The sequence below is a fragment of the Kitasatospora sp. NBC_01560 genome, assembly GCF_045208415.1.
Lineage (GTDB): Bacteria > Actinomycetota > Actinomycetes > Streptomycetales > Streptomycetaceae > Kitasatospora.
Genome location: NZ_CP109364.1, coordinates 7,247,861 through 7,305,531, shown reverse-complemented (window position 1 = coordinate 7,305,531; position 57,671 = coordinate 7,247,861). Strand labels below are relative to the sequence as shown.

28 protein-coding genes and 2 pseudogenes (2 of these 30 running past the window's edge) are annotated in these 57,671 nt (G+C 73.4%); 15 read left to right on the top strand and 15 right to left on the bottom strand.

Annotated features, from left to right (window positions below; all coding sequences use genetic code 11):
• From OH807_RS31615 to OH807_RS31590, 6 genes are all read left to right on the top strand, one after another.
• Positions 1-12,551, top strand: partial view of an SDR family NAD(P)-dependent oxidoreductase gene (locus OH807_RS31615; protein WP_406211297.1) — the 3' portion only. It extends 1,936 nt beyond the left edge of the window; 12,551 of the gene's 14,487 nt are visible here — the last part of the coding sequence; the start codon falls outside the window, past its left edge; it ends in the stop codon at positions 12,549-12,551.
• Positions 12,552-12,564: 13 nt separating this feature from the next.
• Entirely contained in the window at positions 12,565-17,991 is a 5,427-nt protein-coding gene (locus OH807_RS31610) for a type I polyketide synthase (protein ID WP_406205786.1), read from the top strand.
• A 32-nt stretch (positions 17,992-18,023) separates the two neighbouring features.
• Entirely contained in the window at positions 18,024-29,687 is an 11,664-nt protein-coding gene (locus tag OH807_RS31605; RefSeq protein ID WP_406205784.1) for an SDR family NAD(P)-dependent oxidoreductase, read from the top strand.
• Positions 29,684-32,911 carry a type I polyketide synthase gene (locus tag OH807_RS31600; RefSeq protein ID WP_406205781.1) on the top strand — a complete coding sequence of 1,076 codons (3,228 nt, stop codon included), beginning with the start codon at positions 29,684-29,686 and terminating at the stop codon, positions 32,909-32,911. Before OH807_RS31605 ends, OH807_RS31600 begins: the two co-directional genes overlap by 4 nt.
• A 106-nt stretch (positions 32,912-33,017) precedes the next feature.
• A complete protein-coding gene (locus OH807_RS31595) occupies positions 33,018-34,460 on the top strand; it encodes an FAD-dependent monooxygenase (protein WP_406205779.1) in 1,443 nt (480 codons plus the stop codon).
• A gap of 152 nt (positions 34,461-34,612) precedes the next feature.
• Positions 34,613-35,152, top strand: coding sequence for an allene oxide cyclase barrel-like domain-containing protein (locus OH807_RS31590; protein WP_406205776.1), 540 nt, complete (start codon positions 34,613-34,615; stop codon positions 35,150-35,152).
• A 220-nt stretch (positions 35,153-35,372) separates the two neighbouring features.
• On the opposite strand, the gene OH807_RS31585 is transcribed toward OH807_RS31590, so the two are convergent.
• Positions 35,373-37,553 (bottom strand): MMPL family transporter, encoded by a 2,181-nt coding sequence (locus tag OH807_RS31585; RefSeq protein ID WP_406205773.1) that lies wholly within the window; start codon positions 37,551-37,553, stop codon positions 35,373-35,375.
• A 74-nt stretch (positions 37,554-37,627) separates the two neighbouring features.
• On the opposite strand from OH807_RS31585, the gene OH807_RS31580 reads away from it, so the two are divergent.
• Positions 37,628-38,254 (top strand): TetR/AcrR family transcriptional regulator, encoded by a 627-nt coding sequence (locus OH807_RS31580; RefSeq protein WP_406205770.1) that lies wholly within the window; start codon positions 37,628-37,630, stop codon positions 38,252-38,254.
• A gap of 184 nt (positions 38,255-38,438) precedes the next feature.
• Positions 38,439-39,050, top strand: coding sequence for a TIGR03086 family metal-binding protein (locus OH807_RS31575; RefSeq protein ID WP_406205766.1), 612 nt, complete (start codon positions 38,439-38,441; stop codon positions 39,048-39,050).
• 89 nt (positions 39,051-39,139) lie between these two features.
• Here the strand turns inward: OH807_RS31575 and OH807_RS31570 are convergent.
• From OH807_RS31570 to OH807_RS31505, 14 genes and pseudogenes are all read right to left on the bottom strand, one after another.
• Positions 39,140-39,400 (bottom strand): annotated as a pseudogene (locus tag OH807_RS31570) (ClpP family protease); the annotation flags it as partial.
• 24 nt (positions 39,401-39,424) lie between these two features.
• Positions 39,425-40,039: pseudogene (locus tag OH807_RS31565) on the bottom strand (ATP-dependent Clp protease proteolytic subunit); the annotation flags it as partial.
• A gap of 343 nt (positions 40,040-40,382) precedes the next feature.
• Complete coding sequence (locus OH807_RS31560; RefSeq protein WP_406205763.1) at positions 40,383-41,996, bottom strand: AMP-binding protein; 1,614 nt, start codon at positions 41,994-41,996, stop codon at positions 40,383-40,385.
• A 5-nt stretch (positions 41,997-42,001) separates the two neighbouring features.
• Positions 42,002-42,919: an alpha/beta hydrolase gene (locus tag OH807_RS31555; RefSeq protein ID WP_406205761.1), complete on the bottom strand. Its 918-nt coding sequence runs from the start codon at positions 42,917-42,919 to the stop codon at positions 42,002-42,004.
• On the bottom strand, positions 42,916-43,341 hold the full coding sequence (locus tag OH807_RS31550) for an acyl-CoA thioesterase (RefSeq protein ID WP_406205758.1): 426 nt from the start codon (positions 43,339-43,341) through the stop codon (positions 42,916-42,918). The genes OH807_RS31555 and OH807_RS31550 overlap by 4 nt, the downstream gene beginning before the upstream one ends.
• Entirely contained in the window at positions 43,328-43,768 is a 441-nt protein-coding gene (locus OH807_RS31545; RefSeq protein ID WP_406205756.1) for a holo-ACP synthase, read from the bottom strand. The genes OH807_RS31550 and OH807_RS31545 overlap by 14 nt, the downstream gene beginning before the upstream one ends.
• Positions 43,744-44,640 carry an acyl-ACP desaturase gene (locus tag OH807_RS31540; RefSeq protein WP_406205753.1) on the bottom strand — a complete coding sequence of 299 codons (897 nt, stop codon included), beginning with the start codon at positions 44,638-44,640 and terminating at the stop codon, positions 43,744-43,746. Before OH807_RS31540 ends, OH807_RS31545 begins: the two co-directional genes overlap by 25 nt.
• Positions 44,637-44,966, bottom strand: coding sequence for a hypothetical protein (locus OH807_RS31535; RefSeq protein ID WP_406205750.1), 330 nt, complete (start codon positions 44,964-44,966; stop codon positions 44,637-44,639). The genes OH807_RS31540 and OH807_RS31535 overlap by 4 nt, the downstream gene beginning before the upstream one ends.
• 55 nt (positions 44,967-45,021) lie before the next feature.
• Positions 45,022-45,978: an acyl-ACP desaturase gene (locus tag OH807_RS31530; protein ID WP_406205747.1), complete on the bottom strand. Its 957-nt coding sequence runs from the start codon at positions 45,976-45,978 to the stop codon at positions 45,022-45,024.
• A 36-nt stretch (positions 45,979-46,014) separates the two neighbouring features.
• Positions 46,015-46,611 carry a TIGR03086 family metal-binding protein gene (locus OH807_RS31525; protein WP_406205744.1) on the bottom strand — a complete coding sequence of 199 codons (597 nt, stop codon included), beginning with the start codon at positions 46,609-46,611 and terminating at the stop codon, positions 46,015-46,017.
• Positions 46,612-46,744: 133 nt separating this feature from the next.
• Positions 46,745-48,193: a DHA2 family efflux MFS transporter permease subunit gene (locus tag OH807_RS31520; RefSeq protein ID WP_406205742.1), complete on the bottom strand. Its 1,449-nt coding sequence runs from the start codon at positions 48,191-48,193 to the stop codon at positions 46,745-46,747.
• A gap of 158 nt (positions 48,194-48,351) precedes the next feature.
• The gene (fabI, locus tag OH807_RS31515) at positions 48,352-49,119 is read right to left on the bottom strand and encodes an enoyl-ACP reductase FabI (RefSeq protein WP_406205739.1); all 768 of its coding nucleotides are present in this window, start codon (positions 49,117-49,119) and stop codon (positions 48,352-48,354) included.
• Positions 49,112-51,391 carry an aminotransferase class I/II-fold pyridoxal phosphate-dependent enzyme gene (locus tag OH807_RS31510; protein ID WP_406205736.1) on the bottom strand — a complete coding sequence of 760 codons (2,280 nt, stop codon included), beginning with the start codon at positions 51,389-51,391 and terminating at the stop codon, positions 49,112-49,114. Before OH807_RS31510 ends, fabI begins: the two co-directional genes overlap by 8 nt.
• 41 nt (positions 51,392-51,432) lie before the next feature.
• Entirely contained in the window at positions 51,433-52,023 is a 591-nt protein-coding gene (locus tag OH807_RS31505; RefSeq protein WP_406211295.1) for a TetR/AcrR family transcriptional regulator, read from the bottom strand.
• A 218-nt stretch (positions 52,024-52,241) separates the two neighbouring features.
• On the opposite strand from OH807_RS31505, the gene OH807_RS31500 reads away from it, so the two are divergent.
• The 7 genes from OH807_RS31500 to OH807_RS31470 all read left to right on the top strand — a co-directional run.
• Entirely contained in the window at positions 52,242-53,321 is a 1,080-nt protein-coding gene (locus OH807_RS31500) for an alpha-hydroxy acid oxidase (RefSeq protein ID WP_406205734.1), read from the top strand.
• Between the two features lie 246 nt (positions 53,322-53,567).
• Positions 53,568-54,926 (top strand): class I adenylate-forming enzyme family protein, encoded by a 1,359-nt coding sequence (locus OH807_RS31495; RefSeq protein WP_406205731.1) that lies wholly within the window; start codon positions 53,568-53,570, stop codon positions 54,924-54,926.
• Positions 54,927-54,994: 68 nt separating this feature from the next.
• A complete protein-coding gene (locus tag OH807_RS31490) occupies positions 54,995-55,252 on the top strand; it encodes an acyl carrier protein (RefSeq protein ID WP_406205728.1) in 258 nt (85 codons plus the stop codon).
• A complete protein-coding gene (locus OH807_RS31485) occupies positions 55,249-55,494 on the top strand; it encodes an acyl carrier protein (protein ID WP_406205725.1) in 246 nt (81 codons plus the stop codon). The genes OH807_RS31490 and OH807_RS31485 overlap by 4 nt, the downstream gene beginning before the upstream one ends.
• Entirely contained in the window at positions 55,487-56,635 is a 1,149-nt protein-coding gene (locus OH807_RS31480) for a beta-ketoacyl synthase N-terminal-like domain-containing protein (protein WP_406205722.1), read from the top strand. Before OH807_RS31485 ends, OH807_RS31480 begins: the two co-directional genes overlap by 8 nt.
• Positions 56,632-57,156 (top strand): hypothetical protein, encoded by a 525-nt coding sequence (locus tag OH807_RS31475; protein WP_406205719.1) that lies wholly within the window; start codon positions 56,632-56,634, stop codon positions 57,154-57,156. Before OH807_RS31480 ends, OH807_RS31475 begins: the two co-directional genes overlap by 4 nt.
• A 26-nt stretch (positions 57,157-57,182) precedes the next feature.
• A protein-coding gene (locus OH807_RS31470) for a class I adenylate-forming enzyme family protein (protein ID WP_406205717.1) crosses the window boundary here: on the top strand, positions 57,183-57,671 show its 5' end (the start). The gene runs 1,155 nt beyond the window's last position; the window shows 489 of its 1,644 coding nt (coding positions 1-489); the start codon lies at positions 57,183-57,185; the stop codon falls past the right edge of the window.

The following is a 57,671-nucleotide window of genomic DNA, read 5'->3' as shown; positions in this document are numbered from 1 at the left end:
TCCAACCCGCCCTCTTCGCCGTCATGACCGGCCTCGCCCAACTCTGGAAACACCACGGCATCACCCCCCACGCCGTCATCGGCCACTCCCAAGGCGAAATAGCCGCCGCCCACACCGCCGGCGCCCTCACCCTCCACGACGCCGCCAAAACCGTCATCCTCCGCGCCCAAGCACTCACCCAACTCACCAACACCGGCGCCATGGCCTCCATCCCCCTCCCCCCCAACGCCCTCGAACCCCACCTCAACAACGACCTCCACATCGCCGCCCACAACTCACCCACCACCACCATCATCAGCGGCACCCCCCACGCCATCGACACCCTCATCACCACCCTCCAGAACCAAGGCACCGACGCCCGCAAAATCCCCGTCACCTACGCCAGCCACTGCCCCCACGTCGAACCCCTCCAACACACCATCACCAACGCACTCCACGACATCCAGCCCCACCCCAGCACCACCGCCTTCTACTCCACCGTTACCGCCACCCCCCTCAACACCACCCAACTCGACGCCCACTACTGGTACAACAACCTCCGCAACCCCGTACAACTCCACCAAACCCTCACCCAACTCCACACCGACGGCTACCGCCACTACATCGAAATCAGCCCCCACCCCGTCCTCCTCCCCACCATCCACCAAACCCTCGACAACCAACCCACCACCATCCACCCCACCCTCCGCCGCCACCACGGCCACCACTTCCCCCACGCCCTCGCCCACACCCACACCCACGGCCTCACCCCCACCACCAACAGCCGCACCACAGGCAACCACCCCACCCTCCCCACCTACCCCTTCCAACACCACACCTACTGGCTGGACGAGGTCCCCGCACGGGCCGACGGCGATCCGGCGGGGCTGGGCCTGGCCGGGTCCGCGCACCCCTTGCTGGGCGCGGTCACCACCGTCGCGGAGAGCGATGCGCTGCTGCTCACCGCCCGGTTGTCCCTGGACACGCAGCCGTGGCTGGCCGACCACGTGGTCGCCGGAGCGGCCCTGCTCCCGGCCACCGCTCTGGTCGAGCTCGCGGTGCACTCCGGCGACCTCGTGGGCCTGACCCGGGTCGAGGAGTTGACGCTCGAAACCCCGATGGTGCTCGGCGAGGCGGGAGCGGTCCAGCTGCAGATCGCCGTGGGCGCGCCGGACGAGGACGGCCGGCGCCCGCTCACGATCCACTCCCGGCCCGAGGCGGGCGAGTCGGCCTGGACCCGCAACGCCACCGGCGCTCTGAGCGCCCCGGCCGATGTGCCCACCGACGATGCGCCGGTCACCGGCGAAGCGGCGGGCGCCTGGCCGCCCACCGGGTCCACCGCCGTCCCGGTCGCCGAGCTGTACGCGCGGCTGGACGACGCTGGCGTGCAGTACGGCCCGGCCTTCCGCGCCGTCACCTCGGTCTGGCAGGACGGCGACGAGCTGCTCGCCGAGCTGCTGCTCCCCGAGGCCGCGGACCGCACCGGATACGGCATCCACCCGGCGCTGTTCGACGCCGCCCTCCACCCGCTGGCGCTGGCCGGTGACGCGGCGGAGGTGCGGATGCCCTTCTCCTGGACGGGGGTGAACCTGCACGCGTCCGGCGCCGCGGCCCTGCGGGTGCGGTTGTCCTCGACCGGCAACGGGATCCGGCTGCTCGCGACGGACCCCGCCGGTGCGCCCGTCGTGTCGGTCGAGAACCTCGTCGCCCGGCCGATGTCCGCCGCCCGCCTGGCCGAACTGCGCGACCTGCTCGCCGGCGGCGCCGCTACCCCGACCGCCCTGCGCGCACCGTCCCGTCCCGTGGCGGCGGAGCCCGACCGCGCCGTCGGGTCGGAGTTCGTCACCCGGCTGGCCGGCCTGGACGCGACCGGGCAGACCGCCCTCCTGCTCGACCTGATCCGCGCGCACGTGGCGACGGTCCTCGGCCACGCCACGCCCGAAAGCGTCGACGCCGAGCGGGCGTTCAAGGAGTTCGGCATCGACTCCATCATGGGCGTGGAGATCAGGAACCGCCTGGCCAAGGCGGTGGGCCGCCCGCTCCCCGCCACCCTGATCTTCGACCACCCCACCCCCGCCGGTCTCGCCACCGCGCTGCGTCACGAGGTGCTCGGCCTCCGGGCGGGCGCCCCCGCCGCCGTCCGGACGACGGTCCGGGGCCCGGCGGACGAACCGCTCGCCATCGTCGCGATGGCCTGCCGCTACCCCGGCGGGGTCCGCTCCCCCGAGGACCTCTGGCGCCTCGTCGCGGACGGCGTCGACGCGATCGGCGACTTCCCCGACAACCGCGGCTGGGACACCGCCGCCCTGTACGACCCGGACCCGGCAAAGGCGGGCAGGACGTACTCGGTACAGGGCGGATTCCTCTACGACGCCGCGCAGTTCGACGCCGACTTCTTCGGGATCTCACCCCGCGAGGCGACCGCCACCGACCCGCAGCAGCGCCTGCTGCTGGAGACGGCCTGGGAGACCTTCGAGCGGGCCGGTCTCGATCCGGCCGCGCTGCGCGGCGAGCAGGTCGGCGTGTTCACCGGCATCGGCCACAACGACTACCGCGGCCAACTCGACAGTGCCCCGGAGGCCTTCGAAGGCCACCTGCTGACCGGCAACATGTCGAGCGTCGCGTCGGGCCGGATCGCCTACACCTTCGGTTTCGAGGGCCCCGCCGTCTCTGTCGAGACCGCCTGCTCCTCCTCCCTGGTGGCCCTGCACCTCGCCGCGCAGTCCCTGCGACAGGGCGACTGCACGATGGCACTCGTCGGCGGCGCGGCCGTCATGGCGACGCCGGGCGGCTTCATCGAGTTCAGCCGGCAGCGCGGCCTCGCACCCGACGGCCGCTGCAAGGCGTTCTCCGCGGAGGCCGACGGCACCGGCTGGAGCGAGGGCGTCGGCCTGCTCCTCGTCGAACGCCTCTCCGACGCCCGGCGCCACGGCCACCAGGTCCTCGCCGTCGTCCGCGGCTCCGCGATCAACCAGGACGGCGCCAGCAACGGCCTGACCGCCCCCAACGGGCCCGCACAGCAGCGCGTCATCCGCCAGGCCCTCGCCAACGCGCGGCTCACCACGGCCGACATCGACGTGGTCGAGGCGCACGGCACCGGCACCCGCCTGGGCGACCCGATCGAGGCACAGGCGCTGCTCGCCACGTACGGACAGGACCGCCCGGCCGAACGACCGCTGATGCTCGGCTCGTTGAAGTCCAACATCGGCCACGCCCAGGCCGCGGCCGGCGTCGCCGGCATCATCAAGATGGTCATGGCGATGCAGAACGGCGTCCTGCCGAAGACCCTGCATGTCAACGAGCCCACCCCGCAGGTCGACTGGACGGCCGGCGCCGTCGAGCTGCTCACCGAGGCCCGGCAGTGGGACACCCCGGACCACCCGCGCCGGGCGGCCGTCTCGTCCTTCGGCGTGAGCGGGACCAACGCCCACGTCATCCTGGAGGAGGCACCCGAGAGCGAGGGCGTCACGGGCGAGGTCGCGCAGGACGCGCCCGAACTGCCCGTCGTCTGGCCGCTGTCGGCGAAGTCGGAGGACGCGCTCCGCGACCAGGCCCGGCAACTGCTGAGCTGGCTCACCGAGCACCCGGACACCGCCGACGCCGACATCGCCCACACGCTGACCGAGGGCCGCTCGCTGTTCGACCACCGGGCCGTCATCCTGCCCGGCGACCGGGCCGAAGCACTGCGCGCACTCGCCGAGGGCACCAGCCACACCGGCGCGGTCACCGGCACCGCCTCGGCGGGTGGCAGGCTCGCCTACCTGTTCACCGGACAGGGATCACAACGGGTCGGTATGGGTGAGGAGTTGTACGACGCGTTCCCGGTCTTCGCAGCTGCGTACGACGAGGCGCTGAGCCACTTCGAGCCCCGGTTGCGGGAGATCGTCGCGTCGAACCCGGACGGGTTGCTCGACACCACCCTCCACACGCAGCCGGCCCTGTTCGCCCTGGAGACGGCGCTGTTCCGGCTGTTGGAGAGCCATGGCCTGGTGCCCGACTACCTCGCCGGGCACTCGATCGGTGAGATCGCCGCCGCCCACTGTGCCGGGGTGTTGTCGCTCGCGGACGCCGCGACGCTCGTCACCGCCCGGGCCCGGCTCATGCACGGCACCGGCGAGGGTGCCATGGCGACGCTCCAGGGCACCGAGGCGGACGTCCTGCCCCAGCTGAGTGACGGCGTGGTGATCGCGGCCGTCAACTCCGCCGACGCCGTCGTCGTCGCCGGCGACGCCGAGGCCGTCCACGCGCTGGCCGAGTCGTGGAAGGAGCAGGGGCACAAGGCCAAGGTCCTCAACACCCGACACGCCTTCCACTCCCCGCACATGGACCCTGTCCTCGACGAATTCCTGGCCGTCGCCGAGTCATTGACCTACCACTCGGCGAGGATTCCGGTCGTCTCCACCCTCACCGGCGAGATCGGCAACGACCTCACCGACCCCACCTACTGGGTACGCCAACTCCGCCACGCCGTCCGCTTCCACGACGCCCTCACCACCCTCCACGACAACGGCGTCACCACCTACCTCGAACTCGGCCCCGACGCCACCCTCACCACCCTCACCCGCACCACCCACCCCGAAGCCACCGCAACAGCCACCCTCACCCCCAAACACCCCGAAACACACACCACCCTCACCGCCCTCACCACCGCCCACACCCACGGCCACCCCACCACCTGGCCCACCCACAGCACCCACAGCACCCCCGCACCCCTCCCCACCTACCCCTTCCAGCAGCAGAGTTACTGGCTCCAGCCCACCGGCACGGCGAAGGTCGCCGAGCTCGGCCTCGACCGGGCCGATCACCCCTTGCTCGGGGTCTCCATCGCGGTGGCCGAGGACGACGGACTGCTGCTGACCGGGCTGATCTCCCTGCGCACCCACCCGTGGCTGGCCGATCACGAGGTCCTCGGGACGGCGCTGCTGCCGGGCGCGGCCTTCGTGGAGCTGGCGCTCCACGCCGCCGGGCAGGTCGGGTACGACACCGTGGACGAGCTGACCATCGAGACCCCGCTGTTTCTTCCCGAACAGGGTTCCGTCCAGCTCCAGTTGAGCGTGGGCGCCCCGGACGGGGCCGGGCGCCGGTCGGTGCGGGTGCACTCCCGGACGGCCGGCGAGGACGCCGAGTGGACCCGGCACGCATCGGGCACCCTCGTGCCCGGTGCACCGGGCACGACGGCCCGGGACGGCGCGCCGCTCGGCACCGTCTGGCCGCCGGAGAAGGCCGTGACCGTGGTGACGGACGGTCTCTACGACCGGCTCGCCGAGGCGGGGTTCCGCTACGGGGAGACGTTCCAGGGCCTGCGCGCGGGCTGGCGGGACGGCGACGAGGTGTACGCGGAGGTCCGCCTCCCGGAGGCGCAGTTCGAGGCGGCGGAGGTGTTCGGGCTGCACCCGGCGCTGCTCGACGCAGCCATGCACTCGCTCGGCCTCGGTGTGCTGGAGAGCGAGGACGACCAGGTGCGGCTGCCGTTCGCCTGGACCGGCGTCACCCTGCACGCACGGGGTGCGGTCGCTGCCCGCGTCCGGTTGACGCCCGTCGATGCCGCCACGATGCGGCTGACGCTGGTCGACGCGGAGGGTGCCCCGGTGCTGACCGCCGAGGGGCTGACGCTGCGCGCCATGCCGCGCTCGGCGGCGCCGACGGCGGCCCGGCCGGTGTACGGCGTGGACTGGGTGCCGGTGCCGTTCGCCGCCACCGGGGCCGTGGACGCGGTGGCGATCGCCGGGCCGGAGGAGCTGGCCGCTCTGGAGCCGGCGCCGGTGGTGCGGATCGACCTGTCCGCCACCGGTGACGGCGCCGACCTCGCGGCCGCGGCGCACGCTGTGGCCGGGCGGGCGCTGGCGGTCGTCCAGGCCTGGCTGGCCGACGAGCGGTTCGCCCGGTCGCGGCTCGCCCTGGTCACGCACGGGGCCGTGTCCGCCGACGACGTGCGAGACCCTGCGGCGTCGACCGTCTGGGGCCTGGTCCGCAGTGCGGCGACGGAGAACCCGGACCGGTTCGTCCTGCTCGACCTGGACGAGGACCCGGCGTCGGCTGCCGCCGTGCCGGCCGCACTCGCCACCGGCGAGCCGCAGTTGGCGATCCGGGCAGGCGAGTTGCTCGCACCGCGACTAGTCCGGATTCGGCCGACCACCGGCACCGACCGCCCGGGCGACGACGCGCCGTCCACCGACGGACCCGTCGGACTCGGACCCGTCGCGCTCGGCGCCGACGACACCGTGCTGATCACCGGCGGCACCGGCACCCTGGGCGCCGAACTGGCCCGGCACCTGGTCACCGGGCACGGCGTGCGCCGCCTGCTGCTCACCAGCCGGCGCGGGCCCGCCGCGGAGGGCGCCGACGAGTTGCTCGCCGAACTGACGGGGCTCGGCGCCGAGGTGACCGTCGCGGCCTGCAACGCCGCCGACCGCACGGCCCTCGCCGCCCTGTTGGACTCCCTCGACCGGCCGCTCACCGCGGTCGTGCACGTCGCGGGCGTGCTGGACGACGGTGTGATCGCCGCGCTCACCCCGGAGCGGCTGGCCGCCGTCCTGCGCCCGAAGGTGGACGCGGCCTGGCACCTGCACGAACTCACCGGGACCGAAACCGCGTTGGTGTTCTTCTCGTCCATCGCCGCCACCCTCGGCAGCCCCGGGCAGGGCAACTACACCGCCGCCAACGCCTTCCTCGACGCGCTGGCCCACCACCGGCGTGCCCTGGGCCGACCCACCCTCTCGCTGCCCTGGGGCTTCTGGGACACCGGCGACGGCATGACCGCCCAGCTCACCGACCGCGACCGCGCCCGGCTCGGCCGGGGAGGCGTCACCCCGATGACGGTCGACCAGGGCCTGGCCCTCTTCGACGACGCGCTCGCCGTGGACCGCGCCCTCGTCGTCCCCGCGCGGCTCGACCTCACCGCGCTGCGCACCGCCGACGAGGTGCCGGTCGCCCTCCGCGGCCTGGTCCGCGCGAGCCTGCGCCGCGCCGCGGCCGGCCCGGCCACCGGCAACGGCTCGCTCGCCCAGCGGATGGCGGCACTGCCGGCCGCCGAGCGGGACGCCGCCCTGCTGGACGCGGTGCGCGCGGCGGTGGCCACCGTGCTCGGCCACGACGGCGCCGGCGCCGTGCCGGTGGACCGGCAGTTCACCGACCTGGGCTTCGACTCGCTGACCGCGGTGGACTTCCGCAACCGCCTGGCCACGGTCAGCGGGCTGCGGCTCCCGGCGACGCTGGTGTTCGACTACCCGACCCCGGTCGCGCTGGCCGGCTACCTCCGCGACGAACTGCTCGGCGCCTCCGCCCCGGCCGGTGCGCTCGGAGCCGGTACCGTCGCCGCACGCCGGCCGGCGGTCGACGACGAGCCGATCGTGATCGTCGGCATGGCCTGCCGCTACCCCGGCGGGGTCCGCTCGCCCGAGGACCTCTGGCAGCTGGTCGCGGACGGGGTGGACGCCGTCTCGCCCTTCCCCCTCGACCGCGGCTGGTCGGAGGACCTCGTCCACCCCGATCCGGAGCACCTCGGCACCTCGTACACGGCCGAGGGCGGCTTCCTGCACGACGCCGACCGGTTCGACGCGGAGTTCTTCGGGATCTCCCCGCGCGAGGCCCTCGCCACCGACCCCCAGCAGCGCCTGCTGCTGGAGACGGCGTGGGAGAGCTTCGAACGCGCCGGCATCGACCCGGCCGCCCTGCGCGGCAGCAGGACCGGCGTCTTCACCGGCATCATGTACAACGACTACGGCGCCCGGCTGGTCGACCACGCGCCGCGCGGCTTCGAAGGATTCATCGGAACGGGCAGCGCGCCGAGCATCGCCTCGGGCCGGGTCTCCTACACCTTCGGCTTCGAGGGCCCCGCCGTCACCGTCGACACCGCCTGCTCCTCCTCGCTCGTCGCCCTGCACCTCGCCGCCCAGGCCCTGCGCAACGGCGAATGCGACCTCGCCCTCTCCGGCGGCGCCACCGTCATGGCCACCCCGACCACCTTCATCGAGTTCAGCCGCCAACGCGGCCTCGCACCCGACGGCCGCTGCAAGGCCTTCTCCGCCGACGCCGACGGCACCGGCTGGAGCGAAGGCGTCGGCCTGCTCCTCGTCGAACGCCTCTCCGACGCCCGCCGCCACGGCCACCACGTCCTCGCCGTCGTCCGCGGCTCCGCCATCAACCAGGACGGCGCCAGCAACGGCCTCACCGCCCCCAACGGCCCCTCCCAGCAACGCGTCATCCGCGCCGCCCTCGCCAACGCCGGCCTGGACAGCGCGGAGGTCGACGTCGTGGAGGGCCACGGCACCGGCACCACGCTGGGCGACCCGATCGAGGCACAGGCCCTGCTCGCCACCTACGGCCGTGAGCGGGACGCCGAACGGCCCCTGTGGCTGGGCTCGTTGAAGTCCAACCTGGGCCACACCCAGGCCGCGGCCGGCGTCGCCGGCATCATCAAGATGATCATGGCGATGCAGAACGGCGTCCTGCCGAAGACCCTGCACGTCAACGAGCCCTCCCCGCACGTCGACTGGACGGCCGGCGCCGTCGAACTGCTGGTCGAGGCGAGGCCGTGGGCCACCCCGGACCACCCGCGTCGGGCGGCCGTCTCATCCTTCGGCGTGAGCGGGACCAACGCCCACGTCATCCTGGAGGAGGCACCCGCTGTCGAGGAAGCCGCCGTCGAGGCACCCGTCGAGGCGCCTGAACTGCCTGTCGTCTGGCCGCTGTCCGCGAAGTCGGAGGACGCGCTCCGCGACCAGGCCCGGCAACTGCTGAGCTGGCTCACCGAGCACCCGGACACCGCCGACGCCGACATCGCCCACACGCTGACCGAGGGCCGCTCGCTCTTCGACCACCGGGCGGTCATCCTGCCCGGCGACCGCGCCGAGGCCCTCCGCGCACTCGCCGAAGGCACCAGCCACACCGGCGCGGTCACCGGCCGGGCCGGCCAACCCGGGAAGCTCGCCTACCTGTTCACCGGACAGGGATCACAACGCGTCGGCATGGGCGAGGAGCTGTACGCGACGTTCCCCGTCTTCGCCGCCGCATACGACGAGGCGCTGAGCCACTTCGACCCCGAGCTCCGCCGGATCATCGCGACCAACCCCGACGGCCTGCTCGACACCACCCTCCACACCCAGCCCGCCCTGTTCGCCCTGGAAACTGCACTGTTCCGGCTCCTGGAGAGCCACGGCCTCGCCCCCGACTACCTCGCCGGACACTCGATCGGCGAAATCGCCGCCGCCCACTGCGCCGGCATCCTCTCCCTCGCCGACGCCGCCACCCTCGTCACCGCCCGCGCCCGCCTCATGCACAGCACCCGCGAAGGCGCCATGGCCACTCTCCAGGGCACCGAGGCGGACATCCTGCCCCAGCTGAGTGACGGCGTGGTCATCGCCGCCGTCAACTCCGCCGACGCCGTCGTCATCGCCGGCGACACCCACGCCGTCCACGCACTCGCCGCCACGTGGAAGGAGCAGGGACACAAGGCCAAGATCCTCAACACCCACCACGCCTTCCACTCCCCCCACATGGACCCTGTCCTCGACGAATTCCTGGCCGTCGCCGAGTCGTTGACCTACCACCCAGCGAGGATTCCGGTCGTCTCCACCCTCACCGGCGAGATCGGCAACGACCTCACCGAACCCACCTACTGGGTCAAGCAACTCCGCCACGCCGTCCGCTTCCACGACGCCCTCACCACCCTCGGCAGCAGCGGCGTCACCACCTACCTCGAACTCGGCCCCGACGCCACCCTCACCACCCTCACCCGCACCACCCACCCCGAAGCCACCGCAACAGCCACCCTCACCCCCAAACACTCCGAAACACACACCACCCTCACCGCCCTCACCACCGCCCACACCCACGGCCACCCCACCACCTGGCCCACCCACAGCACCCAGGGCAGCCGCACCACGCTGCCCACCTACCCCTTCCAGCAGCAGAGTTACTGGCTCCAGCCCACCGAGTCCGCCGCCGGCGTCGCCGCTTCCGAGCACGCGTTGCTCGGGTCGAAGGTGGAGCTGGCCGGCGACCGCGGGGTGGTCTTCTCCGGTCGGCTGTCACTGCGGACCCACCCGTGGCTCGCGGACCACACGGTGCTCGGGACGGCGTTGCTGCCCGGGTCCGCGCTGGTCGATGTCGTGCTCCACGCCGGCGAACTGGCCGGTGCGGGGCAGATCGAGGAACTCACCCTGGCCGCACCGGTCGTGCTGCCGGAGAGCGGCGCCGTCGAGCTCCAGGTGCACGTGGGGGCGCCCGACGCGGGCGGTCTCCGGCCGGTCGGGGTGCACTCGCGGCCGGCGGGCGCACGCGGTGCGGACCTGCCGTGGACGCAGCACGCCGACGGTGTGCTCACCGACGCGGCCGCCGCCCCGGTGGACCTCTCCGCCTGGCCGCCGCCCGGTGCCGAGCCGGTCGACGTGGACGGGTTCTACGAGCGGCTGGCCGATCTGGGGCTCGGCTACGGACCGGTGTTCCAGGGCCTGACGGCCGCCTGGCGCACGGCCGACGCCGTCTACGCGGAGGTCGAGTTGGAGCGAGGCACCGAGGTGTCCGGCTTCGGCGTCCACCCGGCGCTGCTCGACTCCTCGCTGCACGCGCTCGGGTTCACCGTGGACGGGGCGGAGGGCGGCGACCGTCCGCTCCTGCCCTTCGCCTGGGCGGGTGTGTCGGTGTTCGCGGTGGGCGCTTCGGCGGTCCGGGTGCGGTTGGCGCCCAGCGGTCCCGAGGCGTTCGAGGTGGCGATCGCCGACTCGTCGGGCGCGCCGGTTGCGCACGTCGGACGGTTGAGCGTGCGGCCGGTGTCACTCGACCAGCTGGCGCCGGCGGCCGGTCCGCAGCTCCCGCTGTACGAGATCGACTGGACGGCCGTCGCCCTGCCGGAGAGGCCGGACGCGTCGGACGGCCCGGTGTACGCCGCCGACCCGGAGCGGCTGGCGGCACTGCCCGCCGGGAACGCCGTCCTGGACTTCCCCGCCGAGGGGGCCGAGCCGCACGCGGCGGCCGAGCGGGCCCTCGTCTTCGTCCAGGCCTGGCTGGCCGACCCGGAGCGGGCCGACGCCCGGCTGACCCTGGTGACGCACGGTGCGGCCGGCCCGGACGTGTCCGATCCCGCCGCCGCCACGGTGTGGGGTCTGGTCCGTTCCGCCCAGATCGAGGCCCCGGACCGGTTCGCCCTGCTGGACGTGGACGACGACCCGGCCTCGGCCGCCGCGCTCTCGGCCGCCCTGGCCTCGGAGGAGCCGCAGCTCGCCCTGCGGGCGGGCGCGGCCCTGGCCCCGCGGCTCGCCCCGCGCAAGCCGGTCGCGCACGACAGCCGGCCGGCAGAGCCGGTGTTCTCGCCGGACGACTACGTCCTGATCACCGGCGCCACCGGCGAACTCGGCAAACTCCTCGCCCACCACCTCGTCACCACCCACCACGTCAAACGACTCCTCCTCGTCAGCCGCCGCGGCCCCGACGCCCCCGGCGCCACCGAACTCCACCACCAACTCACCACCCTCGGCGCCCACACCACCATCACCGCCTGCGACCTCACCGACCCCCACGCCACCCACCAACTCCTCACCAACCACCCCGTCACCACCATCCTCCACGCCGCCGGCACCCTCGACGACGCCACCATCACCACCCTCACCCCCCAACGCCTCCACACCGTCCTCCAAACCAAAATCACCACCACCCACAACCTCCAACAACACGCCACCCACGCCCACCACCTCATCCTCTTCTCCTCCATCGCCGCCACCATCGGAAGCCCCGGCCAAGCCAACTACGCCGCCGCCAACGCCTACCTCGACGCCCTCGCCACCCACCGCACCACCCACGGCCACCCCACCACCTCCTACGCCTGGGGACTCTGGAACACCCAAGGCGGCATGAGCGACCGGGCGGACCGGCACCGGCTGGGCCGCAGCGGCATCCTGCCGATCAGCGCCGAGGACGGCCTGGCCATGTTCGACGCCGGGCTCGGCATGACGACCCCGGTGGCGGTGCGGCTGGATCCGACGGCCCTGCGCGGCCTGCCGGTGGTGCCGTCCGTGCTGCGCGGCATGGTCCGCACGCCGGCCCGCCGGGCGGCCGCCGCCGGCGGTGGCGCGGGCTCGCCGGCCGACCGCTTCGGTGCTCTCCCCGAGGCCGAGCGCCGGACGGCCCTGCTCGACCTGGTGCGCGGCCTGGTCGCCGACGTCCTCGGGCACGCCGACGGCGCGGCCGTCGAGATCGGCAAGGGCTTCCTCGAAATAGGCTTCGACTCGCTGACCGCCGTCGAGCTGCGCAACCGCCTGATCGCCGACACCGGACTGCGCCTGCCCGCGACGACGATCTTCGACTACCCGACCCCGGCCGCGGTCGCGGACCGCCTGTACGAGCTGTTCACACCGGTGGAGGACCCCGACGCGGCGGTGCGCCGCGCGCTGGCCGGGATCCCGCTGGCGCGGCTGCGCGAGGCGGGTCTGCTGGAGGCGCTGCTCCAGCTCACCGGACCGAGCGCCGAGCACGAACAAAGCCCGGCTTCAGAACCGCAGAAGAGCGGCCAAATCAACATGATCGAGACTCTCGATGCGGCGGCCCTCGTGGCCATGGCGCTCAACGACAACGCGTGAGGACCCTGCTGCGATGACCACCACCTCCACCGAACAAGTCGTCGAGGCACTCCGGGCCTCGCTCATGGAGACCGAGCGGCTGCGCCAGGAGAACCGGCAGATCACCGCCGCCTCCCGCGAGCCGATCGCGATCGTCGGCATGGCCTGCCGCTACCCGGGCGGGGCCAACTCCCCCGAGGCACTCTGGCAGTTGGTCGCCGAGGGCCGGGACGCGATCGGCGGCTTCCCCGAGGACCGCGGCTGGGACGTCGACGGCCTCTACGACCCGGACCCCGACCACGCCGGCACGACGTACGCGCGAACGGGCGGATTCCTCTACGAGGCTGCCGAGTTCGACCCGGAGTTCTTCGGCATCTCGCCGCGCGAGGCCCTGGCGATCGACCCGCAGCAGCGCATGCTGCTCGAAACCGCCTGGGAGGCCGTCGAGCGGGCCGGCATCGACCCGGCGGCGCTCCGCGGCAGCCGGACCGGCGTGTTCGCGGGCGTCATGTACAACGACTACGGCGCCCGCCTGTTGCTCCCGAAGGCGCCGGAGGAGTTCGAGGGGTACGTCGGCACCGGCAGCGCCGGCAGTGTCGCGTCCGGCCGGATCTCCTACACCTTCGGGTTCGAGGGCCCCGCCGTCACCATCGACACGGCCTGTTCGTCCTCGCTGGTCGCCCTGCACCTCGCCGCCCAGGCGCTGCGCAACGGCGAATGCTCACTGGCCCTGGCCGGTGGCGCCACGGTCATCGCGACGCCGGGCCTCTTCACGGAGTTCAGCCGGCAGCGCGGGCTGTCACCCGACGGCCGCTGCAAGGCCTTCGCGGCCTCCGCCGACGGCACCGGCTGGGGCGAGGGCGTCGGCCTCCTACTGCTGGAGCGGCTCTCCGACGCCCAGCGCAACGGGCACCCGATCCTCGGCGTGGTCCGTGGCACGGCCGTCAACCAGGACGGCGCCAGCAGCCAGCTCACCGCGCCCAACGGTCCGGCCCAGCAGCGCGTCATCCGCGCCGCCCTCGCCAACGCCCGGCTCGACGCCGCCGACGTGGACGCGGTCGAGGCGCACGGCACCGGCACGCCGCTCGGCGACCCGATCGAGGCCCAGGCCCTGCTGGCCACCTACGGCCAGGCCCGGCCGGCCGAACGGCCGCTGCTGCTCGGCTCGTTGAAGTCGAACATCGGGCACACGCAGGCCGCGGCCGGCGTCGGCGGAATCATCAAGATGGTCATGTCGATGCAGCACCGCGAACTGCCGAAGACCCTGCACGTCGACGAACCCACGCACCAGGTCGACTGGGAGGCCGGCGCCGTCGAGCTGCTCCGCGAGAACCGCCCCTGGGAGACCGCGGACGGGCGCCCGCGGCGTGCCGCCGTCTCCTCGTTCGGCATCAGCGGGACGAACGCGCACATCATCCTGGAGGAAGCGCCGACCGTCGAAGCGCCGACCGCCGAGGCGGAGGTGGTCGACGACGGGCCTGCGTCGGACCTGCCCGTGATGTGGCCACTGTCCGCGAAGACCGAGGACGCCCTACGCGACCAGGCCCGCCGACTGCACACCTGGATCACCGAACACCCCGACACCGACGAACGCGACATCGCCGCAGCCCTCACCCGCAAACCCGAATTCCCCCACCGGGCCACCGTGTTCAACACCGACGCCCTCGCGGCACTCGCCGACGGCCAGCCGCACCCCGACCTCGTCACCGGCACCACCGGCATCCACGGCAAAACCGTGTTCGTCTTCCCCGGCCAGGGCTCCCAATGGCCCGCCATGGGACAACACCTCCTCGCCACCAACCCCGTCTTCGCCCAACACATCACCGCCTGCACCGAAGCCTTCGCCCCCTACACCACCGACTGGAACCTCACCGACCTCCTCACCCACCCCAACCCCCAACTCCTCGAACGCGTCGACATCGTCCAACCCGCCCTCTTCGCCGTCATGACCGGCCTCGCCCAACTCTGGAAACACCACGGCATCACCCCCCACGCCGTCATCGGCCACTCCCAAGGCGAAATAGCCGCCGCCCACACCGCCGGCGCCCTCACCCTCCACGACGCCGCCAAAACCGTCATCCTCCGCGCCCAAGCACTCACCCAACTCACCAACACCGGCGCCATGGCCTCCATCCCCCTCCCCCCCAACGCCCTGGAGGAACACCTCAACAACGACCTCCACATCGCCGCCCACAACTCACCCACCACCACCATCATCAGCGGCACCCCCCACGCCATCGACACCCTCATCACCACCCTCCAGAACACCGGCATCGACGCCCGCAAAATCCCCGTCACCTACGCCAGCCACTGCCCCCACGTCGAACCCCTCCAAGAAACAATCACCAACGCACTCCACGACATCCAGCCCCACACCAGCACCACCGCCTTCTACTCCACCGTCACCGCCACCCCCCTCAACACCACCCAACTCGACGCCCACTACTGGTACAACAACCTCCGCAACCCCGTACAACTCCACCAAACCCTCACCCAACTCCACACCGACGGCTACCGCCACTACATCGAAATCAGCCCCCACCCCGTCCTCCTCCCCACCATCCACCAAACCCTCGACAACCAACCCACCACCATCCACCCCACCCTCCGCCGCCACCACGGCCACCACTTCCCCCACGCCCTCGCCCACACCCACACCCACGGCCTCACCCCCACCACCAACAGCCGCACCACAGGCAACCACCCCACCCTCCCCACCTACCCCTTCCAACACCACACCTACTGGATCGACACCCCCACCAACACCGGCGACCCCACCACCCTCGGCCTCCACCACACCAACCACCCCCTCCTCCGAGCCACCCTCAACACCGCTTCGGAGAACGGGCTTCTCGGCACCGGCCGCCTCTCCACCACCGACCACCCCTGGCTCGTCGAGCAGAACATCGGCGGGGCACCGGTCCTGCCCGCCGCCGCGCTGCTCGAACTGGCCTTTGCCGCAGGCGATTCGGTCGCCAGCGGCCACATCGCGGAGCTGACCGTGGAGGCGCCGATGCCCACCGGGCAGGCCGCGCAGGTCCAGGTGGCCGTGGGCGCGCCCGACGCGGACGGGCGGCGCACGCTGGAGCTGCACTCCCGGACGGGTGACGACGCACCGTGGACCAGGCACGCAACCGGCGTGCTGGACGACGAAGTGCCGGACGGCGACGGCGCGGACGCGGCTCCCTGGCCGCCGGCCGGCGCGGAGCCGGTCGACCCGGAGGAGCTGTACGAGCGGCTGGCCTCGGCCGGCTTCGAGGTGCACGACGCCTCACGCGCGCTGCGCCACGCCTGGCGGCAGCCGGACGGCCTGTTCGCCGAGGTCGCCCTGCCCGACGGCACGGACGACGAGGGGTACGGCATCCATCCTCTGCTGCTCCAGGCGGCTCTGCATCTCGCGGCTCCGGCTGCCGGACCCGGGGAGCGCTCGCCCCGGCTGGCGCTGGCCTGGGAGGACGTGACGCTGCACGCCACCGGGGCGACCGAACTGCGGGTGCGGCTGGCACCGCTGGGCTCTGACGCGTTCGCGCTGACCGCCACCGACCCGACGGGTGCGCCGGTTCTCACGGTGGGCGCGGTGACCTTCCGGCCGGTCGACCCCGCGACGTACGGGCAGGTGCGCGCCGGGGCCGGTGACGGTCTGCTCGGCCTGGAGTGGGTCGCCCTCGCGACCCCCGCCTACACCAATGCCACCACCCTCGCCGCCGGGCTGCCGGCCGACACCGAGGTCTTCCACGTACCGGCCGGCCTGGAGGTGCGCGACACGCTGCACCCGGTGCTCAAGGCCGTACAGGAGCGACTCGCGGAGGACCGTCCGGGGCGGCTCGTCGTGGTCACCCGGGGCGCCGTCGCCACGACGGCCGACGCGGACGTGCCCGAGCTGGGCCAGGCCTCGGTCTGGGGTCTGCTGCGGACGGCGCAGACCGAGAACCCCGAGCGGTTCACGCTGATCGACCTCGACGACGACCCCGCCGCCGAACCGGCACTGGTCGCCGCACTTGCCTCCGACGAACCGCAACTCGCCGTTCGCGACGGACGGTTGTACGCGCCCCGCCTGGTCCCGCTGCCGGCACCGCAGGCTCCGCAGCCCGCGGGCGAGGCCGCCGGGGACGCGGGCCCCACCCGCCTGCTGGACCCCGAAGGCACCGCGCTGATCACCGGCGGCACCGGTCTGTTGGGCAGCCTGGTCGCACGGCGGCTGGTCGAGGTGCACGGCGTGCGGCACCTGCTGCTGACCAGCCGCCGCGGCCCCGACGCGCCCGGCGCGGCCGAGCTGTGCGCCGAACTCACCGCGCTGGGTGCCACGGTGACCGCCGTCGCCTGTGACACGGCCGACCGCGCCGCGCTGGAGAAGCTGCTGGCGGGCGTGCCCGCGGATCGGCCGCTGGTCGCGGTCGTGCACGCGGCCGGCGCGCTGGACGACGGCCTGGTCGGCTCGCTCACCGCCGAGCAGTTCGAGACGGTCCTCCGCCCGAAGGCGGACGCGGCACTGCTGCTCGACGAACTGACCCGGGAGGCCGCACCCGCCGCCTTCGTCCTCTTCTCGTCGACCGCCGGCGTGCTGGGCTCGCCCGGCCAGGGCAACTACGCGGCGGCCAACGCGCTGCTCGACGCAGTGGCACAGCGCCGCCGGGCGCACGGCCTGCCCGGCACGTCGGTCGCCTGGGGCCTGTGGGCGCGGAGCAGCGGCATGACGGGGCACCTGAGCGAGGCCGACGTGGCCCGCCTGGCGCGGGGCGGGGTGACGCCGCTGGAGGACGAGCAGGGCCTCGCCCTGTTCGACGCCGCACTCGGTGCGTCCGGCCTCGTGGTGGCGGCCGGGGTGAACCGTGCGGGGCTGCGCGCCCAGGCGGAGCGCGGTGCGCTGCCGCACCTGCTGCGTGCCCTGGTGCCGGCCTCGGCGGCTCGCCGCCGGGCCAACGCGGCCACGGCCGTGAACACTTCGGAGCTGATCCGGCGGCTGACCGGTGCCACCGAGGCCGAGCAGGACACCGTCCTGCTGGAGCTGGTGCGCGCCCAGGCAGCGACGGTGCTGGGCCACGCCTCCGCCGGACGCATCGAACCCGACCGGGCCTTCCGGGAGCTGGGCTTCGACTCGCTGACGGCGGTGGAGCTGCGCAACCGCCTCCAGGGCGCCACCGGACGGCAGTTGCCGATGACGCTGGTCTTCGACTACCCCTCGCCGGTCGCCCTCTCCCGCCACCTGCGGCAGGAGCTCGCACCCTCGCCCGAACACGCACAGTCCGCACTGCTGGCCGAACTCGACCGCCTCGCGTCTGCGTTGGACGCCACCCGACCCGAGCGCGACAGCGGTTCGCTGATCGCCTCCCGGCTCCAGGAACTGGTCCGTCGTTGGAACACCGCCTCGGCGGACGGCGACCACGACCCCGACGACGACTTCGAAACCGTCACCGACGACGAACTGTTCAGCGTCCTGGACGAAGAACTCGGCACGGCCTGAGCCCCCACTGACACCGAGGAGCACACATCACCATGGGGAACGAGCAGAAGCTTCGCGACTACCTGAAGCGGGCGACGGCCGATCTGCGCCAGGCCAACCGGCAGTTGCGCGAGGCCGAGGACCGGATCCACGAACCCGTCGCCATCGTCGGCATGAGCTGCCGCTACGCCGGCGGGGCCGACCGGCCCGACCGGCTCTGGCAGTTGGTCGCCGGGGGCGGTGACGCGGTCTCCTCCTTCCCCACCGACCGCGGCTGGGACCTCGACGCCCTCTTCGACCCGGACCCGGAACGCCCCGGCACCTCCTACGCCTCCGAGAGCGGGTTCCTTCACGAGGCGAGCGGCTTCGACGCCGAGTTCTTCGGGATCTCGCCGCGCGAGGCGCTGGCCATGGACCCGCAGCAGCGGGTGCTGCTGGAGCTGGCCTGGGAGGCCTTCGAGCACGCCGGTCTCGACCCGGCCTCCGCCCACGGCAGCCGGACGGGCGTGTTCGCGGGCGTCATCCACCAGGAGTACGTGCCCCACGCCTTCGACGGTGTCGAGGGCCTGGGGGGCTACCTCCTCACGGGCACGACCAGCAGCGTGGCCTCCGGCCGGATCGCCTACACCCTCGGACTGGAGGGTCCGGCGGTCACCGTCGACACCGCCTGCTCGTCCTCGCTGGTCGCGCTGCACCTGGCGGTGCTGGCGCTGCGCAAGGGCGACTGCGACCTCGCCCTGGCCGGCGGTGCGACGGTGATGGCCACGCCGGCGCCGTTCGTCGAGTTCAGCCGGCAGCGCGGTCTCGCGCCCGACGGCCGCTGCAAGGCGTTCGCCGCCGACGCCGACGGCACCAACTTCTCCGAGGGCGCGGGCCTGCTGCTGGTCGAGCGGCTCTCCGACGCCCGCCGCAACGGCCACCAGGTGCTGGCGGTCGTCCGCGGCTCGGCCGTCAACCAGGACGGTGCCAGCAACGGCCTCACCGCTCCCAACGGTCCCGCGCAGCAGCGCGTCATCCGCGCCGCCCTTGCCGACGCCCGTCTCGCCGCCCGGGACGTCGACGCGGCGGAGGCGCACGGCACCGGCACCTCGCTCGGCGACCCGATCGAGGCACAGGCGCTGCTCGCCACGTACGGGCAGGACCGTCCGACGGCCGAACAGCCGCTCTGGCTCGGTGCGGTGAAGTCCAACGTCGGCCACACGCAGGCGGCCGCGGGGGTCGCCGGCGTGATCAAGATGGTCATGGCGATGCAGAACGGCGAGCTGCCGAAGACCCTGCACGTCGACGAGCCCACGCCGAAGGTGGACTGGTCCTCCGGCGCGGTCTCACTGCTCACCGAGAACCGCCCGTGGGAGCCGACGGAGGGGCGCCCGCGCCGCGCCGGCGTCTCGTCGTTCGGGATCAGCGGCACCAACGCGCACGTCATCCTGGAGGAGCCGCCCGCGGCCGAGGAGACCGCCGAGGCCCGGCAGGAATCCGAACTCCCGGTGCTGTGGCCGCTGTCCGCGAAGTCCGAGGACGCGCTCCGCGACCAGGCCCGGCAACTGCTGGACTGGCTCACCGAGCACCCGGACACCGCCGACGCCGACATCGCCCACACACTCACCGCCGGCCGCTCGCTCTTCGACCACCGCGCCGTCATCCTGCCCGGCGACCGCGCCGAAGCACTGCGGGCACTCGCCGAGGGCACCAGCCACACCGGCGCGGTCACCGGCACCGCCTCGGCGGGCGGCAGGCTCGCCTACCTGTTCACCGGACAGGGATCACAACGCGTCGGCATGGGTCAGGAGTTGTACGCAACGTTCCCCGTCTTCGCCGCCGCATACGACGAAGCACTGAGCCACTTCGACCCCGAGCTCCGCCGGATCATCGCGACCAACCCCGACGGCCTGCTCGACACCACCCTCCACACCCAGCCCGCCCTGTTCGCCCTGGAAACCGCACTGTTCCGGCTCCTGGAGAGCCACGGCCTCGCCCCCGACTACCTCACCGGACACTCCATCGGCGAAATCGCCGCCGCCCACTGCGCCGGCATCCTCTCCCTCGCCGACGCCGCCACCCTCGTCACCGCCCGCGCCCGCCTCATGCACAGCACCGGCGAAGGTGCCATGGCCACCCTCCAGGGCACCGAGGCGGACATCCTGCCCCAGCTGAGCGACGGCGTGGTCGTCGCCGCCGTCAACTCCGCCGACGCCGTCGTCATCGCCGGCGACACCCAGGCCGTCCACGCACTCGCCGCCACGTGGAAGGAACAGGGACACAAGGCCAAGATCCTCAACACCCGCCACGCCTTCCACTCCCCGCACATGGACCCGGTCCTCGACGAATTCCTGTCCGTCGCCGCATCGTTGACCTACCAGGCGCCGACCATCCCGATCATCTCCACCCTGACCGGCGAGATCGGCAACGACCTCACCGACCCCGCGTACTGGGTCAAGCAACTCCGCCACACCGTCCGCTTCCACGACGCCCTCACCACCCTCGGCAGCAACGGCGTCACCACCTACCTCGAACTCGGCCCCGACGCCACCCTCACCACCCTCACCCGCACCACCCACCCCGAAGCCACCGCAACAGCCACCCTCACCCCCAAACACCCCGAAACACACACCACCCTCACCGCCCTCACCACCGCCCACACCCACGGCCACCCCACCACCTGGCCCACCCACAGCACCCACAGCACCCCCGCACCCCTCCCCACCTACCCCTTCCAGCACCGCACCTACTGGATCGACACCAGCTCGTCCCACGGCGACCCGAGCCAGCTCGGCCAACTGCCCATCGCTCACCCGCTCCTGTCGGCGGCGGTGCCGCTGGCGGAGGGTGACGGTGTGGTCTTCTCCGGCCGCATCTCCCTGCGCACCCACCCCTGGCTGACGGACCACGCCGTGCACGGGACGGTCCTGGTGCCGGGCACGGGTATGGCCGAGATGGCGCTGTTCGCCGGTGACCACGTCGGCTGTGCACTGGTCGAGGAGCTGACGCTCGCCGCGCCGTTCGTCGTGCCCGAGCAGGGCGCGGTGCAGCTTCAGGTCACGGTGGGCGCGCCCGGCGACGACGGCCGTCGGCCGGTGTGGGTCCACTCACGGCCCGGCGACGCCGACGAAGCGCCGTGGACGCGGCACGCGGAGGGCACGCTCGCCCGGACCGCGCCGGAACCGCCTCCGGCAGCCGACGCGGCGTGGCCGCCGGCCGGCGCGCGGGTGGTGGACCTGGACGGCTTCTACGAGCGGCTGACCGGCCTGGGCCTCGGCTACGGCCCGGTGTTCCAGGGCCTCACCGCGGCCTGGGAGGCAGGCGGGGAACTGTTCGGCGAGGTCACCCTCCCCGCCGCCGGCGGGAGCACCAGCGGCAGCGGCACCGGCCGCCACCGCTTCGGCGTGCACCCCGCGCTGCTGGACGCCGCCCTGCACCCGCTCACCTTCGGCGCGCTGGAGCAGGCGGCGCTGGGCGAGTCCGGGCCGATCAGCCTGCCGTTCTCGTGGACGGACGTGGCGCTGCACGCCACGGACGCGTCCACCGTGCGGGTCCGGATCACGCCCGCCGCCTCCGGTGCGGTGGCGCTGGAGATCACGGATCCGGCCGGTTCGCCGGTGGTGTCGGTCGGGGCGCTGGTGCTGCGGACGGTGGCGGCGGAGTCGTTGCGGGCGCGGCCGGCCGAGCAGGACGCGCTGTTCACGCTCGGCTGGACCTCCCTCCCCCTGCCGTCCGACGCGGTCGACGGCCTCGCCGCCGCCACCGCGACGCCGGCCCGCACCGACGACCTGGCAGCCACCCTGGAGGCCGCCCTGGCGGCGGACGGCCCGGAGCTGCCGTCGGCACTGCTGGTCGACGTACGGGTGGACGGCCTCGCCGGTGCCGCCCGGGCGCACGCCGCGGCCGCCCGGGCGCTGGAGCTGGTGCGCCGCTGGTCGGCGGACGAGCGCGCCGCCGACTCCCGGCTGGTGCTGGTCACGACCGGCGCCGTCGCCGCCCGCCCGGGCGAGGCGGTGACCGACCCGTGGTCGGCACCCGTGTGGGGTCTGGTGCGGGCCGCGCAGGCGGAGCACCCGGACCGGTTCGTGCTGCTGGACTCCGACGGGGCGCCGGCCTCCGCGGAGGCACTGGCCGCCGCGCTGGCCACCGGGGAGCCGCAGCTCGCGCTGCGCGAGGGCACCGCGTGGGTGCCGCGGCTCGCCCGCGAGACCGGCGCGACCGCGTTCACGCCGCCGGCCGGGGAGACCTCGTGGCGGCTGGACGTGACGGAGAAGGGCACGCTGGCCAATCTCGCGCTCGTCCCGCACCCGGACGCGGAGGCGCCGCTGAAGCCGGGACAGATCCGGCTCGCGCTGCGCGCCGCCGGCCTGAACTTCCGTGACGTGCTGATCGGTCTGGGCATGTACCCGGGTGACGCGCTGATCGGCAGCGAGGGCGCGGGCGTGGTGCTGGAGGTCGGCCCCGGGGTGGCCGGGCTGGCGCCGGGCGACCGGGTGATGGGTCTGCTGGACGGCGGGGCGGGGCCGGTCGCGGTCACCGACCAGCGACTCGTCACGCACGTCCCGGACGGCTGGAGCTTTGCCGAGGCGGCGGCCGCGCCGATCGTCTTCCTCACCGCCTACTACGCGCTGCACGACCTCTCCGGGATGCAGCCGGGGCAGCGCCTGCTCGTCCACTCGGCGGCCGGCGGTGTCGGCATGGCCACACTCCAGCTCGCCGCGCACCTGGGGGTGGAGGTGTTCGGCACGGCCAGCCCCGGCAAGTGGGCGGCGGTCCGCGCGGCGGGCCTGGACGACGCGCACCTGGCGTCCTCCCGCACGCTGGACTTCGAGCAGCACTTCCTCGACGCGACCGGCGGCGAGGGCGTGGACGTGGTGCTCGACTCGCTGGCCCGGGAGTTCGTGGACGCCTCGCTCCGGCTGCTGCCGCGCGGCGGGCGATTCCTGGAGATGGGCAAGACCGACATCCGGGACGCGGCCACGGTGGCCGGGCAGCACCCGGGCGTCGACTACCTGGCGTTCGACATGATGGACGCGGGCTTCGACCGGATCCAGGAGATGCTCGCCGCGCTGCGCGAGCTGTTCGTGGCCAGGGTGCTGCGTCCGCTGCCGGTGACGTGCTGGGACATCCGGCGCGCGCCGGAGGCGTTCCGGCACCTGAGCCAGGCGAAGCACATCGGCAAGGTGGTGCTCACCGTGCCGCACGCGCCCGAGCCGGAGGGCACGGTGCTGATCACCGGCGGCACCGGCGGGATCGGCCGGCTGCTGGCCCGGCACGTGGTGACGGTGCACGGCGCCCGGGACGTGGTGCTGACCAGCCGCCGCGGCCTCGCGGCCGAGGGCGCCGCCGCGCTGGTCGCCGAGCTGGGCGGGGCGGGTGCGCGGGTACGGGTGCTGGCCTGCGACGTCACCGACCGCCGGGCGGTGGCCGACCTGCTGGCCGGCCTGCCGGGCCTGACGACCGTGGTGCACACCTCGGGCGTCCTGGACGACGGGACGCTGGAGTCGTACGGCGAGGACCGTCTCGCGGCCGTCCTGCGGCCCAAGGTGGACGGCGCCCAGTGGCTGCACGAACTGACCGCCGACCGCGACCTGGCGGCATTCGTGCTGTTCTCCTCGATCGCGGGCACCGTCGGCAACCCCGGCCAGGGCGCGTACGCGGCGGGCAACGCCTTCCTGGACGCCCTCGCCCAGCACCGCGCGGCGCTCGGCCTGCCGGCCACCTCGCTGGCGTGGGGCCTGTGGGCGCCGACGGCCGGCATGGTCGGCACGCTGGACGAGGACCGGCAGCGCCGGCTCGGCAAGCGCGGCGCCCTGCTGCCGCTCACCGACGAGCAGAACCTCGCGCTGTACGACGCGTCGGTGGCCGGCGCCCTGCCCGCCGTCGTGCCCGCCAAGCTGGACCGGTCGGCGCTGGACGGCGGCAGCCTGCTGCCCGCCGTGCTGCGCGACCTCGTCCGGCGGCCGGTCCGGCAGGCCGCCGGCCGTGCGGCGAGCCCGTCCTCGCTGGCCCAGCGGCTGGCCGGGCGGGGCGACGCCGAGCGCGCCGCGCTCCTGCTCGACCTGGTGCGTGGCGAGGTGGCGACCGTGCTGGGACACACCGGCGCGGACGCGGTCGGCACCGGCCAGGAGTTCCAGCAGCTCGGGTTCGACTCGCTGACCGCGGTGGAGCTGCGCAACCGCCTGAACTCCGCCACCGGTCTGCGGCTGCCCGCGACGCTGATCTTCGACTACCCGACCCCGGGCGCCCTGGCCGGCTACCTCGGCGAGCGCCTGCTCGGCGAGGCCGGGGCCGGGGCCGGGAGCTCCACCGCGTCGCCGACGGCCCGGGCCGCCGTGCGCGGCTCCGCCGCCGACGCCGACGCGGAGCCGATCGCCATCGTCGGCATGGCCTGCCGCTACCCGGGCGGGGTCGGCTCCGCCGAAGACCTGTGGCGGCTGGTCGCCGAGGGCCGGGACGCCATCAGCGGCTTCCCCGCCGACCGCGGCTGGGACGTCGAGGCGATCTACGACCCGGAGCCGGGCAAGCCGGGCTTCTCGTACGCGCGGACCGGCGGGTTCCTCGCCGACGTCGGCGGGTTCGACGCCGGGTTCTTCGGGATCTCTCCGCGTGAGGCGGCAGCGATGGACCCGCAGCAGCGGCTGCTGCTGGAGACCTCCTGGGAGACGCTGGAGCACGCCGGCATCGACCCGGCGGAGCTGCGCGGATCAGCGACCGGGGTGTTCGCGGGCGTCATCGCACAGGACTACATGGCCCGGCTGCCGCGCATCCCGGAGGGCTTCGAGGGGTACGTCGGCACCGGCAACACAACCAGTGTGGCGGCCGGACGGCTCTCGTACACCTACGGCTTCGAGGGCCCGGCGGTGACGGTGGACACGGCGTGCTCGTCCTCGCTGGTCGCCCTGCACCTGGCCGCCCAGGCGCTGCGCCGGGACGAGTGCTCCATGGCACTGGCGGGCGGCATCACCGTCATGTCGGCGCCCTCGATGTTCACGGAGTTCAGCCGGCAGCGCGGGCTGTCACCCGACGGCCGCTGCAAGGCCTTCGCGGCCTCCGCCGACGGCACCGGCTGGGGCGAGGGCGTCGGCCTCCTACTGCTGGAGCGGCTCTCCGACGCCCAGCGCAACGGCCATCGCGTCCTCGGCCTGGTCCGTGGCACGGCGATCAACCAGGACGGCGCCAGCAACGGCCTCACCGCGCCCAACGGCCCCTCCCAGCAGCGCGTCATCCGCGCGGCCCTCGCCAACGCCCGGCTCGACGCCGCCGACGTGGACGCGGTGGAGGCGCACGGCACCGGCACACCACTCGGCGACCCGATCGAGGCCCAGGCGCTGCTGGCCACCTACGGGCAGGACCGCCCGGCCGAACGGCCGCTGCTGCTCGGCTCGTTGAAGTCCAACCTCGGCCACACGCAGGCCGCGGCCGGCGTCGGCGGCATCATCAAGATGGTCATGGCGATGCAGAACGGGCAGCTGCCGCGGACACTGCACGTCGACGAGCCCACCCCGCACGTGGACTGGGAGGCCGGCGCCGTCGAGTTGTTGACGGAGGCCCGGCCGTGGGAGGCGGACGGCGAACGACGGCGCCGAGCAGGCGTGTCGTCCTTCGGCATCAGCGGCACCAACGCGCACGTGATCCTGGAGGAGGCGCCGAGCGTCGAGGCGGAGGTGATCGAGGAGGACGCGGACGGGCCGGTGTTCTGGCCGCTGTCGGCGAAGACCGAGGACGCCCTGCGCGACCAGGCCCGCCGACTGCACACCTGGATCACCGAACACCCCGACAGTACGGACCGGGTGATCGCGACGGCCCTGCACCGACGGGCCGGGTTCGACCACCGGGCCGCCGTCGTCCCGGTCGACCGCACCACCGGCCTGGACGCCCTGGCGGCGCTCGCCGACGGTCAGCCGCACCCCGACCTCGTCACCGGCACCACCGGCATCACCGGCAAAACCGTGTTCGTCTTCCCCGGCCAGGGCTCCCAATGGCCCGCCATGGGACAACACCTCCTCGCCACCAACCCCGTCTTCGCCCAACACATCACCGCCTGCACCGAAGCCTTCGCCCCCTACACCACCGACTGGAACCTCACCGACCTCCTCACCCACCCCAACCCCCAACTCCTCGAACGCGTCGACATCGTCCAACCCGCCCTCTTCGCCGTCATGACCGGCCTCGCCCAACTCTGGAAACACCACGGCATCACCCCCCACGCCGTCATCGGCCACTCCCAAGGCGAAATAGCCGCCGCCCACACCGCCGGCGCCCTCACCCTCCACGACGCCGCCAAAACCGTCATCCTCCGCGCCCAAGCACTCACCCAACTCACCAACACCGGCGCCATGGCCTCCATCCCCCTCCCCCCCAACGCCCTGGAGGAACACCTCAACAACGACCTCCACATCGCCGCCCACAACTCACCCACCACCACCATCATCAGCGGCACCCCCCACGCCATCGACACCCTCATCACCACCCTCCAAAACCAAGGCACCGACGCCCGCAAAATCCCCGTCACCTACGCCAGCCACTGCCCCCACGTCGAACCCCTCCAACACCAACTCCTCCACGCCCTACGAGACATCACCCCCCAAAACGCCGACACCACCTTCTACTCCACCGTCACCGCCACCCCCCTCAACACCACCCAACTCGACCCCCACTACTGGTACAACAACCTCCGCAACCCCGTACAACTCCACCAAACCCTCACCCAACTCCACACCGACGGCTACCGCCACTACATCGAAATCAGCCCCCACCCCGTCCTCCTCCCCACCATCCACCAAACCCTCGACAACCAACCCACCACCATCCACCCCACCCTCCGCCGCCACCACGGCCACCACTTCCCCCACGCCCTCGCCCACACCCACACCCACGGCCTCACCCCCACCACCAACAGCCGCACCACAGGCAACCACCCCACCCTCCCCACCTACCCCTTCCAACACCACACCTACTGGATCGACACCCCCACCAACACCGGCGACCCCACCACCCTCGGCCTCCACCACACCAACCACCCCCTCCTCCGAGCCACCGTCACCCTCGCCGCCGACGGCGGACTCCTCGCCACCGGCCGCCTCTCCACCACCGACCACCCCTGGCTCGCGGACCACGCGGTACTCGGCACGGTGATCGTGCCGGGCGCGGCCCTGGTGGACCTGGTGCTGCACACGGCGGACGCGGCCGGCTGCGACAGCGTCGAGGAACTGACCCTGGAAGCACCGCTGGTGGTGCCCGAGGCGGGCGCCGTGCGGATCCAGGTGATCGTGGGAGCGCCCGACGAGCAGGGACGCCGGCCGGTCGGGGTGCACTCCGCCGCGTCCGGGGCCGACGCCACCGGGGGTTGGGTCCGCAACGCCACCGGCTTCCTCGCGGTGGGCGAGACCGCTCCGCCTGCCGAGGCGGCGAGCGCCTGGCCGCCCGTCGGCGCGGAGCCGCTGGACCTGGGTGGCGTCTACGCGGGGCTGGCCGCCTCGGGGTACGAGTACGGGCCGGTCTTCCAGGGGCTGACGGCCGCCTGGAGCGACGGTGAACTCCGTTATGCCGAGGTCGCGTTGCCCGCTGATACCGCGGTCGAAGGGTTCGGCGTGCACCCGGCCCTGCTGGACGCCGCCCTGCACGCCATGGGGCTGGCCCGGGAGTCGGACGGGGTGCGGCTGCCGTTCGCCTGGTCCGGCGTGCGGCTCCATGCGACCGGCGCCACGGCGGCGCGGGTGCGGATCGCCCCGGCCGGGGCGGACGACCCGGACGCCGTGACGATCACGTTGACCGACGCCACCGGTGCTCCGGTCGCCACGGTCGATGCGCTGAGCACCCGGCGGATCAGCGAGGAGCAGTTGGCCGCGCTGCGCACCACCGGCGAGGACCCGCTGTTCTCCGCCGACTGGGTCGCGGACCCGTCCGCCCGGGGGGCGACCGACGACCGGGGCGGCTGGGCGGTGCTGGGCACCGACGAGCACCCCGACCTGGACGCGCTGGCGGCGAGCGGCCCGGCCCCCGCACTGGTCCTGCTGCCGGTCCGCACTCCAGGCGGCCCCTCCGCCGACACCCCCGCCGACACCCCCGCCGCCGTGCGCGAGGTGCTGGCCGACACCCTCGCCGTCCTTCAGGCGTGGCTCACCGACGCCCGCTTCGCCGACTCCCGGCTGGCCGTGGTGACCAGCGGCGCCGTCGCCGTCCGCCCGGGCGAGCCGCTGGCGGCGCTGGCCACCGCCCCGCTGTGGGGCCTGGTCGGCAGCGCCCTCGCCGAGAACCCGGACCGCTTCGCCCTGGCGGACGTGGACGGCGACCCGGCGGCGTGCGTCCCCGCGCTGCTCTCCGGCGCGGAGACCCGCGTGGCGGTGCGCGACGGCGTGACGTACGTGCAGCGAATGGCCCGGCTCGCACCGGGCACCCGGACCGTCGCGCCGATGAGCGCGGGCACCGTGCTGATCACGGGTGCGACGGGCACCCTGGGCCGGCTGGTCGCCGAGCACCTGGTGACCGAGCACGGCGCCCGGCGGCTCGTCCTGACCAGCCGGAGCGGGATGCGCGCCGAAGGCTCCGCCGAACTGGTCGAACGGCTGGCCGCGTTGGGCGCCGAGGTGACGCTGACGGCCTGCGACGTCGCCGACCGGGCCGCGCTCACCGGGCTGCTGGCCGCGATCCCCGCCGAGCACCCGCTGACCGCCGTGTTCCACGCGGCCGGCGTGCTCGACGACGGCGTGCTGTCCGGCCTCACCCCGGAGCGGATCGAGCCGGTGCTGCGGGCCAAGGCCGACTCGGCCTGGCTGCTGCACGAACTCACCGCCGCCCACGAGCCGGCCCACTTCGTCCTGTTCTCCTCGATCGCCGGTGTGCTCGGCAGCGCCGGCCAGGCCAACTACGCGGCGGCCAACGTCTTCCTCGACGCCCTCGCCGCCCACCGCCACGCGCTCGGCCGCCCGGCCGTGTCGATCGCCTGGGGGCGCTGGGAGCGGGCGAGCGCGATGACGGCCGCGCTCGACGAGGCCGACATCGCCCGGATGGCGCGCGGCGGCCTGATCCCGATCGGCGCGGCCGAGGGCCTGGCACTGCTGGACGCCGCACTGCGCCAGGACCGCGCCGCGGTCGCGGCCACCCGCTTCGACCACGCCGCTCTGCGGACCGGGGTCGTGCCGCCGCTGCTGCGCGGCCTCGTCCGGGTGCCCGGTCGGCGCCAGGCGGACGCGGGCGGCGCGGCGGCCCTCCTGCAGCGGCTGGCCGCACTGCCGGAGGCCGAGCGGGAGACGGCGCTCGGCGAGGTGGTACGCCTCCAGGTGGCGACCGTACTGGGCGGCGGTTCGGCCGACTCGGTGCCGGCGGAGCGCAAGTTCAAGGAGCTGGGCTTCGACTCGCTGGCCGCCGTCGAGCTGCGCAACCGGCTCGCCGCCGCCTTCGGCCGCAAGCTCCCCGCCACCCTGGTCTTCGACCACCCCACCCCACGGGCGATCACCCGGTTCCTGCTCGCCGGGCTGCTGCCGGCCGAGCCGCAGCAGTCGCCGGTGATCGCCGAACTCGACCGGCTGGAGGCGGCGTTGGCCGGTCTGACGCCCGACGAGCAGCGCGACAAGGAGATCACCGTCCGGCTGCAGACGGTGCTGGCGCAGTGGACCGGTGAACACCGCGCCGGCCCCGCGGCCGAGGAGTCGGTGGCCGAACGCATCCAGGACGCCAGCGCCGACGAGGTTCTCGCGTTCATCGACAACGAGCTCGGACGGAGCATGCAGTCATGAGTACCGCCGCCGGAACGACGGGGACCAGGGAAGAGAAGCTGGTCGAGTACCTCAAGTGGGTCACGGCCGACCTCCACAAGGCCCGGACCAGGATCCTGGAGCTGGAGTCCGGCCTCGGCGAGCCGGTCGCCGTCGTCGGCATGGCCTGCCGGTTCCCCGGCGGAGTGCGCTCGCCCGAGGACCTCTGGCGGCTGGTCGCGAACGGGGAGGACGCGGTCGGCGGCTTCCCCGCCGGCCGCGGCTGGCCGGCCGACCTCCACGACCCCGACCCGGACCACCTCGGCACCTCGGTCACCGACCAGGGCGGATTCCTCCACGAGGCGGCCGAGTTCGACGCCCGCTTCTTCGGGATGTCGCCGCGCGAGGCGCTCGCCACCGACCCGCAGCAGCGGCTGCTGCTGGAGACCGCCTGGGAGGCGTTCGAACACGCGGGCATCGTCCCGGCCGCACTGCGCGGCAGCCGGACCGGGGTCTACGCGGGCGTGATGTACGACGACTACGGGGCCCGGCTGCACCCGGCACCGCACGGCTACGAGGGGCTGGTCGGCAACGGCAGTGCGGGCAGCGTGGCCTCGGGCCGGGTCTCCTACACCTTCGGCTTCGAGGGCCCCGCCGTCACCGTCGACACCGCCTGCTCGTCCTCGCTGGTCGCCCTGCACCTCGCCGTCCAGGCGCTGCGCAACGGCGAATGCGACCTCGCGCTCGCCGGCGGCGTGACCGTCATGGCGACGCCCGGCATCTTCATCGAGTTCAGCCGGCAGCGCGGCCAGTCCCCGGACGGCCGCTGCAAGTCCTTCTCCGCCGATGCCGACGGCGCCGGCTGGGCGGAGGGCGTGGGCCTGCTGCTCGTCGAGCGGCTCTCGGACGCGCGCCGCAACGGGCACCGGGTGCTCGCCGTCGTCCGCGGCTCGGCCGTCAACCAGGACGGTGCCAGCAACGGCCTCACCGCCCCCAACGGCCCGTCCCAGGAACGCCTGATCCGTCAGGCCCTCGCCGACGCCCGCCTCCGACCGTCCGACGTGGACGTGGTGGAGGCGCACGGCACCGGGACCACGCTGGGTGACCCGATCGAGGCGCAGGCGCTGCTCGCCACCTACGGACAGGACCGCCCGGCCGAACGGCCGCTCCGACTCGGCTCGTTGAAGTCCAACATCGGGCACGCCCAGGCCGCGGCCGGCGTCGCCGGCATCATCAAGATGGTCATGGCGATGCAGCACCGCGAGCTCCCGAAGACCCTGCACGTCAACGAGCCCACCCCGCACGTCGACTGGACGGCCGGCGCCGTCGAACTGCTCACCGAGGCCCGGCCGTGGGAGACCGACGAGGGGCGCCCGCGCCGGGCAGGTGTGTCGTCCTTCGGCATCAGCGGCACCAACGCGCACGTCATCCTGGAGGAGCCACCCGCGGCCGAGGAGGCTGCTTCCGAGGAACCCGTCGAGGCACCTGAACTGCCCGTCGTCTGGCCGCTGTCGGCAAAGTCCGGGCCCGCCCTCCGTGACCAGGCCCGCAGACTCCTCGACTGGCTCACCGACCACCCGGACACCGCCGACACCGACATCGCCCACGCCCTCACGGCCGGCCGCTCACTCCTCGACGACCGGGCGGTCATCCTGCCCGGCGACCGGGCCGAGGCCCTCCGCGCACTCGCCGAGGGCACCAGCCACACCGGCGCGGTCACCGGCCATGCCGGTCACCCCGGGAAGCTCGCCTACCTGTTCACCGGACAGGGATCACAACGCGTCGGCATGGGCGAGGAGCTGTACAGCACGTTCCCGGTCTTCGCCGCTGCGTACGACGAAGCACTGAGCCACTTCGACCCCGAGCTCCGCCGGATCATCGCGACCAACCCGGACGGGTTGCTCGACACCACCCTGCACACGCAGCCGGCCCTGTTCGCCCTGGAAACCGCACTGTTCCGGCTCCTGGAGAGCCACGGCCTCGCCCCCGACTACCTCGCCGGACACTCCATCGGTGAGATCGCCGCCGCCCACTGCGCCGGGGTGCTGTCGCTCGCGGACGCCGCGACGCTCGTCACCGCCCGGGCCCGGCTCATGCACAGCACCGGCGAGGGCGCCATGGCGACGCTCCAGGGCACCGAGGCGGACATCCTGCCCCAGCTGAGCGACGGCGTGGTCATCGCGGCCGTCAACTCCGCCGACGCCGTCGTCATCGCCGGCGACACCGACGCCGTCCACGCACTCGCCGAGTCCTGGAAGGCGCAGGGGCACAAGGCCAAGGTCCTCAACACCCACCACGCCTTCCACTCCCCCCACATGGACCCGGTCCTCGACGAATTCCTGACCGTCGCCGCATCGTTGACCTACCACCCGGCGAGGATTCCGGTCGTCTCCACCCTCACCGGCGAGATCGGCAACGACCTCACCGACCCCGCGTACTGGGTCAAGCAACTCCGCCACACCGTCCGCTTCCACGACGCCCTCACCACCCTCGGCAGCAACGGCGTCACCACCTACCTCGAACTCGGCCCCGACGCCACCCTCACCACCCCCACCCGCACCACCCACCCCGACACCGCCACGGCCGCCGTCCTCGTACCGAACCGCCCCGAGACACAGACCGCCCTCACCGCCCTCGCCACCGCCCACACCCACGGCCACCCCACCACCTGGCCCACCCACAGCACCCAGGGCACCCCCGGCGCCCACACCCCCCTCCCCACCTACCCCTTCCAGCACCGCACCTACTGGCTGGAGCCCCGCACCGCGAGCGTCGCCGCGGCTGCCGACGGCGCACTGTGGGAGGCGGTCACGCAGGGGGACGAGGAGGCCCTCGCGGAGTTGCTGACGCTGGACACCGAGCAGCGCAAGGCGATGTCCACGGTGCTCCCCGCACTGTCGGGCTGGCTCAACACCGTCATGGCCCCGGCTGCGGACGACCCGGGGCCGGACGGCGGACCGGACGACTCCGGGGACGACGGCCCCGCCGTGTCCTCGCTGCGCGAGCGGCTGGCCGGCGCGTCCGCGGAGGAGATCGACCGGGGCCTCCTGGAGGCCGTGCGGCGCCACACCGCCCAGGTGCTCGGCCTGGACTCGGCGGAGGACATCGACCCGCTGCTGGAGTTCCTGGAGCTGGGGCTCTCCTCCTTCACCGCGATGGAGCTGGCGACCCGGCTGCGGGAGGACGGCCTGGAGCTGGACCCCGTCGCCATCTACGACCACCCGACGCCGGGCGAACTCGCCGGGCACCTCCGCACCTCGCTGTGAAGCCGACGCCGAAGCCGACGCCGAAACCGACGCCGACGCCGACGCAGCGCCCCGCAACCGTGAACCCGCACGCCACCTGCCATCAGCACACAAGGAGCAGCAACCAATGAGTGACCCGATCATCATCGCGGGCGGCGGCCCGGTCGGCCTGATGCTGGCGTTCGAACTCGGTCGGCAGGGCGTGCCGTCCGTCGTCCTGGAGGCCCGGCCGGACCACTACGAGGACGAGCGCGTGGGCACCTTCCACTCCCGGCTGGTGGACGTGTTCACCGAGCGGGGCCTGATGGACGCGCTCGGCGAGGCGCCGCGCTGGCCGGCCGTGCACTTCGGGATGGTCTGGCTCGACCTCACCCGGCTGCCCGAGGAGTACAACCTGCTGGTGGCGCAGACCGGTGTGGAGCGGCTGTTGGAGGAGCGGTCGGCCGCGCTGGGTGCCGACCTGCGCCGCGGCCACCGCGTCACCGGCTTCGACCAGGACGAGTCCGGGGTGACGGTGCGGGTCGAGGGGCCGGACGGCGCGGCGTACGAGCTGCGCGGCGCCTACCTGGTGGGCGCGGACGGGGTGGACAGCACCGTCCGGAGCCTCGCCGGCATCGAGGTGAGCCGCTCCGGCAAGTCCTGGTACGGCATCCTGGGCGACTTCGCCTCCTACGACGGCGAGTTCGACGCCGGGGTACGCCCGGGCGGGGTGTTCGGCGCGCTGCCCGAGCGCTCGGAGCGCGGCTACTGGCGGTTGCAGACGCTGGAGTTCGACCAGGACGGGCCGCCGGCGTCGGAGCCGGTCACGGTCGAGGAGCTGACCGGCAACATCGAGCGGCTGACCGGTCAGCGCAAGCAGGTGGGCGAGCCGATCTGGATGCGCCGCTACACGGGCACCACCCAGCTCGCCGACCGCTACCGCGAGGGGCGGGTGTTCCTGGCGGGCGAGGCCGCGCACCACTACGTGCCGACGGCGAGCCACGGTCTGAACACCGGGCTCGGCGACGCGGTGAACCTGGCGTGGCGGCTGGCCGCCGAGGTGAACGGCTGGGCGCCGGAGGGGCTGCTGGACGGCTACCACGCGGAGCGGCACCCGGCCGGGCGCCGGGCCTGCCAGGGGGCCGAGGCGCAGCTGGCGCTGATCCACCCGCTGGAGAAGGTGAACGCGCTGCGCGAGGTGTTCACCGAGCTGGTGACGGTCGAGGAGGTGAACCGGCGGCTGGTGACGTGGGCGACGGACGTGCGCTACCCGTTCGCCGGGGAGGACGACGACCCGCTGGTGGGCCGCCGCCTTGGGCACCTGGCGCTCCGCACGGCCGACGGCGAGACGTCCACCGGGGCGGCGCTGGGGCACGGTCGCGGTGTGCTGTTCGACCTGACGGGCAAGGAGTTCGGCGACGTGTCGGGCTGGGAGTCCCGGGTCGACGTGGTGCGGGCGGAGCCGGCCGAGGGGCTGGACGTGCCGGCGCTGCTGGTGCGTCCGGACGGGTACGTGGCCTGGGTCGGTGACGAGCAGGACGGTCTGACGGCGGCGCTCACCGGGTGGTTCGGGGCGCCGGCCGCGGGCTGAGCCACCGACGGCCGACGACGGGCGGTCCCCCGGGCACGGGATGCCGGGGGGCCGCCCGTCGGGCTTTTGGGAGGGCTTTAGCGGCCCGCACCAGCATGGTCGCAGACGGCTTCCCCTCCGCTCTCGAAGCACACAACCAGACAAGGAAGACCATGCGTCGCACGAAGATCACCCGCCGCACGGGTGCCGCCCTCGCCATCGCGCTGGGCCTGCTGGTCACCGTCCCCGCGACCGCCGCCACCGCGTCGGCCGACGGCGGCAGGTCCGCCGCGGCCCACCAGCACCAGCCGCGGTCGATCGACCTCGACAAGCTCCAGGAGAAGGTGCTGGAGCGCAGCTACAACGACGTTCCGCCGGCCGGCTTCAGCGTGGGCGACGGCGGCACCTGGCACACCCGGCTGACCAACGCCGACGGCAAGGTCATCGCCGACACGACGGGCACCAGCAGGGCCGTGTACCAGGACGCCGACGGCCTCTACACGATCATGGACAACACCGATGTCCTGAAGGACGGTTCGGTGCACTCCTTCGGTCTGGTGAACACCAACAAGCTCCTCGCGGGCGAGAACATCGCGCTCCCGGTGGTGGGCGGCACGGGCCGGTACGCGGGCTACGTCGGCTTCCGCTACTTCCAGCGGACCGCCACCGAGGGCGTCTACGTCTCGCGCCTCCTGCTGTGGCGGGCCAACTGAGCCCCACTGAGGCTGACTGAGCCCGAGCGGGACGGGCCGGAACCGGCCGAGGCCGGCTGAGGCCGCCCCGCATCGACGAGCACCGACCGACTGCGGCCGCCCGCCGGCCCGCCGACCGTCACGCGGGCAACGCGCCACCCGCGTGACTGCAAGGGAAAGGGCCTCCGGGACACAGTGTCCCGGAGGCCCTTTCGTCACGCGCGGCGCGCCGGCCGGGTCGTCACCCGACCTCGGCGCGCTGCGGCTCCGCCGCGGGGGCCGGCGAAGTGCGAGGGGTCGTCGCGGCGGAGCGGCCGAAGCCGCGCCAGGCCGCGTGACCGAGGATGCTCATCACCGCGGGGGCGAGCACCAGGCGGATGACGGTGACGTCGACGACCACCGAGACCGCGAGGCCGATGCCGATCATCTTGATGACGGTGTCGGTCATCGGCACGAAGGAGAGGAACACCACGGTCATGATCGCGGCGGCCGCGGTGATGACCCGGGCGGTGCCGCCCAGGCCGACGCGGATCGCGCGGGCCGGGTCGCCGGAGGCGTCGTACTCCTCCTTCACGGCGCTGAGCATGAACACCTCGTAGTCCATGGACAGTCCGAAGAGCACCGCGAAGAGCAGCATCGGGACCATCGCCATGATGGGCACCGGCTCGTTGAGGCCGATCAGGGAGAGGCCCCAGCCCCACTGGAAGATGGCGACCAGCACCCCGAACGCGGCACCGATGGAGAGGGTCGTCATGGCGGCGGCCTTGAGCGCGATCAGCGGTGCCCGGAACATCGCGAGCAGCAGGATCGCGGCGGCCGCGAGGACGGCGGCGACCATCCACGGCAGGCGGTTGCCGACGGTGTCGGACAGGTCGGTGTTGTAGGCGGTGGTGCCGCCCACGTAGACGTCCTTGCTGTGCGTCCCGAAGGCCGCGGGGGCGACGTCCTCGCGGATGCGGTGGAGCAGTTCGCCGACCGCCGGGTCCTGCGGCCGGTGCTTGGGCACCACGGTGAGCATGACGGTGCGGCCGGTGGTGCTGAGGACGGCCGGGGTGACGGTGGTGACCTCGTGGTCCGCCGTGAGAGTGCTGCGCAGCTGCTCGACGGCCCGGTCGCCCTCCGCGCCGGCCGGCAGGTCGGCGACGATCATCAGCGGGGCGTTCCAGCCGGGCCCGAAGGCGGCGGAGACGGTCTCGTAGGCGTGGCGCTGGGTGGAGTTCTTCGGGGAGTTGCTGTCGTCGGGGGCGCCGAGGCGCAGGCTGAACAGCGGGACGGTGAGGACGGCGATGACGGCCAGGGCGAGGGCGGAGTAGGCGTAGCGGTTCTGCGCCACCCGGTCGGCCCAGCGGGCCCAGCGGCCGTTCTCGACGTCGGCGGGGCCGGCCGCGTCGGCGGGCCGGCGGCGGCCGACGCGCAGGGAGTTGACGCGGTGTCCGAGCAGGCCGAGGACGGCCGGGAGCAGGGTGAGTGCGGACAGCATGGTGGCGGCGACGGTGAGCGCCGCGGCGACGCCCATGCCGCCGATGAAGGGGATGCCGGTCAGCAGCAGGCCGAGGATCGCGGCGACCACGGTGGCCCCGGCGAAGACCACGGCGTGCCCGGCGGTGGCGAGGGCCCGGCCGGCCGCTTCGTGCTTGTGGACGCCCGCCGCGAGCTGTTCGCGGAACCGGGTGACGACGAACAGGGCGTAGTCGATGCCGGCGCCGAGGCCGAGCATGACGGCGACGATGGGGGCGATGGTCGGGATGCTGAGGCCGGCGCCGGCGATCAGCACGCCGGCGGTGCCGAGGACGAGGCCGGTGATGGCGACGAGGATCGGCAGTCCGGCGGCGACGAAGGAGCCGAAGGCGATCAGCAGGATGACCAGGGCGGCGACGAGGCCGACGAACTCGGCGCCGCTGGTCTCGCTCTGCGAGGAGAGGTCGACGACCTGGCCGCGGAAGGAGACTTCCAGCCCGGCCCGGCGGGCCTCGTCGGCGGCGTCCTGGAGCCGGGTGGTGGCCTCCTCGGTGAGCTTGCGCAGCTGCTTGTCGTACTGCACCTGGCCGATGGCGGTGCGGCCGTCGTCGCTGACCTGGCCGCCGTCGGCGAGCGGGTCGTTGGCGGAGCGGACGTCGGGCTGCTGGGCGAACTTCGCGGTGACGGCCTTGACGACCGCCTGCTTGTCGGGGTCGCGCAGCGTGCCGTTCGCGGTGTGCCAGACGACGTCCGCGCTCGCCGCACCGATGTCCGGGAAGCGCTCGATCGCGCGGTCCACCGCCTTCTGGGAGTTGGTGCCGGGGACGTTGTAGTCGTTCACGAATTCGCCGCCGGCCGCTCCGGCCACGGCGAAGAGGGCCACGATGGCGAGGAACCAGGCTCCGATGGTGAGCCACGGACGGCGGGCGGCCGTCCGCCCCACCCGGTTGAGGACGCTATCCATGGCCGCGACGTTAGCAGCACTCAACGCAATTTTTCAACGAGTGCAGAATTTCACCCTCGGCTAGCATCGAGAGAATGACGACCAAGCCAGGGCTCAGGGAGCGCAAGAAGGAACGGACCCGGCAGGCACTCGTGACCGCGGCGATCGAGCTGTTCGGCAGCAAGGGGTACGAGGAGACCACGATCGCCGAACTGGCCGAGGCCGCCGACATCTCCACCAGGACGTTCTTCAGCTACTTCGCCAGCAAGGAGGAGGTGCTCTTCGAGGGCACCCCGCTCAAGCTGGAGCGGTCGGCGTCCGTCCTGGCCGAGCGCCTGCCCGGGGAACAGCCCGCCGAACTGCTGCTGCGCTCCTTCCGCTTCGTGCTCGACGCGGACACCGACCTGACCGGTGACCTCGCGAAGCTGCGCACCCGACTGATCCTGCGCACCCCCGCCCTCCAGCCCTACGCGCTGCGCAAGGTGCTGGACGGCCAGCGCGAACTGACGCGGGGTCTGATCGCCGCCTACCGCGACGAGATCGACCCGGTGGTGGCCGTCGCCATGACCGGGGCCCTGGTGGGGGCACTGGTCGCGACCATCGCCTCGCTGCTCGGCCGCTCGGAGCAGGAGGGCGGCGCCCCGGCCGACCCGGAGCAGCTGCAGGCCGAGATGGAGCACGCCGTCCGGACCGCACTCGGCGCGTTCGGCTCCCTCGCCTGACACCGCCCGACCGGTGGGGTGCCCCGGAGCACCCCACCGGAGCGCCGCAGTGCCACTACCGAACGTGACCACCGGCGGCGCCGGAACCGGGCAGGCCTTGACGATCCGGACCTCGGACCCCCTGGCGCGTCACGCCCCGTAGCGGTTTACTGGGAGTGAGCAGGGCAGGAACGGAGGTCCGGCGATGGAATGTCCCCACCCACCCGGATTCCACGCCGAGGTCCGCGCGCACTACGCGGCCGCCGGAGCCGAAGTGACCAGGCTGCTGCGGGCCGTGCCCGAGGACCTCTGGACAGCGCCCACCCCGTGCCGCGACTGGGACGTGCGCGCGCTGGTGAACCACCTGGCCGCCCAGCACCTTTGGGTCTGCCAGGCGATCGCCGGCTACACCCCGGCGGAGGCCGGCCGCCGCTTCGAGGGCGACGTCCTGGGCCGCAACCCGCTCGGCGTGTGGGCGATGGCCGTACGCAGCGCGCAACGCGCGCTCGACCGGGCCGGCGCCCCCGACCTCCTGGTGCACCTGCCGTACGGGCTGCGCGACGCCGGCGGGTACGCCCGCGAGCTGACGGCCGAGACCGTCGTGCACGGCTGGGACCTCTCCCGGGCGCTGGGCGAGCACAGCCGGATGCCGCCGGGCGCCGCCCGCTACGCGCTGGCGGAGTTCCGCGGCTACCGCGACCTGGCCGGCAGCGGCCGCTTCGACCCCCCGCTCCCCGCCCCACCGCAGGCCGACGAGGAAGCACTGCTGACGGCCCTCACCGGCCGCGACCCCGCCTGGTCCGCCGACCGGATCTGATCGGCCGAGGCCGTCCGGCTCGGGGCGCCGAGGCCGGGAGGCTGTCGTCCCGGCCTGCCACCGTCACCCCCGGAGGGAACCGGACGACGTCACGACGCCCCGGCGAGCGACCGGGGCGACACCACGTGATCGATCAGCCCGTACTCCTTCGCCGCCGGGGCGGCGAAGATCTTGTCCCGCTCCAGGTCCTTGGCTATCACGTCCAGCGGCTGCCCGGTGTGCTTCGCCAGCACCGTTTCCATCAACTGCCCGAGCCGCTCGACCTCCACGGCCCGGATTTCCAGGTCGGAGACCTGACCCTGACTTCCCGCGTGATCGGGCTGGTGAATCAGCATGCGCGCACTCGGCCACGCAGCAGACTTGCTCCGGAAAGCACCGGGGCCCTGCGACCCGGTGGCGCGGGTCATGATGTCGTCGATGAGGCCGTACTCCTTGGCCTCGGCGGGCGTGAACCAGCGGTCCCGGTCGGAGTCCCGGGTGATCTGCTCGAACGTCCGCCCCGAGTGATGGGCGATCAACTCGGCCATCTAGCGCTTGGTTTCCAGCAGCTGCTTGGCGTGGATCCGGATGTCCGTGGCGGAACCCGCGAGCCCGGCCGACGGCTGGTGCATGAGGATCCTGGTGTGCGGCAGCGCGAACCGCTTACCCGGGGCGCCGGCCGTGAGCAGGAACTGCCCCATCGACGCACAGAACCCCATGGCGACGGTGACGACGTCGTTGCGGATGTACTGCATCGTGTCGTAGATCGCGAGACCGGCCATGACCGATCCGCCGGGCGAGTTGATGTAGAGGTAGATGTCCTGGTCGGTATCGGCGGCCAACGAAAGCATTTGGGCCGTGATCCGGTTCGCGATCTCGTCGTCGACCTCCTTGCCCAGGAGAATGATTCGATCACTGAGCAGGCGGTTGTAGATCTGGTCACCGAACGCGACGCCGCCGCTGGGGCTGTAGGCAGACGGCGCCGGGTGGTGGAACTTCGCGTCAGTCATGTATTCCCCTGTCCTGACGTCACGGCGGTCCGACGGCGTCCCGTTCGGCGGCGGCCCGAAGGGAGGAGCAGCGCAGAGGCAGGGCCGGGCGGCGAGGCGATCGCCCCGCCTCCGTGGCGCCGGCCGGGCCGGGCCGGCCCGGCCCGCGGACCGGGCCGGTGGGCAGGCCGACCGGTGGGCGGGCCAGTGGGCGGGACGGCCGGTGACGACACGGCCGGCCCCGACCCTGCGGCGATCCGCCCGGCACCGCCGAACAAGACACTCACCCGGGGCGGGGCACACCCGGGGCACACCCATGGCTCACCGTCAGGTCCGCGGCCGCCCCCGGCTACGGACCGTCCGGCTACGCCCCGTCCGGCCCGCCCGCCGGCCGGGCCGGCGGCAGGGTCAGCCCGTCGAGCTCCCCGCGCTCGTACGACCGCATGACGGCCTGGCGGCGCAGCTTGCCGCTGCTGGTGCGCGGCAGCTGGCCGGGGCGCAGGTAGTGGATGTCGGCCGGATCGAGGGTGACCCCGAGGGCGTGGGCGAGGTGGTCGACGATCCGGGCGCGGCTGCCGGGGATGTCCTCGCGGGCCTCCCGGTCGACCTCGGCCAGCAGCACGATCCGGCCCTCGGACTGGCCGACCGCGGTGCGGCCCTCGCGGACGAACGACAGCCGTTCCACGGCCTGTTCGAAGTCGGGGGCGAAGAGGCTCTGGCCGTTGACCTTGATCCGGTCGCTGATCCGGCCGGTGATGAAGAGCTCGCCGTCGTCGAGGAAGCCGATGTCGCCGGTGCGGTAGTAGCCGTCCGCCTCGACGAGCGGCCGGTCCCGGTCGAGGTAGTGGTCGGCGAGGGTGCCGCCGGCCAGTTCGATCTCGCCGGCTTCGTTCTCGGCGCAGAGCGCGCCGTGCTCGTCGCGCAGCCGGACGGCGTACTCGGGCAGCGGGCGTCCGACCGAGATGGTGGGCACGCCGGCGGGCGAGTCGACCGCGCGGACGGGCGACCCGGCGGGCCGGGTGGAGACCAGCAGCACCGCCTCGGCCATGCCGTAGCAGGGCATGAAGACCTCACGCTTCAGCCCGGCCGGGGCCATCAGGTCGAGGAAGGCGTGCAGGTTGGGCAGGTTGATCGGTTCGCTGCCCAGGTAGATCGCGCGGACGGCGGAGAGGTCGATCGCGGCGATCTCCTCCGGGTCGACGTCCTGGAGCTGGCGCAGCGAGTAGTCGACGGCGAAGTTGGGGATGACGGTGCCCATCACGCCCTCCCGGGCGAGGTGCTCCCACCAGCCCCGGGCGTCGAAGAGGAAGCCGATCGGCTCGGCGAGCAGCAGGTCGCAGCCGACCGCGAAGCAGGAGAGCAGGCCGCCGACCAGCCCCATGTCGTGGTAGAGCGGCAGCCAGCTGCTGACCTTGTCCTCGGGCCGGCGGCCGTCGCTGCGGACGATCATGTCGAGGTTGGTCCGCAGCCTGCCCTGCCGGATCTGCACGCCCTTGGGGAAGGAGGTGGAGCCGGAGGAGAACTGGACGAAGGCGAGGTCCTCGTCGGCGGGGACGCGCAGCGCGCGGCGTTCCGCCCGGGTGTCGGCCGCCGGCAGCGGCAGGACCTCGACCGGCAGGTCGATCCCGGCGAGGCTGGGCACCCCGAGGATCCTGGCCGCGCCGTGGCTGCGGGCGATCCGGTCGAGGAACTCCCGGTAGCCGTCCCTGGGGGTGTTCATCACCAGGGGCTTGACCGACAGCGGCACGGCGCCGAGCTCCATCAGCGCCAGGAAGGCGAGGATGACCGGCGCGGAGGTCTCGAACGGGAACAGTACCCGGGTGCCGGGGCCGACGCCCTGGGCGCGGAAGGCGTCGGCGAAGCCGGCGATCCGTTCGGGGAAGTCCTGGTAGGCGAGGAACTCGGGCGGGTCGGTGAAGCCGTCGTGGAGGTGCAGGCCCCGGTCTGCGGGGAACGGCCGGTCGAAGTACTCCAGCATGCCCGCTACCCCCGGGGTCCGTCGGTCGGTGCGGCGGGGCCCTGCTCCAGGACCTTGCGCAGCCAGTCGAGCACGGCGGGCAGGATCTGCTGTTCGGCGCGCGAGCCGCGGACGACGTCGAAGTGCCCGGGGTCCCAGTCCTGTCCGTTCGCCCGGCCGAAGACGGTGAACTCCGTCTCTCCGCCGAGGTGTTCGGCGAGCTTGCGGGCCCGGGCCGGGCTGGCGTGGAAGGTGTCGCCGGCGCCGACGCCGACCAGGGCGGGCAGCCGGACGGCGCCCAGCGCGGCCCAGTAGTCGGTGGCGCCGTCCGCACTGCGGAACGCCCGGGCGGGCGCCCAGTCGGTGAACTGCTTCATCAGGCCGGCCGGTTCGTCCCAGCGGCCCTGCCGCAGCGCGCGGGCCGGGAACCGGCCGACGACGGCGGAGAGCACGGTGGCGAAGGTGAGCTGGGCGCGCTTGCCGAGGCCGCCGTCGGTGTAGTCGTTGACCGCGGAGGCGAGCGTGACCACGGCGCGCAGCCGGTCCTGGAGGGCCGGGTCGACGCCCAGCGCGGCCAGGGCCGCGTAGCCGGCCATGCTGTGGGCGAGCAGCACCAGCGCGCCGGGGTGGTCCTGCGCGACGGCCCGCACGAGGTCCGGTACGTCGTGGCGCACGTAGGTGTCGAAGTTCCAGTCGTACCGGGCGGGTTCGGGCCGGCGGCTGCGGCCGTGGCCGCGCAACGAGGCCAGGTACACGGTGTGCCCGGCGGCCAGCAGGGGCGCGGCGGGGCCGCGGCCGGAGGAGCCCAGGAAGAACGACCCGTCGCTGAACAGGCCCGGCAGGAGGAGCACGGCGGTGCCCGTGGCCCGCACGTCGTCGGGCGGTCGGACCACCTGGACGTGCAGCTCGTGGCCGCCGGAGGTGGCGACCCACAGTTCGGTCATCGGACGGGCTCCTTTGCGCTCGCGAGGAAGTCGTGCAGGGTCACCAGGCAGCGCAGTTCGGCGTCGAGGAAGGCGACGGTGATCTTCGCTTCGGCGGCGGGTTCCGTGCTGCCCGGCAGGTAAAGGCGCTGGTCGAAGCGGGCGCGGTAGACCAGGTCGGCATCCTCCAGCTCGGCCGGGCCTGGTGCGTCCAGCCGGGTGCGCAGCTCGATCTCGCCGCGCGGGATCTCCGCCCGGTAGTCGATCTCGGCCCGGGCCACCACCGCGATCACCCGGTGGTCGGGGTCGATGCCGTGGGCGGCGAGCCAGGCCCAGCGGCCGGCCTCCAGGTACTCCAGGACGACCGCGTTGTTGACGTGGCCGAGCGCGTCGAGGTCGTTCGGGCGCACCGGCAGACGCAGCCGGGTCTCATCGTGGAGCATGTCGTACCGTCCGTCCGGTCGTCCTGGGTACGGGGCCGCCGCCGGCCCTCCAGGTGGCGAAGACCACCGCGGAGGCGAAGCCGCCGCTGTGCGAGATGGAGACCTTCAGCCGCAGCCCCCGGCCGGCCAGCCGGCGGGCGAGCGCGCCGCCGGTGCGGAACGACGGAGCGCCGTGCCGGTCGTGGACCAGCTCGGCGTCCGTCCAGAACCACGTCCGGCCGCCCGGGGGCAGCGCCTTGAACAACGCCTCCTTGGCCGCGAAGGCCCCGGCCAGCCGCTCGTCCGGGGAGGCCGCCGCCGCGATCCGCTGAAGTTCACCCGCGGTGAAGAAGACGCCGGGCTCGCGCAGGGCGCGGACGCCGGCCACCTCGGCGACCAGCTGGAGGTCGTGACCCAGGCCGGTCAGCTGCCGACCAGGTCCAGCCACGTGTCCTCGACCTCGTCGCGGTTGTGCGTCTCGATGCCGGTGATCTTCTTCAGCGCGCCGCAGACCAGCTGTTCCTTCTTCTCCAGCGCCTCGGGCCGGTAGCCGGTCTCGCTGGTGTCCAGGTGGTCCCACCAGTTGACGTGGGTGCCGCGCTGCTCGCGGCTCTCCCGGGCGCTGCCCAGCAGCTCGCCGTCCTCGCGGAGGAAGAGGTGGCCGACGGCGAAGGCGTCCTTGGCGTGGTACTCGCCGCTGTCCACCAGGGCCTTGGCGAAGGAGATGAAGTAGTTGCGGTGCTGGATCTCGTCCGCGGCGACCTGCTTGAAGATCCGGCGCAGGCCCGGGTCCTGGACGACCTGCTGGCACTGGCCGTAGTTGACGGCGGCGGTGATCTCGGAGATCGCCAGCAGCACGAGCGTGCGCAGCATGTCGTCGTCGGGGAAGACCTGGCGGAAGGCGAGGAAGGTCTCGTCGGAGACCGGCTCCATGCCGCTGAGGTCCGCGAGGCGGTTGAACACCGTCTCGTGGTGCGCCTCCTCCTCGTTCCAGTAGCGGCTCCAGGTGCCGCAGGCCTCCATGACGGCCGCGAGCGGCGCGTTCTGCTTCTCCCAGCGGCGGACCTCGACCTCCGCCTGGCGCTCCAGCCGGTCGGCGCCGGGCTTGGTGGTCAGCTCGGCCCGGCCGGCGTTCCACACCAGGTTGCGGTCGAGCGGGGTGAGCTTCTCCAGGTCGACGTCGGCGAGCATCTCGACGACGCTCCAGCGGCGCGACTCGTGCAGCCGCTGCTGCTCCCAGGTGATGTCGATCAGGGACATCTTCCGCTCGGTGATCGCGGCGTACAGGTCGGTGATGATGGCGGGCTGGTCGCTGGTCACCGGGCGTCCTCCGTCTGGCGGCGGTACTCGGCGATGAACTCCGCCAGCACCGCGGTGGTGGTGGTGTCGAGCGGCAGGGCGGGGAGGCGGACGCGGGCGCCGTGGTCCTTGCGCACCGCGTTGGCGGTCCGCGCGAAGGCCTCCATCAGGTCGATGCTGTTGGTCATCGCCGGGCTGCGGCTGATCACCGCGGCGAGCGTGAGGTCGGCGGTGAACAGCTCCGCCTCCTCGATCTTCGTGTGCTCGGCGAACTTGCCGCGGATGTAGGCCTCGACCTCGGATATCTCCGGACGGGTCGCCGTGCTGTCGGACGCACCGGTGCTCATGACGGGACTCTTCTCTCCTGCGCGCAGTGCGCAGGTGGTCGGGTGCGGGGCGGTGTCAGCCGGCGCGCTTGGCGCGGGCGGCGAGGATCGCGTCGCGGCGCTCGGTGAAGGAGCGGGCGGCGGTGTCGAGGGCGGTGGTGAAGGCGGCGAGCTCCTCGCGGGCCTGCTCGCCGGCCGGGCCGAGCCCACCGCGTTCGAAGACCCGCAGCTGGCGCAGGATCGGCTGGACGACGTCGTCGTGGTGCAGCCGCGTGTCGTAGATGCCGGCCATCGCGATCTGTGCGGACTTTCGCCCGAAGTCCTTGATGGTGGAGCCGGGCATCTCGAAGCCGATCACCACGTCGGCGACGGCCCGCATGGCGGCGTCCGCGTCGAGCTCGAAGGCCGCGTCGACGAGGTTCCGGTAGAAGAGCATGTGCAGGTTCTCGTCGGCGGCGATCCGGGCGAGCAGCGCGTCGCAGACGGCGTCCCGGCTCTGCAGGCCGGTGTTGCGGTGCGAGATGCGGGTGGCGAGCTCCTGGAAGGCGGCGTACGCGATGGCGTGCAGCGCGCTGAAGCCGTCGGGGCGGCGGTAGCCGCCGGACATGTGGTCCATCCGGGCGCGTTCCAGGGCGCGCGGGTCGACGGCGCGGGTGGCGAGCAGGTAGTCCCGCAGCGCGGTGCCGTGGCGGTCCTCCTCGGCGGTCCAGCGGTCGACCCAGCTGCCCCAGGCCCCGTCCTTGCCGAACTGGGCGATGGCGAAGTGGTAGCCGGGGAGGTTGTCCTCGGTCAGCAGGTTCACCACCAGGGAGATCCTGGCGACCTCGGGGAGCTTCTCCTCCGCCGGGGTCCACGGCTCGCCGCCGAGGGGGCCCTCGAAGTCGCGGCCGGCGCTCCACGGCACGTACTCGTGCGGGAACCACTCCTTGGCGACCGCCAGGTGCCGGTCGAGGTTCTCCGCGACCACCGGCTGGAGGTCGTGGAGCATCCGGTACTCGGCTGTCGGGTCGGCGGGGCGGGTCTCGGTGGTCATCGGTCTCTCTCTTCCGGGGCTCGGTCGGTCGGCGGGTCAGGCCGGGGCCGGGGCCCACGCAGGGTCGCGGCCGAGCAGGGCAAGGGCACGGTCGAAGGCGGACGCGCCGGGGCCGGTTTCGACGACGGCGCCGAACTGCCCGGCGGTGGCCCGGTAGGCCGGGTCGGCCGGGACGAGGCCGGCGATGTCGAGCAGCGCCACCGCGAGGTCCTCGTCGACCTCGACCGGGTGGCCGACGGTGGTGGCCACGTCCCAGGCGTGCACCAGCAGGTCCAGGAAGTGGAAGGAGACGGCGCGGTCGACGGGGAAGTCCGTGCCGGGCCGGATCTCGGGGATCCGCAGGACGGCGCCGGGGCCGGCGGCGGCGAACGCGGCGGCCACCTCGTCGGCGGAGGCGCGCCAGGTGTCGGCCGGGCGGTCCCCGAGCGGCCGGTCCGCCCAGCGGGCGAGGTCGTCGCCGTCGCCCCGGGCGGCGTCGGCGAAGCCGTGGTTCTGGCCGACCATGTGTTCCAGCAGCCGGCGCAGCGTCCAGCCGTCGCACGGGGTCGGCAGGTCGAGCCGGTCCGGGTCGACGGCGGCCACCGCCCCGGTGGCCAGCACCAGCGCGCGCCGGTGCAGGTCGTGGATGTCCATTTGGTGTTCCCCGTTCTCGGTCCTGCGGTGCTCGGTCCGCGGTGCTCCGCCCGCGGTGTTCGGTCGGCAGTGCTCGATGGATCGGCGGTGCTCAGGCGGCCTTGGTCAGGCGGCACTGCTCAGGCGGCAGTGCTCAGGCAGCAGTGCGGCGGGCGCGGATGGCGACGGCGAACACGGCGGCGCCGGCGGCGCAGATCGCGCTGGCCAGGAACGCCCGCAGGTAGCCGGTGGGGCCGAACATCCCGGCGTGCTCCAGGATCGCCGCCATCACCGCGATGCCGAGTGCACCGCCGACCTGGCGCGCCGTCATCAGCAGGCCGGTGCCCGCCGCGAAGCGCTCGGGCGGCAGCGAGGACGCGGCGGCGTTGGAGATGCCGGTCAGTGCGGCGCCGATGCCCACGCCCGCCACCACGCCGATCGGCAGCCAGACGGCCGCGTACTGCTTCTCCGTGTCGAGCAGCAGGTACATCGCGGCGCAGGAGGCACCGAACAGGGCGGAGCCGGCGAGCACGGCCGCCCACTGGAACCGGGCGCCGACCCGGCGGCCGACGATCACGGCGCCGATCGCGGCACTGAACGCGCCGGGGGTGACGGCCAGTCCGGCCTTCAGCTCGGAGTAGCCCCAGACCGCGTTCAGGTACAGCAGGCTGCTCAGCAGGTAGGCGTACATCGAGGCGCCGAACAGCACCGAGGTGAGGTTGGTGGCCGCGAAGGTGCGGCTGCGCCACAGCGTCCACTCGATGGCGGGCGAGCTGTGCCGCCGGGAGAGCACCAGGGCCAGCACGGTCAGGACGCCGCCGCCGATGAGCAGGGTGAGCACCGAGCCGGCCGTCCAGCCCCACTCGCTGCCCTGGGTGACGCCGAACACGAGGCCGCTGAGGCCCAGGGCGAGGGCGACGGTGCCCACCGGGTCGGGCATCCGGCGCCCGGTCGGCTGGTCGGGGCCGAGGCCGCGCAGGGTCGCCGCGATGATCACCAGGCCGATCGGCAGGTTGATCAGGAAGACGCTGCGCCAGCCCCAGACGTCCACCAGCAGGCCGCCCAGGCTCGGGCCGACGGCGGCGGCCATGCTTCCGACGGCGCCCCAGGTGCCGATCGCCGCCGGGCGGCGGGGGCCCGGGGTGTGCGCGAGCACCAGGCCGAGCGCGGACGGGATCAGCCCGGCCGCGGCCAGGCCCTGGACGGCGCGGGCCCCGACCAGGACGCCCACGTTCGGCGCGAGGCCGCTGAGCAGCGAGGTGAGGGTGAACAGCACCGCCGACCAGACGAACAGGCGGCGGCGGCCGATCACGTCGGCCACCCGGCCGGCCACCGCGAGCAGCGCGGCGAACACCACCGTGTAGGAGGTCACCACCCAGGTCAGGTGGGACAGCGGCTGGGTGGGGAAGCTCGCCCGCAGGTCGGCGAAGGCGACGTTGACCACCGTGGTGTCCAGCACCGCCAGGAAGGTCGCGCCCGAGGCGAGGAGCAGGGCGGCCCGTTCGCCGCGTGAGCGGGCTTCCGGAGCGGGCGCCTCGCCCCCCTCCGCCACGGCGGCGAACTTCGGTGGTGCGAGTGGTTCTTGGGGCGGGACGGTGGTCATTTCGCGGGTTCCCTCCATGCGCGCGACACGTCCGGCTGAACGCGGCCGAGCGTACCATAATGAACGAACGGTCGTGCTGACAACTGTGCGCATGATCGCCGCACCGACGGACCGGCGGACCGTCACTCCCACCTGGGACTCAACGCTCTGACGCCACGTCAGGTGCCGATGGCGTGCACTCCGCCGTCGACGTGGACGATCTCTCCGGTGGTGCGCGGGAACCAGTCCGAGAGCAGGGCCACCACACCCCGGGCGGCCGGCTCGGGGTCGGCCGGGTCCCAGCCGACCGGGGCCCGCTCGTCCCAGAACTCCTCGAAGCCCCGGTAGCCGGGGATCGAGCGCGCCGCCATGGTCTTGATCGGCCCGGCGGCGACCAGGTTGCACCGGATGCCCTGACCCCCGAGATCCCGGGCCAGGTACCGCGAGGTGGCCTCCAGCGCCGCCTTGGAGACGCCCATCCAGTCGTAATTGGGCCAGCTGAAGCGGGCGTCGAAGGTCAGGCCGACGATCGAGGAGCCCTTCGCCATCAGCGGCAGCGCGGCGGTGGCGAGGGACTTCAGCGAGTACGCCGAGACGTGCATCGCGGTGGAGACGTCCGGCCACTCGGTGGTCAGGAAGTTGCCGCCGAGCGCGGCCGGCGGGGCGAAGGCGATCGAGTGGACCACCCCGTCCAGTCCGTCCAGGTGCCCGCCGACCCGCTCCGCCAGGGAGGCGAGCTGGGCCGGATCGGTGACGTCCAGTTCGACCACGGGAGCGGGCTCGGGCAGCCGGGCGGCCACCCGCTCGACCAGGCTGAGCCGGCCGAATCCGGTGAGCACCACCTGCGCGCCCTCCAGCTGGGCCAGTCGGGCCACCTCGAAGGCGATCGAGGACTCCGTGATCACCCCCGTGACCAGCAGCCGCTTGCCGCGCAGAAGGTCACCCATGGTCGTTCTCCCGTTCCGTGCCCGTGCCCGGGACGGCACCGGCGCGCTCGGCCGCCAGGAAGGCGGCCAGCCGGCCGACCCCGTCGGCGATCTGTTCGGTCGTCAGGTAGCTGCAGGACAGCCTGATCCGGTGCGAACCGGCGCCGTCCAGGTAGAAGTCGGCCATCGGCGTCCACAGCACGCCGAAGTCGCGGGCCGAGCGCTCCAGGGCCGCCGTGTCGGCGGCCGTCGGCACGTCCAGCACCACGAAGTAACCGCCCAGCGGCCGGTTCCAGCTCACCCCGTGCTCGGCGGCGCGCTCCGCGGGGAAGGCCCGCTCCAGCTCGGTGAGCAGGGCCTCCAGCGCCGCCCGGTAGTGGGCGACGGCCTTCTCGTTCGCGGTACGCAGCCGGCAGCCCTGCTCGACCAGCAGGCCGCCGATCACCGCCTGGCCGATGCTGGAGGTGTTCACCGTGGTCATGCTCTTGATCTTCGAGATCTCGTCGGCCAGCAGGCCGCGCCGGCCGTCCTGGCCGATCACCTCCTGGTCGGCCACCAGGTAGCCGACCCGCGCACCGGGGAACGCGGTCTTGGCGAAGGAGCCCAGGTAGAGCACCCGCCGGGTGCGGTCCAGCGACTTGAGCGTCGGCAGCGGCGAACCCTCCCGGACGAAGAAGCCGTACGGGTTGTCCTCCAGCACCAGCAGGTCCTCCGCGCCCGCGGCCGCGAGCAGCCGGTGGCGTGCCTCCAGCGGCAGGGTGGAGCCCGAGGGGTTGGCGAAGTCCGGGACGAGGTACAGCGCACGGGGGCGCCGGCCCTGGGCCCGCACCTCGCGGCAGACCTCCCGGACGGCCTCCACGTCGAGCCCGTCCGGCCCTTCGGGCACGGCCGCGACCGGGATGTCCAGCAGCCGGGCCGCACCCGTGATGCCCACGTACGCGGGCGAGCTGACCAGCAGCACGTCGCGCGGTCCGGTGAACAGCGCCCGCAGGGCGAGCAGCATCGCCTCCTGGCAGCCGGTGGTCACCACCACCGACTCGGCCGGCACCTCGATGTCCTCGTCGTTGCGCAGGGTGCGCGCGATCAGCCCGTGGATCTGGCCGTTGGTCCGCCCGTACTGGAAGATCCTGGTGCGCACCGCGTCGGGGCCGTGCCCCTCGTCCGCCAGGTGCTCCAGGTAGGAGCGCAGGTGCGCCACGACCTGGTCGGTGTCGAAGAGTCCCTCGTAGGGGCGGCCCGGGGCGAAGGAGACCGCCTCGGGGAAGCGCCCGGTGACTTCGTTGAGGAAGTTCATCGCGTCCAGCACCGGGTCGGACAGCGATCCGTGCAGCTCCGCCCGGCGCAGCACGGCGGGCGCCTGGGGCGCCAGCCGGCGGCGCAGGAAGGAGGCGGCCTCCTCCAGCGCCGTCCGGCCCGCGTCCAGCACGCCGGACATCGCGAAGAAGCCGTGCACCATGCCGGGGTAGCGGGTCAGCTCGACCGGCACGGCGGCCGCGCGCAGCCGCTCGGCGTACTCCTCGCCCTGGTCGCGCAGCGGGTCGTACTCGGCGGTGATCACCAGCGCGGGCGGCAGGCCGGTGAGGTCCTCGGCGAGCAGCGGCGAGGCCAGCGGCGAGGCGCCGTCGGCCTGGTCCGCCAGGTAGTGGCGCCAGTACCAGTCCACCGAGCGGTGGTTGAAGAAGTTCGGGTCCGTGTTCTCGACCATCGACCCGGTGGCCGCGCGGTGGTCGGTGTTGGGGTAGACCAGCAGCTGCGCGGAGAGCTCGGGCCCGCCCTGCTCGCGCAGCAGCAGGGTGACGGCTGCGGCCAGGTTGCCGCCCGCGCTGTCCCCGCCGACCGCGAGGCGCGCGGGGTCACCGCCGTGCTCCGCGGCGTTCTCGGCCGCCCAGCGCACCGCCGCCAGGCAGTCGTGGACGGCGGCCGGGAACCGGTGCTCCGGGGCGAGCCGGTAGCCCACCGAGACGGTGACGCAGCCGGCGGTGTTGGTGAGGGTGCGGCAGATCGCGTCGGAGGTCTCGATGCTGCCGAGCGTCCAGCCGCCGCCGAAGAAGTACAGCAGGACGGGGAACGGGCCCGGCCCCTCGGGCCGGTAGATGCGGACCGGCAACGGGCCGTCCGGGCCGGGGAGTTCGGTGTCGACCACGGCGCCGACCGGCTCCGGGTCGCCGCCGGCCGCCAGGATGGCGGCCAGGTCGGCCCGGCGGGCCTCCTCGACGCTCAGCGTGTACAGCGGCGGGGCCTCGTCGGCCGCCTTGCCCGCGCGCAGCGCCCGGACCTGCGGGTCGAGTGGCATGAACTCCTCCGGATGGCGGGAAACGATGGTCGGGGGCCGGCTCACACCGTGGCCGGCAGCACGGAAGCGTCCGTGGCCAGGTCGCGCAGCCGGTTGAGGATCGCCCGGCCGGACCGGGCGTACGCGGCGTCGTCGCCGTGCAGCAGGGCGGCCCGGTTGGCACCGTCCAGCAGGGCGATCAACTCGAAGGCGAGCAGGACCCGGTCGGTGTCCGGTTCGAGCTCGCCGAGCTCGATCGCCCGGCCGATCAGCTGCTCCAGGTGCCCGTTCCACTCGCGCTGGGCACCTGCGATCAGGTCTCTGACCTGGCCCCTCCTGGCGGAGAACTCAACCGAGGTGGCAAAGAAGAAGCACCCGCCCGGAAAGACCCGACTGCGCGAGTGCCCGAGCCAACTCTCGCACAGCCGCCACACCCTGACAATCCCGTGGGGCAATCGTCGATTGGGGTTCAACAGGTCTTCAATATAGATCCTGATCGCGGCCCGGACGGTGGCGAGCTGAAGCTCCTCCTTGGATCCGAATAGCGAGAAGACTCCGCTCTTGCTCAGGTGAAGTTCGACGCCCAGTCTCCCCAGCGAGACGTTTTCCAGGCCCTCCACCGAGGCGATTTCCGCCGCCCGCTGGAGGACCATCCGCCGGGTCTGATTGCCGCGCTCGATGCGGCGGTCGGCCACGTGAGCTCCCCCTTCGTCGCCCGCGTTCGGCGCCGTCACCAGGGACGATGTCCGAACACTGTCGGCACTTGACCTGCCTACACGGAGTGATGTTAAGTGAACGACCGTGCGGTCACAAGGTTGCTGTTCGACCACGCGGCGGACCGCACCACATCCTGGGTGGGGGACGTCGAGGCATGGGTTCCATCGGCATGGACGGATACGAGGTCGCTGCGCGGTCGGTCCTCGTGGACGAGGTTTGGCAGTACATCCAGGGCGGCAGCGGCAGCGAGTCCGCCCTCAGGGAGAACCGGGCGGCACTGGACCGCCTACGCGTACGACCACGATTCCTGGTCGACGTCTCGCACTGCGAGACGCGCACCACCGTGCTGGGGGAAGCACTGGCGGCGCCACTGGGAATCGCACCGATGGCCTACCACCGGCTGGCACACCCGGAGGGTGAGGTCGCGGTGGCCAGGGCGGCCGGCCGGGCCGGCGCGCTGTTCACGGTCAGCATGTTCGCCAGCCGATCGCTGGAGGACATCGCCGCGGCCGCCGAGGGCCCGCTCTGGCTGCAGCTCTACTGGCTGCGCGAGCGGCAGGCCCTGGTGGAACTGGCCGACCGGGCGGCGGAGGCCGGCTTCGGCGCCCTGGTGCTCACCGTCGACGCACCGCGGGTCGCCCGCCGGCCGCGCGACGCGCGCAGCGGCTTCACGGTGCCGCCCGACATCCGGGCGGTGAACCTGCCGGCGGCGCTGACCGCCACCGCACACCGGGCCGGCGCCGGCTCCTCCGCCATCGAGCGGCACTCCCGCGAGCAGTTCGACCCGTCCGTGACCTGGGCGGACCTGGCCTGGCTGCGCGAGCGCAGCCGGCTGCCGATCCTGCTCAAGGGCATCCTCACCGGCGAGGACGCCCACCTGGCCATGGAGCACGGGGCCGCGGGCGTGGTGGTCTCCAACCACGGCGGCCGGCAGCTGGACACCGCGGTCGCGTCGGCCGACGCCCTCCCCGAAGTGGTGGAGGCGGTGGGCGGCCGCGGCACGGTGGTGGTCGACGGCGGGCTCCGGCACGGCTCCGACCTGCTCAAGGTGCGCGCACTCGGCGCCGACCTCGCCCTGGTGGGCCGGCCGGTGCTCTGGGGGCTGGCGCACGCCGGCGAGGAGGGCGTACTGGACGTCCTGCGCACCGTCCAAGAGGAGCTGGAGGAGGCCATGGCACTCTCCGGCTGTCCCGACCTCGGGAAGATCACCCCGGCATTCGTCACCCGACCGTAGCACCCCGGACATTTAACCGACCATTACTGTTTCGATTTCCGACGTCGCAACGGCACGACGCGACGGCGATTCCGGCGCTGCCCGGAAACAGTACGAAATCCTGCCTGCACGACAGTTCGAACAAATTGCAGGATTTGATTGACGGCCCCCTTGACGCCTCCTAGGCTGAAGGCATCCGGGGGGAATTCAGAGCGCTTTCTTCAGCGATTCTTCCATGTCCGTGAAGACTTTTATTGGGGGCCCGCGATGTCCTGGGTGGACGTGCTGTTACCGGAGGGTGGGGACGGCGACCCGTGCCTGACCATGGGCCGGACGGTCGATCGCCAGGAGTTCCGCACCCGGATCGACGAGCGCCGGCGCGAGCTGGCCGCCGCCGGCGTCGGAGAGCGCTCCACAGTGGCGCTGCGCCTGCCGCCGTCCGCAGCCGGGATCGAACTCCTGCTGGCCGCATGGGCGTTGGATGCCCAGGTGGTACTGCTGGACGTCCGGCTGGCGCCGGCCGAGCTGGCCCTGGCGCTGGAACGACTGGAGCCGCAGTTCCTGGTCGAGGCGGACCGGGCGCCCGGCGGCTCGCTGCGGGGCTTCCACGAGGTCACGCCGGTGGTGACGGCCCGGACCGGGCGGCCCGCCGGCACCGATCACGTGCTGCTGCAGCTGAGTTCGGGATCCACCGGCCCGTCCAAGGTGATCGGCCGCAGCGCCGCGAGCCTGCTGGAGGAGGTCGAGCGCTACACCCGGATCGCGGACTTCCCCGGCCCCGGCTCGCGGATGGTCGTCCTCGCCTCGCTGGTCCACGTGCTCGGCCTGGTCGGCGGCATCCTGCACAGCCTGCACCGGGGCATCGAGATCGTCGTCCCGGCCCGGATGACGCTGGACGGCATCAGGGCCGCGATCGCGGCCGACGCCCGCCCCACGACGGTGCTCGGCGCCCCGGTCCAGGCACAGTTGCTCGCCTCGGTCCGCGACCCGGCGCCGCTGCCGCACTTCCGCGGCATGATCACCGGCGGCGACGCGGTGCCCGACGCGCTCTGGGAGTCCTTCACCCGGACGTACGGTGCGACCCTCGGCACGATGTACGGGATGACCGAGACCGGGGTCATCGCCACCGACGTCGCCGGCACGCACCGCCCCCGGCTCACCCCCGCCCCCGGGATGGGCATCGAGATCGTCGACGACCAGATCCTGGTCGCCACCCCGGCCTCGCCCTACCTCGGCGCGACGGTGCCCGGCCGCTGGGCCGACGGCCTGCTGCGCACCAAGGACGCCGGCGCGCTCGACCCCGACAGCAACCTGCTGACCGTGCACGGCCGCCTGGACTCCCAGGTGTCGGTGGGCGGCCTGAAGGTCGACCTGCTGGAGGTCGAGCAGACCCTCGCCGGACTGCCCGGGGTGGACTCCGCCGTGGTCGTCTTCGACCGCGACATCACCGCCTACGTGGCGCTCTCCGACCCGGCGGTCCGCCAGGGGCTGGACGCCGCGCTGGCCACCGCGCTGGCCGCCTACAAGCGGCCCCGGGCGCTGCACGTGCTGCCCGAGCTCCCCCGGACCTCGACCGGGAAGCCACTGCGCGACCCGGTCGCGCTCAGCGCCGCCGCCGGCCGCTGAACCCGCTTTCCCCGCGCCACCCGGCCGGAGATCGACTCCGGCCCAGACCGACGAAGGACGGAAAACCCATGTACGACGACGTGTTCCAGTTCATCAAGGGAGTGCTGACGGACATGAACTTCGACACCGAGGCTGTCACCGCCGAGACCGACCTGGGCCCGAACGGCCTCGACCTGGAGTCCCTGGCCATCGCCGAGGTCTCCATCCAGGTGGAGGACCGCTACGGCGTCAAGTTCGCCGAGGACGAGGCCGAGCAGGTCGCCCTGATGAACGTCGGCGCCCTGGTCCAGGAGATCGTCACGCGCGCGGCGGCAGTCGCGAAGTGAACGTGAACCGGCGGATCGACGAGGAGGCCGTGCGCGGCCTGCTCGCGGCCTACCGAGAGCGCCCCGCGGTGGATCAGCCGGTCCAGATCGACTCGATCGAGCTGGCCTGGCTGATCCACCAGGTCGAGCAGGCCTTCGACACCGAACTGGACCTGGACGACGACCAGTTGGCTCGGATGTCCGAGGTGTCCGGCGCCGCCGCGGTGCTCGCGGAGGTCCTGGAGGTCGACCGGAATGGCTGAGACCGTCCGGGCCGGCCGACCCGGCCGACCGGTCCTGGTGACCGGGATGGACGTGCTGACCGCCTTCGGGCGCGGCACCGTCCCGCTCGCGGACGCCGTGTTCACCGGCACGGACGGGTTCCGCACGCTCGACCGGTTCGACGTCTCGGCCCGCCGGGTGGCCCGTGCCGCCCAGCTGCCGGGCACGCCCGACCTGCGGACCGAACTGGCCGCCGTCCTGGCCGGCGCCTGCGAGCAGGCCCGGCTGGGCACGGCGGACCGGGCCGGCACCACGCTGCTGCTGGCCACCACCGCGGACCGGGCAGCCGCCCGGTCCGCCGGCGCCGGCCGGCCCGAGCTCACGGCGGGCGCGCTCGCCACCGAGCTCGCCGGCCGGACCGGGCTGGGCGAGGCCCCGCGCAGCTACACCACCGCGTGCGTGGCCGCCAGCACGGCGGTCGCGGACGCGGCCGCGATGATCTCCTCCGGCCGGGCCGAACGCGTCGCGGTGGCCGCCGGCTACCTGCTGGAGCCCGACCGCTACACGCTCTTCGACAGCGCCCGGGCGCTGGCCGCCGACGGCCGGCTGCGCCCGTTCAGCACCGGCCGCAAGGGCATGCTGCTGGGCGACGCGGTGGCAGCCGTGGTGCTGGAGTCCGCGCCCTCGGCGGCCGCCCGCCAGGTCGAGCCGCTGGCGCGGCTGGCCGGCTGGGGCCGCTCCGGCGACGCGTACCACGTCAGCCAGCCGCACCCGGAGGGTCAGGGCATGGCGCGGGCGATCACGCTGGCCCTGGCCCGCGCCGGGGTGGACGCCGAGCGCATCGGCTACGTCAACGCGCACGGCACCGGCACTCCCGCCAGCGACCTCGCCGAGAGTGCGGCCCTGCACCGGGCGCTCGGGCCGGCCGCGGAGCGGATCCCGGTGAGTTCCTCGAAGTCCGTGCACGGGCACACCCTGGAGGCCGCCGGTCTGCTCGAACTGATCGTCACCGTCCTGGCCACGAGCACCGGGCGGCTGCCGGTCAACGCCGGCGACTACCTGGCCGACCCGGCCTGCCCGCTGGCCGTGGTCGACACCCCCACCCCGGCCTCGCCCGGGTGGGCGCTGAGCCTCAACGCGGCCTTCGGCGGCGCCAACACCGCCCTGGTGGTGGCCTCGTGATCACCACCACGCTGCACCTGCTCGCCGAGGCGGAGCTGGACGGGGCGACGCCCGCGCCCGTCCCGGGGTTCATCGTCTCCTCGTTCCCCGCGCTGGTCGCCGAGGTGGCCGACCGCTGCCTGGGCCTGCGGTACACCGGCGCCCCGCTCCCCGCGGAGCTCGGCGAGCGGACGGCCCTGCTGCTGGTCAGCACCGGCGGCGACCGTGAGACCGCCCGTGCCGTGGCCGACCTGGTGGACCGGGGCGAGCGAGTGTCACCGCTGCTGTTCTTCCAGTCGGTGCCCAACTCGATCGCCGGGCGCATCACCGCCCACTGGGGCCTGACCGGGCCGGTGGTGTGCACCAGCCCGGCCGGCGATCCCCGCCGGGACGCGGCCGAGGTCGCCGAGCTGCTGATCGCCGGCGGCGAGGCCGACGAGGTCCTGGTCGTCCTGGTGGAACAGGCCGGCGCCCCGGGCGAGTCCGACCGGGCCGTCGCGCTGCTGCTCGGCGCCGCCCCCGCCGCGCCCGTCCACGTCTGACACCCGCTCTCCTCAGAGGAAGTGCCTTGAACCGACCCTGGAACCGTGCCGAGCTAGCCGTGGATGCGCGGATCGGCACCGGCAATGTGCTCGCCACCCTGCTCGACCGCGGTGAGGGCCTGGACGACCCGGCCCTCACCTTCGACACCGAGGTCGACGGCCGGCCCGCCTGGCAGCCGTTCAGCCTGCGCGAGCTGGGCGAGCGGGTCGCCGCCCGGGCCGCCGCCCTGCACGCGCTCGGCGTCCGGCCGCGCGACCCGGTCGCCGTGTACGTCACCGACGCCGCCGACCAGGTGCTGGCCTTCCTCGCACTGGCCCGGATCGGCGCGATCCCCGCGCTGGTCAACGGCAACATGCCGGGCGAGATCGCGGCCCGGTACGTCACCGTGCGCTTCGACCGGATCCCGGTGCTGACCGACGCCCCGCACCGCGAGCTGCTGCTCGCCGGGGGCTACGACGCGGCGCTGCTGCACGAGGTCGCCGACCTGGGCAAGGGGGACCCTGCGGACGCCCCG

Coding starts and splice junctions, on each gene's coding strand:
- OH807_RS31610 (WP_406205786.1), top strand. CDS start 12,565: ATGACCACCACCTCCACCGAACAAGTCGTCGAGGCACTCCGGGCCTCG.
- OH807_RS31605 (WP_406205784.1), top strand. CDS start 18,024: ATGGGGAACGAGCAGAAGCTTCGCGACTACCTGAAGCGGGCGACGGCC.
- OH807_RS31600 (WP_406205781.1), top strand. CDS start 29,684: ATGAGTACCGCCGCCGGAACGACGGGGACCAGGGAAGAGAAGCTGGTC.
- OH807_RS31595 (WP_406205779.1), top strand. CDS start 33,018: ATGAGTGACCCGATCATCATCGCGGGCGGCGGCCCGGTCGGCCTGATG.
- OH807_RS31590 (WP_406205776.1), top strand. CDS start 34,613: ATGCGTCGCACGAAGATCACCCGCCGCACGGGTGCCGCCCTCGCCATC.
- OH807_RS31585 (WP_406205773.1), bottom strand. CDS start 37,553: ATGGATAGCGTCCTCAACCGGGTGGGGCGGACGGCCGCCCGCCGTCCG.
- OH807_RS31580 (WP_406205770.1), top strand. CDS start 37,628: ATGACGACCAAGCCAGGGCTCAGGGAGCGCAAGAAGGAACGGACCCGG.
- OH807_RS31575 (WP_406205766.1), top strand. CDS start 38,439: ATGGAATGTCCCCACCCACCCGGATTCCACGCCGAGGTCCGCGCGCAC.
- OH807_RS31560 (WP_406205763.1), bottom strand. CDS start 41,996: ATGCTGGAGTACTTCGACCGGCCGTTCCCCGCAGACCGGGGCCTGCAC.
- OH807_RS31555 (WP_406205761.1), bottom strand. CDS start 42,919: ATGACCGAACTGTGGGTCGCCACCTCCGGCGGCCACGAGCTGCACGTC.
- OH807_RS31550 (WP_406205758.1), bottom strand. CDS start 43,341: ATGCTCCACGATGAGACCCGGCTGCGTCTGCCGGTGCGCCCGAACGAC.
- OH807_RS31535 (WP_406205750.1), bottom strand. CDS start 44,966: ATGAGCACCGGTGCGTCCGACAGCACGGCGACCCGTCCGGAGATATCC.
- OH807_RS31530 (WP_406205747.1), bottom strand. CDS start 45,978: ATGACCACCGAGACCCGCCCCGCCGACCCGACAGCCGAGTACCGGATG.
- OH807_RS31525 (WP_406205744.1), bottom strand. CDS start 46,611: ATGGACATCCACGACCTGCACCGGCGCGCGCTGGTGCTGGCCACCGGG.
- OH807_RS31520 (WP_406205742.1), bottom strand. CDS start 48,193: ATGACCACCGTCCCGCCCCAAGAACCACTCGCACCACCGAAGTTCGCC.
- fabI (WP_406205739.1), bottom strand. CDS start 49,119: ATGGGTGACCTTCTGCGCGGCAAGCGGCTGCTGGTCACGGGGGTGATC.
- OH807_RS31510 (WP_406205736.1), bottom strand. CDS start 51,391: ATGCCACTCGACCCGCAGGTCCGGGCGCTGCGCGCGGGCAAGGCGGCC.
- OH807_RS31505 (WP_406211295.1), bottom strand. CDS start 52,023: ATGGTCCTCCAGCGGGCGGCGGAAATCGCCTCGGTGGAGGGCCTGGAA.
- OH807_RS31500 (WP_406205734.1), top strand. CDS start 52,242: ATGGGTTCCATCGGCATGGACGGATACGAGGTCGCTGCGCGGTCGGTC.
- OH807_RS31495 (WP_406205731.1), top strand. CDS start 53,568: ATGTCCTGGGTGGACGTGCTGTTACCGGAGGGTGGGGACGGCGACCCG.
- OH807_RS31490 (WP_406205728.1), top strand. CDS start 54,995: ATGTACGACGACGTGTTCCAGTTCATCAAGGGAGTGCTGACGGACATG.
- OH807_RS31480 (WP_406205722.1), top strand. CDS start 55,487: ATGGCTGAGACCGTCCGGGCCGGCCGACCCGGCCGACCGGTCCTGGTG.